We start from the raw sequence: 56731 nt of genomic DNA on the forward strand, positions 1-56731 counted from the left end.
TTCGGCGTACACAGCGACACTGGCCAGCCCGGCATCAGCGGCCGCCCGGATCACCCGAACCGCGATCTCACCACGATTGGCAACAAGAACCTTGGAAATCTTCTTATGGGAGGTAGAGGTGGTCATCTGTGCGAAGTCCTTCACTGGCCGAATCGAGCATTGACGAAAAGAGCTGGGGCACTGGCGAGTCCGTAACGATGCATATCTTCCGGTCGACCCCACAGATCGATCGGGGCCGGCACGTCCTCGGCCACCGACGACTGCGCGGCAGTCAGAACCGCAACGACAGCAGCGATCTCGGAGTCCGTCGGACTTCCGCGAAACGACCAACTATCCGACGCAGCAGCAGATTTCGCTTCGCTCACTGCGTCATGATTCGTGTCGCTCACTGCGTCATGATTCGCTTCGCCGCTCATAGTGGGATGTTTCCGTGTTTCTTCGGGGGCAGGGTGACTTGTTTGCGTTCGAGCAGTCGCAACGCGGTCACGATCTGCCCGCGGGTGTGACTCGGTGGGATGACCGCATCGAGATATCCGCGTTCGGCAGCGACGTACGGGTTGACCAACGTGTCCTCGTACTGCTGCTGCAACGTCAGCCGCAACGCATCGACGTCCTCACCGTTCTTCGCGGCCTCGAGCAACTGTTTGCGGTAGACGAACCCGACGGCTCCGGAGGCTCCCATGACGGCGATCTGCGCGGTCGGCCAGGCGAGGTTCACATCGGCACCCATGTGCTTGGACCCCATCACGTCGTACGCCCCGCCATAGGCTTTGCGGGTGATGACGGTGATCTTCCCGACCGTCGCCTCCCCGTAGGCATACAACAACTTCGCTCCACGCCGGATGATGCCGTTGTATTCCTGGCCCGTCCCGGGCAGGAACCCCGGCACATCGACCAGGGTGATGATCGGAACGTTGAAGCAATCACAGGTGCGGACGAACCGGGCCGCTTTCTCCGAGGCATCGATATCCAACGTGCCCGCGAACTGGGTGGGCTGATTGGCCACGATCCCCACCGACCGGCCGTCGATCCGCCCGAACCCGACGATGATGTTGCGAGCCCGCCCCTCCTGCACTTCCAGGAACTCGTCGTCGTCGAGGATCCGGCGGATCACCTCGTGCATGTCGTACGGAGTGTTCGGCGAATCCGGAATCAACGTGTCGAGCTCGAGATCCTCCGCCGTCAACGAATCCTCGATCGCCCCGACGATCGGATCCGACGCCACCGTCCGCGGGGCATCGGCCCGATTGTTCGACGGCAAATACGACAGGAGGTCGCGGACGTAGTCGAGGGCGTCCTGCTCCCCGGACGCGACGTAGTGCGCGACCCCGGACTTCTCCATGTGGGTGTGCGCGCCACCGAGCTCTTCCATCGTCACGTTCTCCCCGGTGACGGTCTTGATGACATCGGGGCCGGTGACGAACATCTGACTGGTGCCATCGACCATGACCACGAAATCGGTCAGGGCGGGTGAGTAGACGTGCCCGCCGGCGGCGGGGCCCATGATCACCGAGATCTGTGGGATCACCCCGGAGGCGCGGACGTTGCGGTGGAAAATTTCCCCGTACAACCCGAGGGAGACCACCCCTTCCTGGATGCGGGCCCCGGCGCCTTCGTTGATGCCCACCAACGGCCGCCCGGTCTTGATCGCCAGGTCCATCACCTTGACGATCTTCTCGCCGTAGATCTCCCCCAAACTGCCGCCGAAGACGGTCGCGTCCTGGGAGAACACGCACACATCACGGCCATCGACCGTGCCGTAGCCGGTGACGACACCGTCACCGAAGGGGCGATTGTCACCCAACCCGAAATTCTGTGATCGGTGCCGCGCCAACGCATCGAGTTCGACGAACGAGCCCTCGTCGAGCAGAGCGGTGATCCGCTCACGCGCGGTCAACTTGCCCTTCGCGTGGACCCGCTCCACCGCCGCCTCACCCGACGGCATCTCCGCAGCCCCCAGGCGTTTACGAAGATCGGCCAATTTACCCGCAGTGGTATGGATATCGGGTTCGGTTGTCGTCATGCAGATGTCCCCTACGTGTGTGTGGAAAGCAAGGTGCGGATGGTCAGTTGGTCGCGAGTGATCGGGCGATGACGAGACGCTGAATCTGGTTGGTGCCCTCGAAGATTTGCGTGATCTTGGCGTCGCGCATGTAGCGCTCGACGCGGAAGTCTCTGGTGTAGCCGTACCCGCCGAACACCTGCACGGCGTCGGTCGTCACCTTCATGGCCGCATCGGTAGCGATCAGCTTGGCCACAGAAGCGTTGCGGGAGTAAGGAAGTCCGGCGTCCCGACGGCGAGCCGCGTCGAGATAGGTCGCGCGTGCGGAGTCGACTGCGGCGGCCATGTCCGCCAGCACGAACCCCAGACCCTGATGGTCGATGATCTTCTTGCCGAACGCAGTGCGTTCCTGCGCGTACTTCACGGCATCGTCGAGTGCAGCCTGGGCGATTCCGACTGCGACAGCGGCGATTCCGAGCCTTCCGGCGTCCAGCGCACTGAAGGCGATCTGCAGTCCTTGACCTTCCGCTCCGATGCGCCATTCGGTGGGAACGTGCACGTTGTCGTAGTGCGCCGACGTGGTCGGGATCGCATGCAACCCCATCTTCTCCTCGGGCTTGCCAAAACTGAGGCCTTCGGTCCCGTCGGGAACGAGAAAACACGAGATCCCTTTGGAGCCTTCGCCGGTGCGGGCGAACAGGTTGTAGAAATCAGCAACACCGCCGTGGGTGATCCATGCTTTGGACCCGTTGACCGTGTACCCACCGTCGGCCGCGCTCGCCTTGCAACCCAGGGCCGCTGCGTCGGAACCGGCCTGCGCCTCGGACAGCGAATAGGCACCGATCTGCGATCCGCCGAGCATGTCGGGAAGCTTGTCGGCCTTCTGCTGATCGGTACCGAACGCCATCACGGGATAGCAGGCCAAACCGTGCACGCTCACCGCGACTGCAACGGCCGCCCATCGTGATGCCAATTCCTCGAGTACTTGGAGGTACACCTCGTACGGCTGACCTCCGCCGCCCCATTCCTCCGCGTACGGCAGGCTCAACAGTCCGGCTTCGCCGAGAGTGGCGAACACTCCCGTCGGATAGGTCTCGTTGCGCTCGTGTTCGTCGACGATCGGGTCGAGCACCTTGTCTGCCACATCGCGGGTCAGCGCGAGAAGGTCGCGCGCTTCGGCGGTGGGCAACAGACGAGCGACGGGCACTAGAACCTCCGGGATGTTCGGCATCAGTACTGAAGAATGATCCGCAGTACTGATGCACAGTACTGCACAAGGCGATGCAGTACCATCCTGGATGTGAACGCACCCGTGACCTCGCATGCCACGGCTCGCCGTTCGGAATTGTTCGACCAACTCGTCAGCCTGTTCCTGGCCGAGGGGTTCGCTCACCTGACGCTCGACACCATCGCGGCTCGCCTCCGCTGCTCCAAATCCACCTTGTACACGTTGGCGTCGAGCAAGGATCAGCTGGTGGGCGGCGCAACCGTGCACTACTTCAAGTCCATGACCACCCAGGTCGAGAATGCGGTCGCCGAGGTCGACGGAACCCGCAACCGCATCACCACGTATCTCACCGCAGTCGGTGCCGCTCTGGAATCTGCGTCCGAGCAATTCATGACCGATCTCGCGTCGCTCGAATCGGCCCGTTCGGTGTACGAACGCAACACCGCAATCGCGGCACGACGGGTCCAGGAGCTGATCAGCGAGGGTGTGGCCAGTGGCGAGGTACGCGACGTCCATGCGGCATTCGTCGGTGACGTCGCATCCTCGGTCATGGTGCGCATCCAGACGCGCGAGGTGTTCCGCCTGACCGGCCTGAGTGACGGCGACGCCTACCTCGAACTGGCGAAGTTGTTGACGGCGGGTATCGGGGCGTAGTGCCGGCACCGGGGAATGAATCGACCCGGCTGAGCGCTGAGTCGTACGAACATAGTTGATCCTTCAACGAAAGAGCGCACGATGAAGAAGATCGGATTTCTGTCCTTCGGACACTGGTCACCGTCCCCGCAGTCGCAGACCCGATCGGCATCGGATGTGCTGTTGCAGTCGATCGACCTCGCGGTCGCGGCCGAGGAACTCGGAGCCGATGGTGCGTACTACCGCGTCCATCACTTCGCCAACCAGCTCTCGTCACCGTTTCCGCTGCTCGCCGCCGTCGGAGCCAGGACGAGCACCATCGAAATCGGTACCGGCGTCATCGACATGCGGTACGAGAATCCCTTCTACATGGCCGAGGATTCCGGCTCTGCCGACCTCATCTCGGGCGGGCGGTTGCAACTCGGTGTGAGCCGGGGATCGCCCGAACAGGTCATCGAGGGGTACCGCCACTTCGGATACTCCCCCGCGGAGGGCTCCGACCACGCAGACATGGCTCGCGAGCACACCCGCATCTACCTCGATCTGCTGGAAGGCAAGAGCTTCGCTCAGCCGAACCCGCGGCCGATGTTCCCCAACCCGCCTGGCCTGCTGCGCCTCGAACCTCACGCACCGGGTCTGCGCCAACGCATCTGGTGGGGCGCAGGCACCCGCGAGACGGCCGAGTGGACGGCGCGCCAGGGCATGAATCTGATGAGCTCCACACTTCTCAGCGAAGACACCGGGGTGCCTTTCCATCAGTTGCAAGCCGAACAGATCGAACGCTTCCACAAGACGTGGAGCGACGCGGGCCACGACTTCGCTCCTCGAACATCCGTGAGCCGCAGCATCTTTCCGATCGTCAACGATCTCGACCGCGCCTACTTCGGCCGAGAGGGCAGCGGCGACGACCAAGTCGGCTACCTCGACGGCGGCAAGGCTCGTTTCGGCAAGACCTACGCGGGTGAGCCCGATCGGCTGATCGAAGAACTGGCAGCGGACGAGGCGATCGCCGCCGCGGATACTCTGCTGCTCACCGTCCCGAACCAGTTGGGTGTGGAGTACTGCGCACACGTTCTGGAGACGCTGCTGCGCGACGTGGCCCCCGCACTGGGGTGGCGTTGATCACTCGGTGAACAGGGGCGATTGGTTTCGGCGGATACGGGTACTGGCAGCTCGTTCACCCGCCCCCACCTGCCAGGAGTCCTCATGCTCAAACGCGACGTATCCGCGCGCCTCGATGTAGACATCACCGCCGCCACCACGCTCGAATTCCAGATCGCCATCGCACCGCACCCCGGTACGACGGTCACCGAATCGCTCTCCTTCGTTCTCGACGGTAATCCCGTCGAGGCGAAGGAGGTCAGCGGACCGCACGGCAACCGCATTCACGTCATGCCCGCCGACGTCGGCAACTTGCAGGTCTCGTACGACGCCACCATCCTGGGCAACACCACCCCGGCCCCCGTCACCGACTACGACATGTCGCTCTACCTTCGGCCCAGCCGCTACGCCGAAGCAGACAAGTTCTACGGTTTCGCCGCAACAGAATTCGGCGACTACGCCGATTCCGAGGAACTGCTGGCCAAGATCTCCGCCTGGGTGGGCGCGCGCCTGAATTACGTTCCAGGAAGCAGTGATCCGATCGACGGAGCCGTCGACACGCTGCTCGCAGGCCAGGGAGTGTGCCGCGACTACTCGCATCTGGTCGTCGCGATGCTGCGCGCTGTCAACGTTCCTGCCCGTCTCGTGGCCGTGTACGCGCCCGGATGCGATCCGATGGATTTCCATGCCGTCGCCGAGGCGTTCGTCGGCGGCCAGTGGCGTGTCGTCGACGCCACGTGCCTGGCACCGCGGTCCACTCTGGTTCGCATTTCGGTAGGCCGCGATGCCGCCGATACCGCATTCCTGGACAACCACAAGGGTGCCATCACGCTGAACAGTTCCGTGGTCACCGCCGTCGTCGATGGCGACCTTCCGCACGACGACATCACCGAGCTGGTCTCCCTCACCTGAACGCCGCGGTTGCTGGAGTGATGTAGATCACTTTTCTGTGACGTTTGCTTTCGGCGTCGAAAACCGACTATCTATCCGTTACCAACAATCACAGCCACCCAGAAGGTGCACACCATGAGCTTCATCGACAAGGCCAAGAACGCAGCAGAAGACGCCATCGGCAAGGCGAAGGAAGTTGTCGGCGACGCAACCAACAACAAGGACCTCGAAGCCGAGGGCAAGAAGGATCAGGGTTCGGCCGGCGTCAAGAAGGTCGGCGAGAACATCAAGGACACCTTCAAGTAACCAGCAGCCCCGCATCGAGTGCCGCCGGTCACCGCGATCGGCGGCACTCGGTTTCTGCTCACCCCCCACTTCTCGGAACGGAACCCTCATGATTGCAACATCGGACACCACAACCACCAAGCGCCGCGGCGGATTCGCCTCGAAGTTGGCCCTCCTCGTCACGGTCGTGCTCGTTGCGGCACTGGTCATCTTCGTGCTGCAGAACACCGTTCACAGCACGATCAACTTCCTCGGCTGGAACTTCGATCTCGGGCAGGGCGTCGCAATGCTCGGTGCAGCCGTCGTCGGAGCGATCATCGCGCTGACGGTAACAGCAGCAGTCAAGGTTCGACGGGCCGTCCGCTGACAACCTCCCCCACGACAGGACTTCCCGCATGATCCCGCTGCTGGCCCGCAAGTATCTCTACCGCTACCTTGTCGTCGCGATCGGCTTGCCCATTGCTGCCCGGCTCCTGGCATTTGCCGGCGTGAGCCTCGAAAAGCGAACGGGCAGAGCCAATGTCGTATCCAAGGCCCTGAAGTCCGCCGGCAGGTTCGCGCAGCGTCGAGCAGACAAATCCGCTCGAAAACGTACGTCCGCAGCGCAGTAGCGGTAGCGCGTTCAACTCCGCGCCACGTGGGCAGCGAGGACGTCACGCAACACCTCACGGTCGTCGAATCGCACGATGTGGTCGCCGTACACCTGTTCGGCATCGCAACCCCGTCCAGCCACGACCACGGCATCCCCGGGCTGCGCAATGGCCACAGCGTGCTCCACGGCACGCCGCCGGTCGGCTTCGACTAAAACCACCGCTGAGCGTGCAGCCCGAGCGCCCTCTTCCACTGCGGCTCGGATGGTGCCGGGGTCCTCCGACAGCGGACTTTCATCGCTGACGATCACCACATCTGCCAACACGGCTGCCGTTCGCCCGAGCGGGAAGCGCTTACCCGGGTCACGTTCGCCCGTCGCCCCGACGACGACGATCACTCGACCCGAGACCACGCTGCGGACGAACGGCAGCAGCGTTCGCTGACCGGCAGTGTTGTGCATGTAGTCCACGACGGCCAGGAAAGGCTGTCCGACGTCGACACGTTCGAGTCGGCCGGGAACGGCGTCGAGGCGTTCGAGTCCTGCCGCGACCGCTGCGATGTCGCGGCCGGCCGCCAACGCCATGGTCAGTGCGGCCAGAGCGTTCTCGGCCTGGTGCGGACCCAGCAGAGGTAGGCGGATCTCGACATCGCCCATCGGGGTTCGCGCTGTCAGGGACGTTCCGACGTCGGTGCACTCGACGTTCTCGCCGCGAACATCGGCATCGCGATCGGCCGTGGACCACGTCCAACAGGGAATATCGAGGCGTCCTGCCAGGATTCTGCCGTACGGATCGCCGACGTTGACCACAGCGCGGGTCGATCGGTGCGCCGAGAACAGCTCGGCCTTCGCGGCGAAGTAGTTGTCCATGTCTCCGTGGTAATCCAGGTGATCCGGCGTGAGATTGAGGAACCCCATCACCGCGAAACGGAGACCGTCGACGCGATGCTCGGTGACGGCGTGAGAGGACACCTCGAGGGCAACCGCCGTAGCGCCCTCGTCTCGGAAACGGCGCAGAGTCCGATGCACGGTGGCCGCCTCGGGCGTAGTTCTGGCCGATTTTTCCTCGCCGTGCGGCCCCGCCAAACCGATTCCGGTCATGGTCGCCACGGAGTCTCCCGCAGCAGCGAGCCCGGCTCCGAGCAGCAGGGTGGCGCTCGTCTTTCCGTTGGTCCCGGTGACTCCGTACAGATCGAGGTCTCGGTGCGCGAACCGATGAATTCGGGCGCACACCTCCCCGACCCGGCGGCGGGGGTGCGGCACGACGAGTGTCGGCAGAACCGTCGATGCCCGGTCCGACAACGCCGCCACTGCCCCTCGAGCCTTGGCCTCGAGCTCGAAGTCGAGGCCGTGAGCTCGGCGGCCGGGCAACGCCACGTACAGGTCACCGGGACGAACCGTTCGCGAGTCGTCGCTTGCCCCGGTCACTCGTACGGAACGAATCGGCGGCGCAGCGCCGATCGAGAGTGCCAGCTCGTTCAGTTCCACGCCGACGCCGATCGACGACGTGCCACCCCTGCCGAGATCGGGCTCGATCAATGCCCCGCAGGGTCGGTGAGGCTCTTGCCTTCCTGTGCCTTGACCCGGCGACGCTCGAGCAACACCAGAACCGTGCCTGCGACGAGCAGAACGGGCGCGAGGACCGCGCCCGTCCACGCCCACCCCTCGAAACCGTAGCCGGCCGCAGTCAAGGTCAGTCCGAGGCTGACCAGCGCGAGACCGATACAGATGTAGCCGGGCCAGTTGCGCGCGTCGACGATCGCTTCCCCGGCGTGCCCGCGCATCGTGCGGTCGTCGTCCTTCGCTTCGGCACCGGAGTCGGCGGGGTCATGTTGGGCCATGGTGTCTCCTCGACTGCTGTTCGCTTCACCGGCGACGCATTCCAGGCCTGCAGGAACACGTCGATTACGTCAGTGTCCCCGCGGCGAACCCGTCCAAACATGAAGCCTCGCAGCACTCGAGGCAGACCCGTGATCGATATCCGGGCCGGCGGGCTCAGTTCTGCCAGGCGACGGCAGCGAACGGAGCGTGACTCGACAACCGGCCGACGATGCCGGCATGCGCGAAGTCCTTTGCCGTGGCCACTGCGTCGAGCACGCCGGATCCCTTGGCCAGCTCGGCAGTGATGGCAGCTGCGAACACGCATCCTGCGCCGGACACCCTCTCGTCGCCGATCTTCGGGGCACGCAGGACGGTGAGGTCCTGTCCGTCGAACACGACGTCGACGGCTTCGTCTCCGGGTAGGCCGGCACCACCCTTGACCACGACGTACTGGGGGCCGAGGTCGGCGATCCTCTTGGCTGCCTCACCGAGATCCTCGACGGTGTCGATGGAGTCCATTCCGGACAGCGTCGTCGCCTCGAACAGGTTGGGTGTGATGACGGTGGCCAGCGGAAGAATGTCGCGACGGAGCGCATTGTCGGTGTCGAGAGCCGCACCGGGTTCCTGGCCCTTGCAGATCAGCACGGGATCGACCACGACATGCCGCCACGGCTGCAGGCGCAGAGATTCCGCGACCGTGGCGACGGTGGCGGGGGTGCCCAGCATGCCGATCTTGACGACATCGAGATCGTGAGCGGCGGTGGCCACTTCGATTTGATCTGTGATCACCGAACTGTCGATCGGCACGAAGCGGTGGCCCCATTCGGCCTTCGGATCGAAGGACACGATGCACGTGATGGTGCCGACCCCGTAGACCCCCAACCGCTCGAACGTCTTGAGATCTGCTTGCAGACCGGCCCCGCCGGTGGCTTCCGAACCTGCGATCACGTAAGCGATTGTCGACATCGGCCCATTATGGCAACCGACGCCCCATACCGCGCCGGGTGGTCGAGAAGCCGCGTGCGCCGGGCCCGCTGCCGCGTTGTGCCCCGGCTCAGCGGCAGGTAGCGTCACCGATATCCGAGTCGAGTCCAGGCCGGTCCCCCACTGCGCAACCGCCGTACGTGTGCCCCGAGAACGGCGGCATACCAACGCTTTTCGTTCGGCGTAGCGGCGTACCGAGATGACGACGGAGGTCCGAGCGTGACGACGAAACGCGACACCACAGCTCGATGCGAGGACGTGTGGAACGTTCTTGCCGATGGCTGGTCCTACGCAATGTGGGTGGTCGGTGCATCCCGAATCAGAGCGGTCGACGCGGCGTGGCCTGCTCCTGGCAGTGTCATCCACCATTCGGTCGGGGCCTGGCCGCTCGTGCTCAGCGACGTCACGCGCTCGGTCGCCGTTCACGAGAACCGCGAATTACAGCTGGAAGCCAGGGCCATGCCGTTCGGACGCGCCTCCATCACCGTCCGGTTGCACCCGACAGCGACCGGCTGCACGATCGAAATGATCGAGCACGCGAGCACACCGCCGTTCGAGCTCGTGCCCAACCGGGTTCAACATGCGCTGTCTCACCCCCGAAATTCCGAGGCACTGAGGCGTCTCGCACTGTTGGCGGAACGCGCATCGAACCCGTAGAACCTGCCGCGTCCGGCGCGGCCGGCTCGCCGAAACGTCTGTGCTGCAACCGATCGAGAGAACACGGTTGAAGACCGAACACACCGGGCATGCGATTGCCATGACATCCCCGCTGCGTCGTTCGAATCGATCTGTCTCCAGCACCAGCTCCCGAAGCGGGAACCGGAACTGATGGCGTCCGACCACAGTCCGAGCGTCCACCCGAACGGCTCCGAGTCCGACGGGTCGTCGACGCCACTGCGCCGGGCGATCTCGGGCAAGTTGTTGTTCGTCTTCATTCTCGGTGACGTGCTGGGTGCCGGGATCTACGCTCTCGTCGGGGAAATCGCGGGTGAGGTCGGCGGAGCGATCTGGCTGCCGATGCTGCTCGCTCTCCTGATGGCCTTGCTCACTGCGGCGTCGTACGCCGAATTGGTGACCAAGTACCCCCGAGCGGGCGGGGCGGCGGTGTTCGCCCAGCGAGCCTTCGGGCGACCGATAGTGTCGTTCCTCGTCGGATTCTCGATGCTCGCGGCTGGCGTGACGAGCGCGGGAGGTCTGGCGCTGGCCTTCTCGGGCGACTACCTCGCAGTGTTCCTCGATGTGCCCGCCGTGCCTGCGGCGGTCGTTTTCCTACTTCTCGTCGGACTTCTCAATGCCCGCGGGATCACCGAATCTCTTCGGGCCAACCTCGGTATGACGGTGATCGAGGTGTCCGGTCTCGTCGTGATCATCGCCCTGGCCGGGCTCGTTCTGAGCCGCGGCGACGGCGCGCCGTCACGGGTGCTCGAATTCACCGACGACACCACGCCGACGCTGGCAGTGCTGGGGGCGGCTCTGCTCGCCTTCTACTCGTTCGTGGGGTTCGAGACTTCGGCCAACATCGCCGAGGAGGTCGAGGATGTGCGGCGGGTGTATCCCCGGGCTCTGCTCGGAGCCGTCACGACGGCCGGAGTGGTCTATGTGCTGGTCGGTCTGGCAGTCTCGACGGTCGTTCCGGCGGATACGCTGGCCCAGTCCACCGGTCCGCTGCTCGAGGTCGTCGACGCCGCCGACGCCGGAATCCCACCGTGGGTCTTCAGTCTGGTCGCCCTCGTGGCCGTCGCCAACGGTGCCTTGCTGACGATGATCATGGCGTCGAGATTGACCTTCGGCATGGCCCGCGACGGATTGCTTCCGGTCGCCCTGGCCAAGGTGCTGCCCGGCCGCCAGACTCCGTGGGCGGCCATTGTCGCGACCACTGTGGTCGCAATGGTGTTGTGCACCACCGGCTCCGTGGCCGCACTCGCCGAAACGGTGGTGCTGCTTCTGTTGTTCGTCTTCATCAGTACCAACATTGCTGTGCTCGTGCTGCGTCGAGACCGACCCGACACCGACCACTTCCGAACGCCGACGGCGCTTCCCGTCCTGGCGTTGATCACGTGCGCCGTGCTGCTCACTCAGCAGTCCGCGGCCACGTGGCTCCGCGCCGGGCTGCTGCTCGCAGTCGGAATCGCGCTGTACTACGTCGGTAGGGTTGTGAGCAACAAGACCGCGACCGAGCCCAGGAGCATCACCCGATGACCACAGAGGTCGACGCAGTCGTCATAGGTAGCGGTCACAACGGATTGGTCGCCGCCGCGGCGATGGCCGACGCGGGGTGGGACGTCGTGATTCTCGAGGCGGCCGAACTACCCGGCGGTGCCGTCCGCAGTGCCGAACTGGTTCCTGGATTCACCAGCGACCTGTTCAGCGCGTTCTATCCGCTGGCTGTGTCCTCGCCCGCCATGACAGCACTCGAGCTCGAGCGTCACGGACTGACGTGGTCTCACTCTCCGACGGTCTACGGCCACGCGCGATCCCCGGAGGACACCGACGCTCCGGTCGTCCATCACGACGTCGAGGCGACCGCTGCCCTGTTGCGTGAGCACGACGTACGCGACGGTGACACGTGGCTGCGCCTGTTCGAGCAGTGGGAACGTATTCGCACTCCCCTGCTCGGTTCGCTCTTCGGGCCGTTTCCACCGGTACTGCCGGCAGCACGATTGGCGCGCACTCTCGGCGTCGCCGAGACACTGCGCTTCGTCCGGTTCGCTGCGTTGCCTGCACGGGTGATGGCCCACGAGCTGTTCCACAGCGAGGCCGCGCGGTGCCTGCTCCTGGGCAATGCGATGCACGGCGACGTACCCACCGATGCGCCGGTGAGCGGAATGATGGGATATCTGCTGACGATGCTCGCGCAGGACGTCGGGTATCCGGCACCCGTAGGTGGATCGTCGGCATTGACCGACGCGTTGATTCGCCGGGCCCAGGCCTCGGGTGCTGTGCTGACGTGCAGTCGACCCGTCGAGTCCATCGATGTGCGGGGCGGTCGTGCACGCGCCGTGCACACGACAGGTGGCGAGACGTTTCGCGCTCGTCGAGCGATCGTTGCCGACGTGTCGGCCCCCGCGCTGTACGGGTCGTTGCTGCCCTTCGATGCGGTCCCGCGTCGCGTGCACGACGACTTACGTACGTTCGAGTGGGACACCCCGGTGGTCAAGCTCAACTACGCTCTCGACCGTCGAATACCTTGGCGCTCGGCATCTTTGGCCGACGCAGGCACCGTCCACCTCGGTGCGGACGACAACGGCCTGGTCCATTGGGCGGCCGATCTCACGACCGGGGTTCTCCCGCAGAGCCCGTTCATGTTGTTCGGCCAGATGACCACAGCGGACCGGTCCAGATCGCCCGAGGGCACCGAAAGCGCTTGGGCCTACACACATCTGCCGCGCGGCGTCGTCGACGACTCGGCCGCCGAGACCGTCGCCGACCGCGTCGATCAGGTGTTGGAACAGCACGCCCCGGGATTCGCCGATTCGGTGGTGGGACGGGTGGTGCAGAGACCGAGTGATCTGCACGGCGCCGATGCCAACCTGCACGGCGGTGCGGTCAACGGTGGTACCGCACAACTGCAGCAGCAGTTGATCTTTCGTCCCACGCCAGGATTGGGGCGCGCGGAGACCCCGGTGGAAGGATTGTTCCTCGGGTCCGCGTCCGCCCACCCCGGGGGCGGAGTCCACGGTGCGGCCGGGGCCAACGCCGCTCGGGCCGCACTCGGCCAGCGAGGGGCGCGCGGATGGGCGCGAAAGAAAGTCACCAGTGCACTGATCGAATTCCTGACCCGATGACGGCGTTATCGAAACGAGATCTTTCGTTACCGACTCGAGATCGTCGACATCACCGTCCGACATCTCGCACTGGCATCGTTGACTACACAACAAACCAGCGAGCAGGCGGAGACACCAGCCGGCCGCGCACTTCTCCGGAAGAGGTCTCGACATGTCGATGAGCATTTCCACCATGGACAACGCCGTTCGCGACGACGAAGCCGAGTTCCGACTCGACACCATCGTCCGTTCCGACGGGAACAACATCCTGCGCGCCTTCGGTGAACTCGACATGTCGACCCGGGCCGAGTTCGTCCACGGCCTCGATCGCCTGGCCGCCGTTTCCTCCGTGGTCACGATCGACTTGTCCGAGGTGTCGTTCGTCTACTCGGGAGTCGCGAATGCCATCGTCGACGCGACATACACCCACCCGGGCAAGATCGTCATCCACGCACCGGCCCGTTCGGTGCGCATGGTCCTCGCCGTACTGGGTGCAGGCGACCTGTTCGTCGACGCGCCTGGATCGTGAATCGGACACGATGACAGGTAACCTCGGCCGTATGTCTGACGACCCGACCGGAGGACAGTTCGAGATCGTTTCGGATGTGCACGACGCGACAACCGTCATCACAGTCAGAGGCGAACTCGACCTGGATACCATCCCCCACTTGTCCGCCGCTGCGTTCCCTGCGGCCGACGCCGCGGAACGCGGACTGGTGGTCGACATGACCGATGTGAGCTTTCTGTCGTCGAGCGCCATCACCGTGTTGGTCCGAGTGTCCGACCGGCTGCCCGAATCGTCGCGAATGGCACTGGTCGCCGTCGACGGGGTGGTCGTTCGCCCGGTTCAGCTCAGCGGAATCGACCGGGTGATGGCCACCTTCACCACCGTTCCCGAGGCTGTGGCGCACGTGCAGTCGAGCGCGGTCGACAGTGAGGGTGGCCGATGACGTCCCACTCACAGCCCGCCAGTCGGTGGAGTCACACTGCGACCGCTGAGGCTGCTGCTGCCAGCGCCGCTCGGCGCCGACTCCAGGGTTGGGCGCTCGACCTGGGAGTGCATCGGACTCTCGTGGACGACATCGCTCTCGGGGCCTACGAAGCCCTGGCCAACGTCGTCGAACACGCCTACAGCTCCGCGCCCGAACCGGGGACGATGACGATCACGGCAGCGTACGAACGCGAGACACTGACCGTCACCGTCTCGGACACCGGCACGTGGCGTCCGCCGGCACCGACGACCACACGAAGCCACGGGCTTCAGCTCGCCGAGGCAGTGTCCGACGACCTCACCGTCGACCACCGTCCAGGTCTGGGCACCGTGGTCACCGCAGTGTGGCGGAACCCAGTCACGGCCGAATCAACCGGCCGCCCCTCGTAATCTTGGTAGGAGAAGCCATGACCGCCTCGGCTGCCGAACTACTCGACTCCGCACCGTGCGGGGTTTTTTCGATCGACGTTGCGTCCGGCGACATCCTTTACGCCAACGCGGCGGCCGCTCGCATCACGGCACTGAGTCGGGACGATCTGGTCGGCACCGCAGTCACGGATCTTTTCAGCCCCGAGTTCGCACCGGTTTTGCGCGAACTGCTCGCGGCAGCCACGTCGTCCGACTCCGACTCGCCCATCGGAGTGACGGCGCAACTCACCGGCGCACCCGCATCGGGCTCACAGACGGCGGTGTCGATGCTCGCCAACAGTTTGCGAGCGGTGTCCGGTGCGACGACGGTGACCATGACGCTGCACAACGAGACCGAGCGCCGAGTCCGCGAGCAGCACCTGATGGATGCGCGGATATATGCCGAGGCAGCTCAGGACGACGCCGAAGCAGCTCTCGACCGATCTCAGGATGCATTGGGCGCGTCGGAGGAAGCCCGCAAGTTGGCGGAAGCAGAGAAGACTCAGGTACAGATTCTGGCGTCGACTCTGCAACGCACACTGTTGCCGCCGATCCTGTCCGCGCCGACGGGCATGCAGGTGGCGGCCCATTACCACCCCGCGTCCATCGACGAAGTAGGCGGCGACTTCTACGACGTGTTTCCCCTCGACAACGCGACGTGGGGTTTCTTCCTCGGCGACGTGAGCGGAAAAGGAGCGGGCGCGGCTGCCGTCACGTCCCTGACTCGATACACGCTGCGGGCCGCAGCGGTCTTCGATCGGGATCCGATCGCCGTACTCGAGAACCTCAACACGGTGCTCCACCACGAGTTTCACGGCGACGATCCGCGTTTCTGCACCGTGGTCTTCGGTACCGTCGCGCCGGGACCCGACGGTGCCGTGGTGCACCTCGCCAGCGGAGGCCACCCGCCGGCTCTTCGTATCGCGCACGACGGCGTCGTCGAATTCGTGGACACCACCGGGGGGCAGTTGGTCGGAGCCCTCACCGAACCGCACTTCGCCTCGGCGACGGTGACGATGCAGCCCGGTGACGTGTTGGCGTTCTACACCGACGGGCTGACCGAGGCGATCGTCGGCCCGGGCCGAACTCGTTTCGACGACGACGGCAGTCTGCACGCATTCGCCGCCGAACGAGGCCGGACCTCCGCGGCGAAGATCGTCGACGATCTGACCGAATTGTTGGCCTCGTTCGGTGACGGACTTCAGGACGACGTGGCGTTGCTCGCCTTCGAGGTTCCCCCGATCGATACCGATTCCGGCTCGGATCCGACCGGTTCGTAGTCCTTCGACTCCTCGATCGCCTCCAACGGCGGTACCTCCTCACCGTCGAGCACTCTGCGCATTCGGTCTTTGTCGAGTTGGCCCTCCCAGTTCGCCACGACGAATGTCGCGACGCAGTTGCCGAGAAGGTTCACCGATACTCGCATGGAGTCCATGATCCGGTCGGCACCGAGCAGCAACGCCACGGCCGCAACCGGGATGGACCCGTGCCCGATGGCCGCAACGGTCGCCGACAATGCGAGGAACGACGAACCCGGTACTCCGGCCATGCCTTTGGAGGTCAGCATCAGGATCAACACCGCAGCGATCTGCTCTCCGAGTGTCAGGTCGACGCCGAGAGCCTGCGCGAGAAAGAGAATGCAGATCGACAGATAGAGGGTTGCTCCGTCGAGGTTGAACGAATATCCCGTCGGAACCACCAGACCGGTGGTCGTGCGGGAGCACCCTGCCTCGGTCAGCTTGACCATGATGCGCGGCAGTACCACCTCCGTCGACGCCGTTCCGAGGGCGAGGAACAACTCGTCCTTGGTGTACCGCAAGAACTTCCAGAGGTTGACTCCGGCGAAGTACCGCGCGACGGCCGCGAGAACGAGAATGAACAACACGGCAGCCAGGTAGCAGCACGCGATCAGTTTCCCGCAGCTACCGAGCGACGAAATGCCGTACTGGCCGACGATGTATGCCATCGCCCCGAAGGCACCGATGGGTGCCAGGCGCATGATCCAACCGATGATCGTGAAGAAGATGTGGCTGATGTGATCGACGAGTTCGAGCACGATCGGCGGGCCCTTCTCACCGAACTTCGCCAAGGCCAAGCCGAACAGCACGGCGAAGAACAGCACCTGCAGTAGCGCGTTCTCCGCGAATGCCGACACCACGGAGGTCGGAATGATGTTCAGCAAGAAGTCCACGGTGTGCGGCAACTCGCCGCTGCCGGTCTTCTGGTCGACGGCCTCGGCACCGGTGGCCAAGGTCTGCGGGTCGATGGAGAACCCGGAGCCCGGCTTGACGATGTTGCCGACCACCAGGCCGAACACGAGCGCGAACGTCGTGATCAGCTCGAAGTAGACCAGGGCCTTGACGCCGATGCGGCCGACGGACTTGAGGTCGCCCACATGGGCGATGCCGATGACGACGGTGCAGAAGATGATCGGGGCGATCAGCATCTTGATGAGCTTGATGAAGCCGTCGGCCAGTGGTTTGAGGTCTGCACCCAGGCCCGGCCAGAGCCACCCGATCGCAATGCCTCCGACTATGCCGATCAGTAACTGCACGAAAAGCGATGCATACCAAGGCTTTCGGCGTACACCGGGTTCGGCTTCCCGGTCCGTTGCGGTCGGTCGTTCTGTCATGCGCTCACCGTTCGATCGAGTTTCCGTCGTGCTCGGCGACATCTCCGTCGCATCGCACCATGTTTCGGCGCGACCATCGTGCGCGAGAAATGTTTCGGCGATGTTGACGGTGATGGTCGATGGTGAAACCAGTCGACTCGATCGGCAGGTCGAGTTACACGTGCGCCCCGAGGCCGGGCTCGAATCGGATCGACGGACTGTTGTTCGGTCCATCGAGGGTCACATGGGCACGCACGCGGTACACCCGCGCGATCAACTCCTCGGTGAGTACGTCGGCGGGTGCGCCTGCTGCCACCACCCGGCCCTCGGACAACACCACGAGTTGCGTGCAGAACATCGCCGCCAGGTTCAGATCGTGCAGTGCGATGACGCTCGTGATGGGTAACCGTGCGACCAGCGCCAGCAATTCGAGCTGATGATGGATGTCGAGATGGTTGGTCGGTTCGTCGAGCAGCAGTTCCCGCGGCTCCTGAGCCAGGGCGCGCGCGATCTGCGCGCGCTGCCGTTCTCCGCCGGACAGCTGATGCCACAGACAATGAGCCTTTCCTGCCAGACCCGTATGCCGCAGTGCAGAATCCACGGCCGCCGCATCTGCAGCTGCGTCTCCGCCGAACGCTCCTCGATGGGGAATGCGGCCGAGCCGTACGACGTCGGCGACGGTGATGTCGAAGTCGGTGTCGGCGTGCTGACTCACCACGGCCACGATCTTCGCGACGTCCTTGCGCCGCATCGCGGACAGCTCGGTTCCGTCGAGGGTCACCACGCCCGACGTCGGCCTGACGGCACCGTTCATCAGATGCAGCAGCGAGGACTTGCCGGATCCGTTGGGCCCGAGCAGCCCGACGGTATCGCCCGGGCCGGGCTCGAGGGACACCCCGTCGACAACCAGCGCACCGCCGCGACGCCACGTGACATCGGTTGCCGAGAGTGTCATGACGCCTTCTTCCGTCTGGACAGGATGGCGATGAATGCCGGGACGCCCACCAGTGCGGTGCCCACGCCGACCGGCAGCGGCGTCGGCGCGAACGCGACGCGTGACACCGCGTCCACCCAGACCATGAAGACCGCCCCGATCAACGCCGTGACCGGCACGAGCCGACCGTGCCTCGAGCCGACGAGGAACCGCGCTGCATGCGGTAACACGAGCCCGAGGAATCCGATCGCCCCTGCCACACTCACCAAGGTGGCCGTGATGAGGGCGGTCACGACCAGAAGTGCGATGCGAGCCTTGCGTACCGGGATGCCCAGCGAGGACGCCACCTCGTTGCCGAACGAGAACGCGTCGAGCACGAATGCGTAGTAGAAGCAGACGGCTGTCCCGACCGCGACGACTGCGGCGCACAGAATCACGTCGTCCCAGCGAACACCCTCGAGCGAGCCCAGCAGCCAGAACATGACGCCGCGGGTCTCGTCGGAATCGGCGAACGCGAAGATCACCAACGATGTCAATGCCGAGAACAACTGGGTCGACGCCACTCCGGCCAGGATCACGCGGTCGTTGTTGCCACCGGAGAGTTGAGCGAGCAGCAGCACCAAGCCGAACGCCACCAGTGCCCCGATGAACGCGCCACCGGACAGTCCGAGCGCGGCCCCACCGACTCCGAGGATCCCGACCAGCACCGCTCCCGTGGACGCGCCGGAACTGATGCCGAGCACGAACGGGTCGGCGAGCGGATTGCGGAGCAGCGACTGCATGATGACCCCGCAGATCCCGAGGCCGCTGCCGCATGCAGCTGCCACGAGGCTGCGGGGGAGACGTTCTTCCCACACGATCGCGTTCTTGGACACCCGGACGGGGATGTCCGCCAGTCCCAGGTGGTTGAGCACGACGTCACGCACGTTGACCAACGAGATCTGCGCCGGCCCGAGCGTCATCGCGATCGCCACGGAGACGACCAGAAGAAGAACCCCGCCGATCATGACGGCGGGCAGGCCGATCTGTCGTTTCGCCGAGACGCTCGGCTCGGCCGTGGTGGCGCTCAGGACCGAGGCCCGATCTGGTTCAGTCCTGCGGTCAGCTTCTCGACGGCGTCGACCAGCCGAATCGAGGGGTTCATCTCGGCGCCGTGCAGCGAGATGTAGCGCTTGTTCTTCACCGCGTCCATCGTGCTGGTGACCGGGTCCGATTCGAGGAACGCAATCTTGTCCTCCAGCTTGTCCCCGGGGAACCGATTGCGGAGTAGGTCTCCGAGCACCAGCACGGACGGATCGCGGTCCACCACTGTTTCCCACCCGACCGCTTCCCAGTCGTCCTGCAGATCGGAGTAGACGTTGGTGGCACCGACCTGATCGGCGAGGAGGGCAGGCGCTCCGGAGCGGCCGGCGAAGTACGGGCTCTTGGTGTCTGCGAACCAGAACGCGATGCTCTCACCGGTCTTGTCGTTGCCCGATGTGGCCGCGCCCAGACGGCCTTGCAGTTCGCTGATCAAGCTCTCACCGCGTTCCTGGACGTCGAACACCTCGGCCGTTTCGCGAATGGTCTGATACAGCGCGTCCATGGTCAACGGGGTCGTCCGGGGATTGCCACCGTTGACGCTCAGGCCGTTGTCACAGTCGGTGGGTGCGAGATACGTCTCGATGTTCGATTCGGCGAAGCGGCTACGGTCTGCGACACCGCCCTGCTTGTAATGGCGGCCGAACGACGCGGTCACGAAATCCGGGTCGGTGTCGAGCACCACCTCGTAGGTCGGCGCGTTGTCTGCCAACCGCGGAACGGATGCGTTCGCCTCGGCGAGATTCTCGCGGATCGGATCCGTCCACGACGCTGTCCCGACCATGCGATCCTGCAGACCGAGCGACAGCAGGATCTCGGTGGAATCCTGATCGAGAGACACCACTCGCTGCGGCGGAGCATCGACGGTCACCGACTGGCCACAGTTGTCGAGTACGAGCGGGTAGACGGTCTTGCCGTCGCCGCCCGTGGCCGCGGTCTGCGACACCTCCTCGGACTCACCACATGCGGTGATCAGACCTGCAGCAAGAACCAGCGACGAGAGGGCAGCGACGCGCCTCGTACCTTTTTTCACGGGGTGACCGAACTTTCTCGACGTACTGAGCGGGAGGACGAACAAGAGGAGAGGATACCCTGCCCTATCTTGCTCGACGACCGCCGCGCATTTCGGTCGCTCCCGTTCGGTGCCTCAGACCATGTCTGCCCAGGGGTCCGCACGCCGCCACAGCGTCGGCAACTGCAGTTCGACCCCATCTCTGCGTGCACAGGCGGTCAATACGTCGAGCGAGGTGCGCATGTCGTCGAAGGCGTAGGGCAGCGGCCGCAACGGCCTGTCGAGGGGCCGGAAGAAGTCGTCCCAATGCGTCAGCACGACGCGCCGAGCCCCCACCGACAACACCGTCTCCCGCCAATACTCGTCGATGTACTCGCGTGTTCGGTGCCCCAGCTGACCGATGGACAGGTACACCACCTCGGCGGAAAGGCCGTCGAGCATGCCCGCTCGGAACCCGGCGCTGCTGTGGACGAGAGCTCGCCTGCCGCTCGGACGGTGTTCGACTGCCATCGACCACGCCTCACCGCACCGGAACGCTCGCACCCGAGCAGGCTGCCGCAGTGGCCGGTCGATCGTCCCGTGAGCTCGGTCGGGATACGAGTGAACCGACTCGACGAACGTGACGGTGAAATGACCCAGCTCGACTGCGGAACCGTCGGCGACGACGGTGATGCGACCCTCGGGCATCTGCGCGCCCCGCCCGATCTGTGCGGTCGAAGCACCACCGACCAGGGCAGCGCCGGTGCGCAGTGCCACCGCTGCGGAGTCGAGGGCATGATCGAAATGAGAATGCGCGCACACCACCGCGTCGAGCGTCCCGATGCCCGCCCTACGCAACGCACTGTCGATTCTCGGGCCGTCCGAACGTAGCGGCAGCAGAAGGGTTTTCGGCAGGGACGGACGCGAGAAGAAGCCGTCGGTCAGGATCGCCGACTCGCCGTCGTCGAACAGCAGCGTGCTCACCCCGAGAAACGAGACCGACACCGGGGAGCGGGGATTCGCCGATGCCGTGGTGGCGATGTCGGCCGCACCGGGCAGTGGGGGTCTACCGAGCGAACGCGGCACTCTCACGCCTGCGCCGCCAGGGCTCGCCCTGCCTGCCGTCCGCCGAAGATGCATCCACCGAGGAAGGTTCCTTCCAAGGACCGGTAGCCGTGCACACCGCCGCCGCCGAATCCGGCGATCTCACCGGCAGCCCACAGCCCCTCGACGGCATTGCCCATCGAGTCGAGAACGCGACCGTCGAGATCGGTTTGAATGCCGCCCAACGTCTTTCGAGTGATGATGTTCAACCGCACCGCGATCAGCGGACCCGACTTGGGATCGAGAATCTTGTGAAGTGCAGCGGTCCGCGCGATGCGTTCACCGCGCGAGCGCCGGGAATTGTGGATGGCAGAGATCTGCAGGTCCTTGGTGAAAGGATTGTCCACCTCACGGTCTCGCGACTCGATCTGACGCCTGAGGTCGACACCGTCGATCAAGTCCTCGCCGGTGATTCGGTTCATGCCCTGGACCAATTCTTCGAGAGAATCTGCGACGACGAAGTCCTCGCCGTTCTTCTTGAATGCCTCCACCGGTTCGCTGGCACCGGGCAATACCCGCCCGAGAACGAGCTTGAGGTTCTTGCCGGTGATGTCCGGGTTCTGTTCCGACCCGGACAACGCGAATTCCTTCTCGATGATCTTCTGGGTCAATACGAACCACGAGTACTCGAAACCGCTGTCCTGGATCGCTTTCAGCGTTCCCAGCGTATCGAATCCGGGGAAGTTCGGAACCGGAAACCGTTGCCCGCGGGCATCGAACCACATCGACGACGGGCCCGGAATGATTCTGATGCCGTGGTTCTTCCAGATCGGATTCCAGTTCTTGATGCCTTCGGTGTAGTGCCACATTCGGTCCTTGTTGACCAGGCGGCCGCCGGCCTTCTCGGTGATGCCGAGCATTCGGCCGTCGACGTGTTCCGGCACTCCGGAGATCAACGACTTCGGCGGCGTCCCGAGCCGCGCCGGCCAATTCTCGCGCACCAGATCGTGATTGGCCCCGATTCCACCTGCCGTCACCAGCACGGCACCGGCGCGGAGCTCGAACTCACCCACTTCGACGCGGGTACTTCCTGCCCCTCGCTCCGCTGCACTGGCTTCGAGCATCGCACCGCGAACTCCGACCACCGCTCCCCCGTCGACGACGAATCCGTCGACCCGATGCCGAAAACCGAAGCGCACCAGTCCTTTGTCGGCAGCCTCACGTACGCGGCGCTCGAACGGCGCGACGACACCCGGCCCGGTGCCCCACGTCAGGTGGAATCGCGGAACCGAATTTCCGTGCCCCTCGGCCAGGTAGCCGCCGCGCTCGGCCCATCCGACGATGGGGACCCATCGCATTCCCTGAGCGTGGAGCCACGACCGCTTCTCACCTGCCGCGAAATCGAGGTATGCCCTGGCCCACCGATGACCCCAGTAGTCTTCCCCTGCAGGGTCGTCGATGCCGCGATCGAACGTCGCTGTGCCGAGCCAGTCCTGCCACGCCAGCTCCGCAGAATCCTTGATGCCCATTCGACGCTGTTCGGGCGTGTCGACCATGAACAGTCCGCCGAGGGACCAGAAGGCCTGACCACCCAGGTTCTGCTCGGGTTCCTGGTCGAGGAGCAGCACGCGCTTTCCCGCGTCGGCCAGTTCGGCGGTTGCCACCAGTCCGGCCAAGCCGGCCCCCACCACGATCACGTCTGCGTCCATTGCCCCACTCTTCTGCTCGACCCGGGTGTCTCCCTCGACTGTGCTGTCGTCGGCGTCGGAACTCAAGGAAATCGAGTCGAATGAGTATAGGATTTATCAGGTGCTGATAAAGAGTGCGAGGTAGATCGATGTACCCGGCGCGGGTCGCCGTGGTCGCGAAGATCGAATCGGATCTGGGCCCCGTCGTCGCATCCGCAGTACACGCGATTCGCGACGCGATCCCGGTCTACCAGTCACTGCAGGGTCCACAATTGGCCGATGTCGAGGCCATCGCGTATTGGTCACTGAGGCGGCTGATGGCCCTGTGGGCGCACGGCGATCGGACGATCGACGACCGCGACCACAAGAGATTCCGAGCCATAGGTTCCGCACGCGCGGCAGACGGGCGGCCGCTGGCCGATGTGCTGCGCGCGTATCGAGTCGCGTCGAGCGTGTTCGTTCGGCACGTGACAACGGAGTATCTGGAAGTACTCGACCCGCCGGACATCGCCGAACTCGGCCTGGGCGTGCTCGACGCGATCGACGCCATATCCGAGGAGATCATCGGTGCGTATGTCATTGCGCGCGAGCAGCTCACATCCAACCGTGCGCAGGCGCACGCCGCGTTGCTCGACGACTTGCTGGCTGCCAGACACAACTCACCCGGGACGGTGTCGGACCGTACTCGCGAACTCGACCTGAAGCTGCCCACGCAACCGAACCTGCTCGTGGTGCAGTCCACCGATCCGGGCCGACCCATGTCCGACGACACCGTCGAGTCTCTGGTGCTTGCGATGGGCCTCGTCCCTCCGGACCGCACCACAACGGCGGATCAACGGACGCACTTGTGCACTCGGCGCGAACAACGCGCGATCGCGCTGCTGCCGCCGTCGATCCATCGCGCCGAGGTCGACCTCGCGTGTCGGGATCTGCTGCTGCGCGGATGCCTCGTGGAGAGATCGACCGTTACCGATATCAGCAGTTCGTGGCGACTCGCCTCGGAAGCGCTCGAGACCGCACCGGATCACGCGTTCGACGGCCGGGCACTGCTCGATCAGGGCGACGGTCAGCTGTTGGCACTGTTGACAGCGCGCCCGACCGCCGACACGAGCGAGGTGGTGCGTAGCGTGCTCGGCCCGCTGACCGAGGCAGCGAACGAGCATATCCTGCACGGCCTTTCGGCCTTCATCTCCACCGGCACAGCAACGGCTGCAGCCGCCCGACTGCAGGTGCACCCGCAGACTTTGCGCTATCGACTGCGCCGGGCTCAAAAACTGACCGGACGGGATCCGCGTTCGGCGTGGCATCGGTTGGCGCTGGACACCGCGATACAACTACGCCAACTCGGTTGACCCGGCTCGGCTGAATTCGGCGTCGCCGGTGGTCATGCGCACATGCGCCCATGTCCGATTACTCGAGCCCGGGTCGTCGATCCCAGGATCACCGACAGGCGGGATCGAGCGATTCAGTTGATGTTCCACGACTCGACAACATCGAGTCGCCGGCCTTCGGAGTCGTACGTGTAAAAGCCTTCACCGTCCCCGAGACCGGTCTTTCCCGCGTCGATACCCTTTTGCAGTATGTCGGCAAATTTGACCTGATCCTCGCCACCGTGTGCGCGCGCGATATGTGCTGCGACGTTGAAGCCGACAGTGTTGTATATCTGGAACGGACCGGCGGGTGCCCCGGTGGCTATGCGCCACACGTTGTCGATGTCCGCCGGATTGGCAACCCCGCCGACGTAGAGGTTGGCTCCCGCTTGCAGCAGCGGGATCAGCAGACTGTTCAGCACGTATCCCGGAATTTCCTTTCGGACCGGAACGGGAACGAGACCGATCTCCGAAGCAAAGCTCAATACGACATCGAAGTAGACAGGATCTGTTGCAGCAGTTGCCATCACCTCACCGGTGTTGTATCGCCACACGAGATTGGCGAAATGCAATGCGAGAAACTTTTCCGGCCGCCCGGTGGCCTCGGCGAAACTGCTGGGCAGTAGCGATGACGAGTTGGTCACGAAGATAGTTTTCGGCGGGGCGGACGCGCCGATATCAGACCAGACCTTCTTCTTCAGGTCGAGATCCTCCGGAACTGCTTCGATCACCAGGTCGGCGTCCGAAACAGCCTCCGCGACGCTGGTGGTGGTCGTGATGGATTCGATGGCCTTGTCGAAGCGCGCCTCGTCGAAAGTCTTCAGGTCACGCTTGTAGTATCCGCGCATCCATTCCCAGCGGTCCGGCAGCTTGGCTAGAAGTTCGTCGGAAATGTCGTATCCCACAACGGTTTTTCCGTGGTAGGCAGCCTGCATCATGATCTGTGAACCGAGCACTCCGGTTCCGAATACGGTCACGTTCTCAACATCGGTCATGGACGACACACTTCCCTTGATGGAGTCATTGGTTTCGCGCTCTCCAAGTTCTACCGCTGAGCGCGGAGCGACCGCCTCGTGGGGTCCAACAGTGGATCGACTCGACCGACGACAACGCTTTACACTCCACAGGATCCACGGTTCACGCATACTCGAACGATGGCTGTCGATCCCCGTGGAAGAGACCTGAAGCGCTACCTCGAAGAAGACCCCGGTGGTCCGGTGGTGATGCTCAACCTGCTTCGTTTCGCCGAGGGCGGTCGCGACTCCTACGCAGAATATGCGAAAGCACTGGACGAGACTTTCCTCCCGCGCTACGGCGCGACGGTGCTGTACGCGGGCGACGGTTCGACCGCACTTGCCGCCGAGGACGGGCAGGCCTGGGATGCAGTCCTCATGGTCCAGTACCCGTCACGTAAGGCGTTCAGCGAGATGGTGGCCGATCCCGAATATCAGACGGTGACGGCGTTACGGACCGCCGCGCTGAAGGAGGCGGTTCTGCAGGCCACGATTCCGTGGTCGTGAATTCGACCTTCGGCTTCGCATCGTGTTCGCGCCGCGGGGCTTCACGGCGTTGCGAGCAACTTACTGCGGAACAGATCGAGTACCTGGTCCAGTGCCTGCCGCGTCGGCTGACCCGGCTCGTCGATGAGTCCTTCCGTCACGACGGAGTGCGGCGGTCCGAAGGCTTCCGGATTGAACGAGGAGTCGGGCAATTCCACGGAGACGAATGCGTCGCCGAGTTGTTCCCTCAGAAACTCGAACCGTGCAGGGGGACACATCGTGTCGCCCTGGAACCGCATACCGAGAACAGTGAGATCTCCCGCAGCACAACGGCTTTTCACCTTCGAAAGGTCGCCGGCACTGATGTCGATGGAACGACTGCGTGACTTCGATGCCGCGAACGGAAGTGACGGTTGCGACAGCACCGGTGCGATCAATCGATCGTCGGCGGCCATGGCCAGGGCGAACCCGCCCGTGAAGCACATTCCGATGGCACCGACGCCCGGTCCGCCGCACCGCTCGTGTTCCTCGGCCGCCAGAGCACGCAGCCACACCACGACTCGCGACGACTTGCCGGTGGCCAGGATGGTGAATTCTCGACTGATACACGCCGGCACGATGGCGCGAGAGATCGTTGCCACCGTCCCGAGCACGCCCAGGGGCGCGGTCGAAGGATCTTTACCGTCGACGCCGAACAGGTGCGGCACGATCGCGGTGCATCCGATCCCGGCGACGGTGCGCGCGAAATCCGCCACTCTCGGCGTGATGCCCGGCATTTCGGACATCACGATGACCGCCGGCCCGGTGCCGATTCGATAGACAGGCGCCGTGCGCCCGTCTGCGGTGAACTCGGTTCGCTCGAAGTCGGCAAGGGCGTCATCTGTCATCGAAGCGGTCCTCTTTCTCGATCGGCGACATCACTGCGAATACTCACGCAGCAACAGGTACAGCGGAAGCGCGAAGCAAATTCCCACCGAGCCGGTACCGACGGGAACCAGCCACCAATGTTTGACGCCGTGATCTTTCGCATCCCCTCTGGACCAGATCCCGAAAGCGATACTGGTGATACCGAGATCGGCGGTCAAGGCTCGCGTCGGCGTGGACGCCACCCATTCGGAGAAGAACTTCGCTGCGCTGCCCGCGCTCACCCCGTGCTCGCGAAAGTAGCCGACGACGTAGGCATTGGGGACGACGAAGCCGATGACGGTCAGCAGCAGCAGGAGGCGTCGACGAGTGGCGTCTGCGGTTCTCATGACCTCAACGTAGAGCACCGCGCAACACTACCGGCGTGTCGTTCGATTCGACCGAGTCGGCCGGTCCGAGTCAGACGTCCTCGAGCCGGATGCCTTTGGTCTCCTTCATGTAGAAGCAAGCGACTCCGGTCAGGGCAGCGAGGAACATGATGTACACGCCGAAGACCCAGCCCAGATCCAACCCGAGGAACAGCTGGTTGAGATACGGTGCCGTTCCACCGAACACCGCAACCGAGAACGAGTAGGCGAATCCGATTGCCTGCGTTCGGAGTCGGGTGGGAAAGCTCTCCGACAACGTCGACGACAGAATCGAGGCCGGGACGGCGATGACGAGCAGGGCCACCGTCGACGGCAGCAGCAATGACCACCACTGCGTGGAGATCAGCATCGTCAGCGGGATCTGCAGCACGAACATCAGCACTGCGAATGCCGCCAGCATCGGCCGCCGACCGATCGAATCCGAAAGGCGACCGAAGAACGGTAGCGACACCAGCGCTATCAACTGCGCGACGACGAGCATCCAGTAGGCGGTGTCCGGGTTCATCCCGCGCTGCGTGATGGCGAACGTCGAGACGTAGGAGGTCCAGGTGTAGTGCGCCGCCGTGATTCCCGACGTCATTCCGATCATCAACACGATCGCTTTGACGACGGTCTTACGCGCGATCGGTTCTTGTTCGACCTTGTTCTGCTCCGAGTCGAACACCTCGCTCTCGTCCATGTTCTTGCGCAGGTAGAGAGCGAACAGCGCGAGGAGCGCGCCGAGGAGGAAGGGGATGCGCCAACCCCATTGCCCGACAGCAGAGTCCGACAGGGTGGAGGTGATGACGCCACCCACGGTGTATGCCAGAGCCGATCCACCGAAGATGGCGACGAACGCGACGCTGCCCCACATGCCACGTCGGTTCGGTGGTGCGATCTCGCCGACGTAGGAGTACGCCGTTGCCGACTCGCCGCCGTGCGCGAAACCCTGCATGACGCGTGCGAGCAACAGCAGTACCGAGGCCCACGCCCCGATCGCACCGTAGGTGGGCATGATGCCGATCAGCAAGCTGCCGGTTGCCATCATCAGCATCGTGGTGACAAGAACGAACTTGCGGCCCTTCTTGTCCGCGATGCGTCCGAACACGATGCCGCCGAGAGGCCGCATCAGGAATCCGACGGCGAACACCGCAAGCGTGGACAGCAATGCCGAGACAGGATCGGCCTGGCTGAACATGGCCGCCGCAATGAACGGCGCGAACACTGCATAGGCACTCCACTCGTACCATTCGAGTACGTTGCCTATCGTGCTGGCGAACAACGATTTCTTCCGTGAGGAAATATCCGGTGTCGAGCGGGTGTCGTGCGATGATCCGACAGTCATGGAGTGCCACTTTCGATCGAATTTTTTTTCACAGGAACAGGTTTGAGTGCTGCACGTCGAATCTTCCCGGTTTGGGTTTTGGGAAGTTCGTCGATGATGTGGATGGATTTCGGACGCTTGTACGCGGCCAGTCGTTCACGCGCGAAGGCCATCAGTTCATCCGGCGTCGTGGTAGCGTCGCGCCGGAGTGACACGTACGCAACCACCGATTCCCCTTGATAGTCATCCGGCCTGCCCACCACAGCGGCCTCGAACACCGCTGAATGTTCGTAGAGTGCATCTTCGACCTCTCGGGGCCACACTTTGTATCCCGACACGTTGATCTGGTCCTTGAGCCGGTCGACGAGATACACCCAGCCGTGTTCGTCGATGATCGCCACGTCGCCTGTGCGCAGACGTCCCTCTGGCATCGTCGACTCGGACGCGTCCGGATTGCGCCAGTAGCCCGACACCACCTGCGGACCCGAGATCTCCAGTTCCCCTGCAAGTCCTGGGGGTGTCGGCCGGCCCGAAGGGTCGAGCGTTCGTAACGTCACGCGCGGAAGAGGCAACCCGACGGACAGTGAACCGCTGGCCGCGTCCACCGGCGCGCGCACGCCAGGTGGCACGGCAATGACTCCCGCCGTGGTTTCGGTCATCCCGTATGCGTTGTGGATGTAGCAACCGAATTGGGACTCGAACGCGGCGACGGTGGCGGGCGGAATAGGTGCGCCTCCGGAATACAACGCCCTCACCGACTCGAAGTGGGCCCTCGTCGCACCCTCGGTTGCGGAGATCGCGTTGAACACCGTGATCGAACCGATGGTGTAGGTGACGCGATGCTCGACGACAGCGTCGAGAGTGACTGCCGCGTCGAAACGATGCGCGAACACGAGCATGCAGTCGCGGATCAGGGCCACCGCCGCGTCGAGCATCGCGCCGGTGACGTGAAACAGCGGTGCGACGGCAAACACGACGTCGCCGTCGTCGAGACCGGCCCGTTCCCCGAAATCGAGGGCAGTCGCGAAGGCGTTCGCGTGCGAGATCTGCGCGCCTTTCGGCGGACCCGTGGTTCCTGACGTATAGGCCAGTAGCGCCAGATCGTCCGGCTCGGGATCGATTTCGGGGAAAGATCGACCACGGTAGCGGTCGATCAGACCCATCAGATCGTCGTCGGGCCGGGGTGTCACGCGTGACGTCGACGCAAAGACTCGTGGGTCGTCGCGTGTCTGCAGGTCCAGTCCGCTGGTGCTCACGAGCAGTCGAATCGAACTGCCGCGCAACGTCGCCCCCACAGAATCGAGATCGTGTTCGTCGCAGACGAGCGCGACAGGTTCTGCATCGTCGATCAAGGTGCGAAGTTCACGGTTGCGGTACATCGGGTTGAGGATCAACGCGACCGCCCCGATCTTCCACAACGCGAGGAACGTCAAGGCGTACTGCGGAATGTTCTGCAGATAGATGCCGACGCGATCGCCCTGTGACACTCCTCGATCGAACAGTGCGGCGGCAAGTGCATCGGACGCCTCGTCCACCTCGCGCACCGTGAGCACGGCGTCGAAGTACGCCAGCGCCGGCCGGTCCGGGGTGTCGGCGACTCGGCTACGCCAGGCGTCGAGAACAGTCGCAGGCCCGGTCGCGCTGTCGAGGGTCATGAACGGCCCTTCCGCTCGAGCAGACTTTCGGCCCACGTGGACCGACCGAACACTCGCTCGGTCTGCTGTCTCGCTAGTGTTGCGGATCACAACTTTGGTGTCAACCCGGTGCGAACGCCCGGCCCAGTTCGCTCTGCCCTCTACGGTGATCGCATGACCTCGATCGGCGACTGGCGAACATACGAGGGCGCAGCACTGTCCCCAGCGCTGGCGTCGGCCTTGCGCATCTTCGTCGAGCAGGGCTACCACGGCACGTCGGTGCGGCAGATCGCCGCGGGTGCCGGCTTGTCGGTTCCCGGTCTGTATCACCACTTTCCGTCGAAGCAGGCCCTCCTGGTCGGCATCATGAATGCGTCGATGGACGAACTGTTGCACCGGACTCGATCGGCCATGGACGGGGCCGGTTCGTCGCCGAAGGACCGATTCGACGCGGTGGTGGAGTCCTTGCTGCTGTTCCATATCCATCGCCGCGATGCCGCGTTCGTGTGCTCCACCGAGATTCGCAGTCTCGAGCCGGCCAACCGCACCGCCTACATCGCCAAGCGCGACGAAGAGCAACGACTGCTCGACGCCATCGTCACCGACGGAGTCGAGTCCGGGGTCTTCGACACCCCGCACCCCGCGGATGCCAGCCGGGCCGTCACCACGATGTGCATCGGAGTGGCCACCTGGTACCGACCCGATGGCCCGCTGACGCCGGCCGAACTGGTCGAGGTGTACCTCGATATCGCACGCCGAACGGTCGGTGCTGCTACCGGCCGAGGCACTGTACAGAGGACGTGAGTTCCTTGACCGAAACCTGCGTGTATGCCAGTCTTCAAGAGACCGAGCGAGTGTTCGGTCGGTATCGACCAGGGAGTGCAGAATGGCCATCGACCTCACCTTCGACGCAGACGTCGAGAAGCTGATCGACCGAACGCGTACGTTCACTCGCGAATACGTGCTCCCGATCGAGGATCGATTTCTGGGCAATATCGCCGACGCAGGCGGCGACGGCCTCCGGGTCGAGATGCAGTCCGCAGCCAAGGAAGCGGGCGTGTTCGCACCGCACGCACCCGTCGAATACGGTGGGCACGGTCTGTCGATGAGCGACCGCGCACCGGTGTTCGAGGAAGCGGGCTACTCCCTGTTCGGCCCCATCGCACTCAATCTCGGCGCACCCGACGAGGGCAACGTCCACATGCTGGCGCACATCGCATCGCCGGCACAGAAGGATCAATTCCTCGCCCCTCTCGCCCGCGGCGATCAACGATCTGCATTCGCGATGACCGAGCCGGCACCGGGTGCCGGCTCCGATCCCTCTGCCCTCACCACTGCGGCCGAACGGACCGACGGTGGATGGAAGATCAACGGACACAAGTGGTTCATCACCGGAGCCGACGGCGCAGGGTTCTTCATCATCATGGCCCGTACATCCGGAAAGCCGGGTGACCGAGGCGGAGCCACGATGTTCCTGGCCCCGGCCGACACACCGGGCATCACGGTCGGCCGTCATATCGGCACCCTGGACAAAGCCATGATCGGCGGGCACTGCGAGGTGTTCTTCGAGAACGTCTTCGTGCCAGACGAGAACGTTCTCGGGGCCGTCGACGAGGGCTTCGCCTACGCCCAGGTGCGATTGGGACCCGCCCGCATGACCCACGTGATGCGGTGGCTCGGAGCCTCGAGACGGGCGCACGACATCGCCGTCGCCCAGGTGGCCCAGCGCGAAGGGTTCGGCGGCAAGCTCGGCGATCTCGGCATGATCCAGAAGATGGTCGCCGACAACGAGATCGACATCGCCGCATCGCGTGCCCTCTTGATCAAGGCCTGCTTCGAGCTGGATCGCGGCGGCCACGCGAGCAACGAAACCTCCATCGCCAAGACGTTCGCAGCCGAGGCCATCTTTCGCATCGTGGATCGCAGCATCCAGATGTGCGGCGGGCTCGGGGTATCGGACGACCTGCCACTGGCACGGCTTTCGCGCGAAGTACGTCCGTTCCGGGTCTACGACGGCCCGTCGGAAGTGCATCGCTGGGCCATCGCAAAACGAGCGGTCGGGGCAGCGAAGCGCGCCGCACAGGAGCAGTCATGAGCGACCTACCGGGCATGAACCGCGTTGCTCTGGAACGATTCCTGCGTGCCGAGGGCATTGATGTCGACGGTGAGCTGACGGTCGAGATGATCAGCGGCGGTCGCTCCAACCTGACGTACAAGGTGTACGACGACACCTCGACGTGGGTGGTTCGTCGGCCCCCGACCAGTGGCCTGACCCCGTCGGCGCACGACATGGCCAGGGAGTGGGCAGTGACCGACGCGCTCGCGTCCACCGCGGTGCCGGTGGCCGAGACCGTGGCCTTCGACCGAGAAGGTGACGTACTCGGTGCTCCGATGACGGTGGTCCGTTTCGTTCCCGGGCACGTCGTGCGCACACGCGAGGATCTGCGCGATCTGACCGACGAGCAGGTCACAGACAACGCCGCCGAATTGGTGCGGGTGCTCGCCGAGCTGCATGCCGTCGATCCTGCGGCCGTGGGTCTCGAAAAGTTCGGTCGCCCCGATGGTTTCGTTGCTCGTCAGGTCGCCACGTGGGCGCGTCAGTGGCAGACGGTGAAGACACGGGAGCTACCCGACGTCGACCGACTTCACCGGGCCCTCGAAGCTGCGGTGCCCACCGGATCGGCGGCGTCCATCGTGCACGGCGATTTCCGAGTCGACAACACTATTCTCGATGCCGAGGACGTGAGTTCTGTTGCAGCCGTGGTGGACTGGGAGATGTCCACACTCGGCGATCCGTTGACCGATGTGGCGCTGATGTGCGTGTACCGGCAACCCGTGTTCGATGCCGTTCTCGGTGCCGACGCAGCCTGGACGAGCGACCGCTACCCCTCGGCGGCGGATCTGGTGCAGCAGTACGCTGTTCGATCGGGCCGCGAGGTGGACAACTGGGGCTTCTATGTGGCGTTGGCCAACTTCAAGCTCGGTGTGATCGGTGAGGGCATCACCCACCGCGCACTGTCGGGCTCCGATACCGGTGCCGGAGCACGCAACGCCGCCGAAGCAACTGGAGAATTCATCGCGGCCGGCCTCCGAGCACTGTCGGAGGCCTGACCGCAATACTGTTGCTACGCAGCTTCTCTCATGATGCCGATGTGGCGAACGATTCCGGACAGCGCCGGAAGCTCCTGAGGTGCGGACCAGCCGCTCAGGTCGGCGCTGTCGGAGTAGAAGTACTTCTGGTTCGTGTAGTCGTCGTAGTACAACCGCCAGGTGCCGTCGGGCAACTCGACGACGGCGGGCCCTTCCTTGAAGGGACCGAAATCGCGGAAGGTGAGGTCCCGAACGTAGGGACCGCCCAGAGCGGGCGCGATCCAGTGTTCGATGACCTTGTTGCTCTCACCTTTGGTGAATGCGTGGTAGATCGACCCGTCCTTCACCACCGTGGTGTCGATGTGGTCGTTGACGATTCCCACCAACGGAACCGGCGAACTCCACGTCGTCAGGCCGGGATCGGTCGCCGTCATGAGATACGGCACGAACCCTCCGCCGGCAGACAACGACACGATGATGCTGACGCGGTCGCCCTCGACGAACCACTCCGGTGCCCACGCCTTGGTGGTGAACGGGGACAGAGACGGGAGTTCCGAGGACCCGGCCGAGCCGGTACCCGCCCCGGTCCCGGGCAGAAGCAGACAGCAGAACGGGATCGGAAGGTTCTGCAAGAATTCCCAATCCACCCGATTTGCGCTGCGCGCAAAGCCGATTTCCGCGCCGCCGCCCGTCGTATATGTCACGTAGTACATACCGTCGGCGGCTCGAAAGATGCTGGAGTCACGAACCACACCGGAGGGCGGCGTGTACGCGGCAGTCTCGACCGTGGTGAAGTCCGTTCCGTTGCTGGACTGGTACACGTCCATGTTGCGATCACTGTCGTTGCTGAAGGCCACCATGGTGTACGTGACCGCAGGCGCAGCGCTACCCGTACCTGCTGCGCCGAACAGCAGTCCGACGGCGGCGACGAGCGTCATGGGAATGGCGAGGGCGTGCTTGCGCAGGGTCCTGATCACCGCTGAAGTATGTACGACGCACGAGCCCCACGAGTAACAACAGTGCACAGTCGTGCCTGTTCGTTACCGAACGCTACGACTGCGCCGAGTATTGCGACACCGGCTTGGCCTGATACATCTCGTGGTCGGCATCGTCGAGAATGTCCAAGGCAGTGCGAGGATCACCACTGCCGACGGTCACGCAACCGATACTGGCGGTCACCGTCAGTTCTCGGTCTGCCGTCGTGATCGGGGTTGCGAGTTCCGCCCGGACGTCGTCCGCCTCCGACCCCACACTGCACGGCACCACAGCCACGAATTCGTCACCGCCGATGCGTCCGACGAATGCGTCGTCCGGCAGAGCCCGCGTCAAGCGCGCGGCCACGATACCGAGTACGGCATCACCGACCGTATGTCCGTGCAGGTCGTTGATGGTCTTGAAGTTGTCGAGGTCGATGAACAACACCGCCATGGCATCCTCCCGACTCGACCGGGACAGCTCCTGGTCGAGCCGCGCCAGAATCAGCGGGCGATTGGGAAGCCCGGTGAGGTCGTCGTGTGTTGCAGCGTGTTCGAGCTTCATGCTCGTCCGATAGGCATCGGTGACGTCGACGAACGTTGCCACGATCGAGGGTGACGGGCCGCCGAAGTTGAGCATGGTCGCAGTCAGAGACAGCCAGAAATGTCGTCCGTCCCGACGACGTTCGACTCCGATCACCGACTGGCTCGGCTTCCCGGTTCTGCCGGTGACGGCCACGGGGTGCTCGAGTCGCCGAATGGGTTGCTGATCGGTGCCGTACACCCGGAACGGCAGCACAGCGGACTGTCCCGTCGTCGCCGATCCCACCTTGATGTCGAGGATCGTCTTCGCCGCGAGGTTCGCCGACGTGATGCGACCGGCGTGGTCGAGTACGACGACACCTGCCTCCAGCGATTCCACCACGGCGGTGTAATGCTCCTCGGCCCGGCGGACGGCACTCTGGTCGGCGCAGACCAACACGTACCCGTCGGGCATCTGGGCCGCGGCGACCACCATCGCCAACGCCGTCCCGTCCGCGCGCAGATGCGAGTCCCACAGCCGACCGCCGGCCGCGAGAATGGCCACCGGGTCGCAGGGCACCCCCACCGCATTCGATACGGAGAGGCCGAGCACATCTGCTGCGCGCCGTCCGTAGACCGACTCCGCGGCAGGATTCCAACTGGACACGACCCCGTCGGAGGACACCCCCACGATGGCGTCGCTGACGTGCTCGACCAACGCGGCTTGATAGTGCAGCGCCTTCTGTGCGGCCTTGTGTTCGGTGAGGTCGCGAAGGATGACCTGAAATGCAGGTTCTCCGTTCCACACCGTGCGGACCGAGACCGCCTCCATGGTCAGAGTCGATCCATCGAGGGCGAGTACCTCCGCCTCGGAGGCCGAACTGGCGGTTCCGTGCACGTCCAGGGCGGCGATGCGCTCGAGCATCGGCCCGATCGACGCGGCCGCGATGAAGTCGGTGATCGGACGGCCCACCACCGCACCGAGACTGTCGGCGCGCAGATACCGGAGCCCCGCAGGGTTGACGTAGACAAGGTTGCCTCGCCTGTGGACGACGATCGCGTCGGGCGAGTGTTCGATCAGAACCCGATAACGATCTGCGAGACCGGGCGACCCGGGATCGGCTTCGGGGTCGCCGACGACGTCGCGCTCCCCTGGGGCCATCTGCGGTCCTCGCGTTCGTAGGCGGTCTGTCGACACTCGATTCAACCACTTTTGTGGGCCGAGCCGGAATCTTCTGCACGGTTCGATGCTTATGTCCGTTTTCCGACTGGACCCAGTGCTTGTTTGCGGGGCTAAATCGAGGAACCAGCCGAAAACGGCTCGTACAACTCGAGAAGGAACGAGAATCGATCATGACATCTCACGGCATCGACATCAGTGGGATCGGCGCAGTGTCCGGCTACGGCTGGGGTACGGCCGCATTGTGGACCGGTCTGGCCAGCGGTAAGGCTGCCGCCACCTTGCACCACAACCGGTCACACCCGGGCCGCAACCCGGTGTGGCTTGCCAAAGTGCCCGACGGCGGGCAGACCGACGACGGCACCAGCCGCTTCGGCCGCGCACTGCGCGGCGCCGCACGCGAGGCCATCGACGACGCACTCGCTCGTGGCTGGCGTCCCGGTCGGCGGGTCGGTCTGGTCCATGCGGTCGTCCTGGGTGAAGTGGACGAGTGGCGCAACTTCTATCTGGAGGACGGCGGTGTGCGGCGGGTGCGCGACTACCTGACGCTGATGCCGTCGACCCCGGTATCACTGCTGATGCAGGAGCACGGCTTTCACGGCCCGGCGATGAACGTCTCGGCCATGTGCGCGTCGGGCAACGCCGGCCTTCTCACCGCCAAGATGTGGCTCGATACCGGCTTCGTCGACGACGTCGTCTTCGTCGCCACCGACCTGTCTCTGACGCCGGAGAACATCGACCATTTCGTCGCGCTCGGCGTCGGGGTGGTCGACGTGGAACCTCAGGAGGGCTGCCGACCGTTCCAGGAAGGTAGTCGTGGGTTCGGAATGGGCGAAGCAGCAACAGCTTTCGTACTCACCAACCGTAGCGATGCTGCGTACGCGCGGGTACTGGGCGGTTCGATGACTCACGACGCGTTCCACGCGACGTCCATCGACCCGGCCCTGACGCAGGTACGAGACTGCTTCGAAGCCGCCTTGACGGACGCCGGTGCCACGGCGCGCCAGGTGCGCTACCTCAATGCGCACGGGCCAGGCACCGCTCAGTGCGATGCCGCAGAAACGGAAATGCTGGAGACGGTGCTCGGCTCACACGCGCAGGTGTATTCGGTGAAGCCGCTCACCGGGCATTGCCAAGGCGCGGCGTCGGCCGTCGAAACCATCTCTGCCGTCATGGGATTCGATCGCGGACTGGTTCCTGCGGCCCCACAGGTCTCCGACGGACACCCGCAGTTGCTCGACGGATTCACCGCAGCCGAGCCAGGTCTGACGATGAAATCCTCACTGGGAATGGGAGGACACAATTCGGTGGTGGTGCTGGCTCCTGCGTGAGCGACGGTCTGCCGGATGGTTCGCGCGCCCGCACCGTCACGGGCGCGCGAGCCCGTTCAGATCGACACCCCAGCCCCGCAGATCCCGCATTCCTCGAACTCGACGCGTTTCCACCGCGCAACCGGGACGAAGAACAGCGTGAATTGCTGGTACTGCTTCATTCTCGCCCACTGGGTCGTGTTGTGGCACCGCGGGCAGTTTCGCGTTGCGCCAGGGCCGACGTGTTTGCGCTTGCTGCCGAAACCGAAGAGGAGGAACATCATCCCAGCATAGGTGGCTCGAACAGGTGCCGGACTCGGCGCAGCAGTCGTTCGAGCCACCCTCGCGTTTCGAGACGTCGGTGGCTCGAACGAGTGCTGGGCCGAACGCCGTCAGCTCGAGATCATGCCGTGCGGGTCGATGACGAATTTCTGAGCGACTCCGCTGTCGAATTCCCGGTAGCCGCGTGGTGCGTCGTCGAGAGTGATGACCGTTGCGTTCACCGCTTTCGCAATCGAGACTCGTTCTTTGAGAATGGCATTCATCAGTTCTCGGTGATAGCTCATCACCGGGCACTGCCCGGTGGCGAACGAGAGCGACTTCGCCCAACCGGTGCCGAGGCTGAGCGAGAGAGCGCCACGTTGTGCGGCCTCGTCCACGCCGCCCGGATCACCGGTGACGTAGAGCCCGGGAATTCCGATGCCACCGCCCGCGGTGGTGATGTCCATCAGCGAATTGAGCACCGTGGCCGGTGCTTCGTGGGACGAGTCTCCGCCGTGGCCGCGAGCCTCGAATCCCACCGCGTCCACCGCAGCGTCGACCTCCGGGACACCGAGGATCTGTTCGATCTGATCTTGCGGCGCGCCCTTGCCCACGTCGACGGTCTCGCAGCCGAACGTTCGTGCCTGCGCCAGCCTGTCGGCGTTCATGTCGCCGACGATCACCACCGACGCGCCCAGCAATTGTGCGCCGACCGCGGCCGCCAGACCGACCGGGCCCGCACCCGCGATGTACACCGTCGCACCGGGTTTCACTCCCGCGGTGACCGCGCCGTGATATCCGGTCGGGAAGATGTCGGAGAGCATGGTCAAGTCCAGGATCTTCTCCATCGCCTGATCCCGGTCGGGGAACTTCAGCAGATTGAAGTCCGCGTACGGTGCCATGACGTATTCGGCCTGGCCGCCCACCCATCCGCCCATGTCCACGTAACCGAACGCAGAACCGGGTCGATCCGGGTTGACGTTGAGGCAGATACCGGTCTTGCGCTCCTTGCAGTTTCGGCACCGTCCGCAGGCGATGTTGAACGGAACGGAGCAGATGTCGCCGACCTTCAAGAATTCGACGTCTCGTCCGACCTCGACGATCTCGCCGGTGATCTCGTGGCCCAACACCAGACCCTCGGGTGCCGTCGTGCGTCCACGGACCATGTGCTGGTCGCTGCCGCAGATGTTGGTCGAGACGACCTTCAGGATCACGCCGTGTTCGCATTTGCGGCCGACATTGGCCGGATTCACGCCGGGGCCATCGGTCAATTCCAGGCCCGGAAAAGCGATGTCCTGAACCTCTACACTGCCTGGTCCGGCGTACGTCACTGCTCTGTTGCCTGCCACGATTTCTCCTGTTCGACGGTGTCCGGCTGCGTTCGACAGACCGAGATCGACTGCGCGATAGCTATTTTCATCTCATCGAGACGATCAATGCGCAGTGACGTGGCCTGCATCACACCATAGTATGCGCACCTACGAATACACGGTGCGTCGCCCGCCGCACGAAGCAATCCGGGGACCGATCTCACTCCCCGGAGCTATCGTCGACCGGTGCCCACCGACGACGATCACAACGAGACCATCACCATCGGACGTTCGCCCGGGGTGGAGGTGGAGGTACTCCCCTACGGCGCGACCCTGCAACGAATGTCGGTGACCGGAGGAGACGGCGAGCGCCGCGACGTTCTCGTCGGCGTGGCGGGCGAGCGTGAGCTTCGTTCGTCCACCGCCTATTTCGGCTCCACCGTCGGCCGGTACGCGAACCGGATCGAGGACGGCCGGTTCGAGATCGACGGGCAAGCGGTGCAACTGACGATCAACGACGGCACCAACCATCTGCACGGCGGAACCGACGGCTTCGACTCACGACACTGGACAGTGGTCGGCCGATCGACGGATTCGGTCGAATTCGAGTTGATCAGCCCCGACGGCGATCAGGGCTACCCGGGCGAAGTCCGTGCGCGGGCCCAGTTCTCCGTCACGCCCGATCGCGTGCGGTTGGAGTCGACGGCAACGACCACCGCGCCGACGGTGGTGAACCTGACGTCGCACGCATATTTCGACCTCGACGGCCATGGCATCGACAATCACACCCTGCAGGTGTTCGCCTCGACGTACACCCCGGTCGACACCGAGGGAATCCCGACCGGTGCCATCGAATCCGTCGACGGCACCGCGCTGGATCTGCGCAGGCCCGGACGAGTCGGAGACCTGGCCCGAGCCACTCATCCGCAGTTGCTGACCGCCCGGGGTGTCGACCACAACTTGGTCGTCGACGGTACGGGGCTTCGGCGTGCGGCGATCCTGAGCTCCGAACGCAGTCGAACGACACTGGAATTGTGGACCGATCAGCCCGGAGTGCAGGTCTACACAGGCAACTTCCTGGACGGCAGCGATGTGTCTCGACGCGGCTCGATGCTGCGCCAAGGCGACGGCATCGCACTCGAACCCCAGCTGTTCCCCGATTCACCGAATCACCCGAACTTTCCCTCTGCGGTGCTGCGACCGGGCCAGACGTACCGGTCCGTGATCGAGTGGAGATTTTCTGCACTTCACGCTTGAGTGAGCGCTCACAAAATTTTGGAATTCAAACGTGTCAAGTCTTGACGCGGCCCGATGTTAACGCTCACACTGTGTTGCACACGTCACAGTGGAGTGGCGACATTGAGGAGATCACCATGGCGTCGAAGACAATTTTTGCGGCGAGCGCGCTCATTTTGAGTGGTGCGATCGTCCTGAGTGCGTGTAGTAGCGGAGGCGGCGGCGACGCGTCCGGCGGCGGTGACGGCGCAACGGTGCTGGGCTTTTCCCAGGTCGGTGCCGAGAGCGGATGGCGCACGGCCAACACCATCTCCATCCAGGACGCGGCCAGCGCTGCCGGCATGGAGTTGAAGTTCTCCGACGCTCAGCAGAAGCAGGAAAACCAGATCAAGGCGATTCGCACCTACATCCAGCAGAAGGTCGACGTCATCGCTTTCAGCCCCGTCGTCGAGACGGGATGGGAGCCGGTCCTCCAGGAAGCCAAGCGCGCGAACATCCCGGTGATCCTCACCGACCGCTCCGTCGACACCACCGACGATTCGCTGTATGCCACGTTCCTCGGCTCCGATTTCGTGGAAGAGGGCAAGAAGGCAGGCGATTGGCTGGTGCAGAACAGCGCCACTGCGGACACCACCGGCGACGGAAAGATCAACGTGGTCGAACTGCAGGGAACCACCGGAGCCGCTCCCGCCATCGACCGGGCCGAGGGATTCCGCGACGCCATCGGGGGCCAGTCGAACATCGCGATCACCGCTTCACAGACCGGCGATTTCACTCGTGACGGCGGCAAGCAGGTGATGGAGTCGTTCCTCAACTCCAACCGAGGCCAGATCGACGTCGTCTTCGCCCAGAACGACGACATGGGCCTGGGCGCAATCCAAGCCATCGAAGCAGCCGGGCTGGTACCCGGAAAAGACATCAAGATCATCACCGTCGACGCCGTCAAGGACGGAATGCAAGCACTGGCGGACAAGAAGATCGACTTCATCGTCGAGTGCAACCCACTTCTCGGACCGCAGCTGATGGAGCTCACGGACAAGGTCGTCAAGGGCGAGGACGTTCCCAAGAGGGTCGTCACCGAGGAGACCACCTTCACGCCCGACCAGGCGGCAGCAGTACTCGCCGACCGCCAGTACTGAGAGTCGACGCATGCGTACCGACACCGTTCTCACCGCGGAGCCGATCCCCAGCACAGAGCCGACTCCGCTCGTGGAGATGAAAGTAATCTCGATCACCTTCGGTGCCGTCCGAGCCCTCGACGGGGTGTCGTTGCGGCTCTTCCCCGGCGAGGTGCATTCGCTGATGGGTGAGAACGGTGCCGGTAAATCGACGTTGATCAAGGCACTGACCGGGGTCTACTCGATCGACAGCGGAACGGTCACGATCGACGGAACCGAACACGAGTTCGCGACGCCGAGCGCGGCCCAGGCTGCAGGTATCAGCACCGTCTACCAGGAAGTGAACCTACTTCCGAATCTGACTGTCGCAGAGAACATGCTCCTGGGCCGCGAGCCCCGACGCCTACCCGGAAAACTGTTGGGGGCCATCGGCGGTATCGACACGCGAGCGATGAACCGCCGTGCCAGAACGACTCTCGACCGGCTGGGGCTCGACATCGAGCCGTCGTCGGTCCTCGGGGACCATCCGATCGCCGTGCAACAGCTCGTCGCCATCGCCCGTGCAGTCGATGTCGACACCCGCGTACTCATCCTGGACGAGCCGACCTCGAGTCTGGACAAGGACGAGGTCGAAACCCTGTACTCCGTCATCGAACGGCTGAGGGAAGACGGAACCTCGATCGTCTTCGTGTCGCACTTCCTCGACCAGATCTACCGGATCTCCGACCGAATGACGATCCTGCGCAACGGAAAGCTCGTCTCCGAGCGCCTGGTCGCCGACACTCCGCAGTTCGAGCTGGTCGAGTTGATGATCGGTCGGGAACTGGACACCTTGCGCGAACTCGACAGCCGCGAGCCGGTCATGGTTTCCGACGAACAGACGCCCGTCGTGGAAGTATTGGGCATCGGACGCAAGGGCGCACTGGAAGCAACCGATCTGCGTCTTCATGCGGGACAGGTCGTCGGCATCGCCGGTCTGCTCGGGTCCGGCCGTACCGAGCTTGCTCGCCTGCTCGGTGGAGCCGATAGATCGGACTCGGGATCGATCGAAGTGCATGCGACCAAGCACCGCATTCGCAGTCCACGCCAGGCCGCCGATCAGCGCATCGCCCTCACCAGCGAGGATCGCAAGGCCGACGGTGTGGTGGCCGATCTGACGGTGGCCGACAACATGCTGCTCGCTCTGCAGGCCAAGCGTGGATGGCTTCGTCCCATCCCCCGTGCCACCCGCACCAAGCTCGTCAAGCAGTACATCTCTGCACTCGACATCAGGCCCGCCGATCCGAACGCGTTGATGCGCAACCTGTCCGGCGGCAACCAACAGAAGGTGCTCCTCGCCCGCTGGCTCATCACCGAACCCGAACTTCTGATTCTGGACGAACCGACACGCGGAATCGACATCGGTGCCAAAGCGCAGATCCAAACCCTGGTGGCCGATCTGGCCGCGCGCGGAATGTCGGTGGTGTTCATCTCCGCCGAGCTCGAAGAGATCCTGCGCCTCAGTGACCGCATCGTGGTCATGCGAGATCACCGCAAGATCGACGAACGTATCAACGACGGTGTGTCGGTCGGCGACGTGCTCGCCACCATCGCAGCCGGGGTGCGCACCGACGAACCCGTCGCGGCCGCCACTTCGACCACCGACAGGAATGTCGCATCATGACCGAAACCCTCGAACCACCGGCCGGCGCGCCCGCTCGCGCACGTGCCGCCCTCGCCCAGCCGGTCGTCTGGCCGCTGCTGGCTCTGATAGCTCTGATCGTCGTCAATGTCGTTGTGACACCGGACTTCCTCGACATTCGAATCGAGAACGGTGGCCTGTTCGGAAACATCGTCGATATCGCACGCAACTCCGCGCCGCTCATTCTGGTGGCCGTCGGCATGACGCTGGTGGTGGCAACCCGCGGCATCGACCTCTCCGTGGGCGCAGTGGCAGTCATCGCTGCCGCCGTTGCGTGTACTCGCATCGTCGCGGCACCGGACGAGGGTGCCACCACGACGATGATCATGGCTGTCGTCTGGGCACTGGGAGTATGTCTGCTGCTGGGTCTGTGGAACGGCCTTCTGGTGTCGGTCTTCGGGATTCAACCCATCATCGCGACGCTCATTCTGATGGTCGCCGGACGTGGCCTGGCCATGTTGATCACCGACGGAAACATCACGACAGTCAACAACCCGGCCTTCAGCACGCTCGCGTCGGGCACGCTTCTCGGACTTCCACTGGCACTGATCATCGCCCTCGTGGTCGTGGCAGCAACCGCACTGTTGACCCGGCGGACCGCACTGGGGATGCTCGTCGAAGCCGTCGGAATCAACCCGGAGGCAAGCAGATTGGCAGGCGTCCAGTCGCGGACGATCGTCTGGACGGTCTATGTGTTCGCCGCGGTGTGCTCGGGAATGGCTGGTCTGATCATCGCTGCGAACACCAACTCGGTGAACGCGAACAGTCTGGGCCAGTGGATCGAGCTCGACGCCATCCTCGCTGTCGTCATCGGCGGCACTGCTCTGACCGGTGGTCGATTCTCCATCGCCGGCACCGTCGTCGGTGCCCTGCTCATCGGCACACTCACGCGCACCATCACCAATGTCGGTATCCCCTCCGAGGCCAACTACCTGTTCAAAGCGGTCGTCATCATCGTGGTCTGCCTGTTGCAATCACCACGAGCCCGCGCATCACTGCGGACGTGGTTCCGCACCGACTCCACCAAGGCGGTACGACCGTGAGCGACCTCATGACTGCTCCCCCCACGACTACCGCGGCAGCACCGGGCCCCGCGCCCTCGACCTGGGACCGCGTGAAGCGGTACTCCCCACCGTCTCGGTTTCTGCCGGTCATCGCCACGTTCGCGCTGTTCGTCGGTCTGTTCGGACTCGGCGAATTCCGCTACAGCGGCTTCGCCGATCCACAGGTGTTCCTGTCACTGCTGATCGACAACTCGTTCCTCATCGTCCTCGCGGTAGGGATGACCTTCGTCATCCTCACCGGCGGAATCGATCTCTCCGTCGGGTCCGTCGTCGCACTCTCGACGATGATCGCCGCGCGCACACTGCAATTGGGCTGGCCACCGCTGCTGGTCATGGCCGTGGTGTTGCTGTGCGGTGCCGTGCTCGGCACCGTCATGGGTGCCCTCATCCACTATCTGCAGATTCAGCCGTTCGTCGCCACACTCGCGGGGATGTTCCTCGCCCGGGGCCTGTGCTACATGATCGGTGTCGAGTCGATCCCGATCACCGACGACACGTTCTCCTCGATCGCATTCGCCGTCATCGAACTTCCCGGCGGCTACACCATCACCTGGAGCGTGGTGATCGCGCTGGCCACGGTGGCGATTGCTGCATACGTGTTGGCCTGCACTCGTTTCGGACGTTCGGTCTACGGCATCGGTGGCAACGAGGCGTCCGCGCTGCTGATGGGGCTCAAGGTGGCGGCCGTGAAAGTCGGCGTCTACACGATCAGCGGATTCTGCGCGGCGCTCGCCGGCCTACTGTTCTCCTTCTACGCACTGTCGGGCTACAGCCTCAACGCCGTCGGCATGGAGCTCGACGCCATCGCCGCGGTGGTGATCGGCGGAACGCTGCTCACCGGCGGGCGCGGGTACGTCCTCGGCTCGCTGGTGGGAGTCCTGATCCTCGGTGCCATACAGACTTTCATCGCCTTCGACGGAACCCTGAGCTCGTGGTGGACGCGAATCACGATCGGAGTGCTGCTCCTGGTGTTCGTTCTCGCCCAACGTCTGCTGACGGCGAGAAAGAGGTGACCAACACAGGGATCGACGGTAAGGCACCGGTCATGACCGACGTCGCCCGATTGGCCGGGGTATCCCATCAGACGGTCTCGCGGGTCATCAACGGTCAGAACAACTTACGCCCCGAAACCCGCGACCGGGTACAGAATGCCATCGACCAACTGGGCTATCGTCCCAATCGTGCCGCCAGGGCACTGGTCACCAAACGGTCCGCCTCGATCGGAATCATCGGCTCCAAAGGCGGGTTCTGGGGGCCGAGCACCACGCATCGCACCGTGCAGAGCGCGGCACGTGATGCCGGATTCTCCGTCAGCGCAGTCAGTCTCGCAACGCTGACACACGACGAACTCGTCGGCGCACTGCATCACCTGCACGACCAGGGCGTCGAGGGCATCGTGTTGATCGCCGCCACCGACGACGCTGTGGCAGCGGCTCGATCCGAGGAGTCCGTCGTTCCCGTCGTGGTCGTCGAAGGTGACCCCACCACCTCGACCTGGACCGTGGGCATCGATCAGGTCGGCGGCGCTCGATTGGCCACCCGACACCTGATCGAGGCAGGTCACGAACGCATCGTGCATCTGTCCGGACCGCAGGGATGGACCGAATCCCGCGGCCGTGAACAAGGGTGGCAGGATGCGCTCGACGAGGCCGGGCTGGCGTGGACACCGGTCCTGCGCGGCGACTGGTCCGCACGCAGCGGCTACGAGAACGGGCTCCGCCTCGCCGAGGACCACACCGTCACGGCCGCGTTCTGCGCCAACGACCAGATGGCCCTCGGCTTGCTGCGCGCCTTCCACGAGAGCGGCCGCCGTGTGCCCGAGGAGTTCGCCGTCGTCGGATTCGACGACATCCCCGAGGCTGCTTTCCTGATCCCACCACTGACGACGGTCCGCCAGGACTTCACCGAAGTCGGCAGACGCGCGATCGACGTCCTGCGCGCGGCACTGGACAACACTGCCGCACCCGAGGCGCTCATCGATCCTGAACTCGTCGTTCGATCGTCCAGCACCACTGCACCCAAACCGACCACAACCGTTGCACCGCAACAAGGAGAATCGCATGTCCAATGACCGCTACACGGTAGGAGTGGACTACGGCACTCTCTCCGGCCGTGCCGTAGTCGTCCGTGTGTCCGATGGTGCCGAAATTGCATCTGCCGTACACGAATACCGCCACGCCGTACTCGAGGAGACTCTGCCCGGCAGTACCGTACGACTACCCGACGCGTGGGCTCTGCAGGTGCCGGACGACTATCGCGACGTCCTACGCCGCGCCGTCCCCGCTGCGATGGCCGCCGCGGGCATCGCGCCGGAGCAGGTGGTGGGTATCGGGACCGACTTCACCGCATGCACCATGGTGCCGACCTACGCGGACGGCACGCCGCTCAGCGAAGACCCGCGGTTCGTCGATCGCCCACACGCCTACGTCAAACTGTGGAAACACCATGCGGCGCAGGGACAGGCCGACCGCATCAACGAATTGGCCGCCCGACGCGGCGAGAGCTGGCTCCCCCGCTACGGCGGCTTGATCTCCTCGGAATGGGAATTCGCCAAGGCGCTGCAGATTCACGAGGAGGACGCCGAGATCTACGAGGCCATGGACCGGTGGGTCGAGGCGGCCGACTGGATCGTCTGGCAACTGTGCGGAAACTACGTGCGTAATGCCTGCACCGCGGGATACAAGGGCATCTATCAAGACGGCAAGTACCCTTCCGTCGATTTCCTCACCGAGCTCGCGCCCGGGTTCGGTGGGTTCGTAGCCGAGAAGCTCGACCAACCGCTGGGCGAATTGGGCTCGCGTGCAGGCACGTTGACCGCCGAGGCGGCGGCATGGACGGGATTGCCCGAGGGCATAGCCGTCGCGGTCGGAAACGTGGATGCCCACGTCACGGCCCCGGCTGCGGGTGCCGTCGAATCGGGCCGCATGGTCGCCATCATGGGAACATCCACCTGCCACGTCATGAGTTCGACCGTGTTGAACGACGTTCCGGGTATGTGCGGCGTCGTCGACGGCGGCATCGTCGCGGGGTCGTACGGGTACGAGGCCGGCCAGAGCGGGGTCGGCGACATCTTCGGGTGGTTCACCCGCACCGGAGTTCCCGCGTCCTACAGCGAAGCGGCAACTGCCGCAGGCGAGTCCGTGCACGAATACCTGACGCGGCTCGCGTCGGCCCAAGAGGTGGGCGAGCACGGTCTGGTCGCGCTCGACTGGCACAGCGGCAATCGGTCGATCCTGGTCGATCACGAACTGTCCGGCCTGGTCATCGGATCGACGCTCGCGACGCGGCCCGAGGACACCTACCGCGCACTGCTCGAGGCAACGGCGTTCGGTACCCGCGTCATCGTCGAGACGTTCCGCGGCAGCGGCGTTCCCGTCGAAGAATTCGTCGTGGCGGGAGGGCTGGCCCGCAACCCACTGCTGATGCAGATCTACGCCGACGTGCTACGAATGCCGCTGTCCGTCATCGCGTCCGCGCAGGGCCCCGCCTTGGGCTCCGCCATCCACGCGGCAGTGGCCGCAGGCTGTTACCCGGACGTGCCGGTGGCGTCGAAATCGATGGGCAAGGTTCGCCGCGGTGCATTCGTTCCGGACGAGTCCCGGTCGAAGGCATACGACTGGCTGTACGAGATCTACCTGGAACTGCACGATCGCTTCGGTCGGGACGTACCGACCATGCGCCGGCTGCGATCACTGCGTCGCGCAGCCCTGACGAGGAAGCTGGAAGCGAAATGACAGTTGTCGACGATGTTCGCGAGGTCGTCGAGGAGATTCGCAAGGACGTGTGCGCACTGCATGCGGAACTGGTGCGCTACGGACTGGTCGTGTGGACGGCGGGCAACGTGTCCGCGCGCGTTCCCGGTCGAGACCTCATGGTCATCAAGCCGAGCGGCGTCTCCTACGACGACCTGACACCGGGCAACATGGTGGTGTGCGATCTGCACGGTCGAGTGGTCGAAGGAGACCACGCGCCGTCCTCGGACACCGAGGCGCAGGCATACGTCTATCGGCACCTCGACCACATCAACGGTGTGGTGCACACTCATTCGCCCTACGCGGTGGCGTGGGCCGCGCGAGGAGAACCCATTCCGGTCGTGACCACGATGTGCGCCGACGAATTCGGCGGCGACATTCCGGTGGGTCCGTTCGCCGTGATCGGCGACGACTCGATCGGGCGCGGCATCGTCGACACCCTCGCAGACAGCCGCTCTCCGGCAGTACTCATGCAGAACCACGGCGTCTTCGCGGTTGGCCCGTCGGCCCGATCTGCGGTGAAAGCGGCGGTCATGTGCGAGGACGTGGCCCGATCGGTGCACCTGTCATATCAACTGGGACAACCACTTCCCATCCCCCGCGCGTCGGTCGACGCACTCTACGACCGCTACCAGAACGTCTACGGCCAGCGCTGATCAGCGCCACATTTTTCCACGGAAGGTACATTCTCCATGTCCGAAGTATGGTTTCTCACCGGCAGTCAAGGCCTCTACGGTCCCGAGACGCTCGAGCAGGTGGCAGTCCAATCACGGGAGATCGCAGACAAACTCGACGGCGCACTACCGGTATCCGTCGTCTGGAAGCCGGTGCTGCTCGACGCGTCCGCGATCCTGCGGTGCATGCGCGAGGCCAACGCCGCCGAGGACTGCATCGGCGTCGTCACCTGGATGCACACTTTCTCGCCGGCCAAGATGTGGATCGCAGGCCTGGACGCGCTCGATGTTCCACTGCTGCACCTGCACACGCAGGCCGGAATGTCGTTGCCCTGGTCCACGATCGACATGGAGTTCATGAATCTGAACCAGGCTGCGCACGGTGATCGCGAGTTCGGGCACATCGAGTCCAGGGTCGGCGTACTGCGCACCACCATCGCGGGCCACGTCGACAATCCGTCGGTACGGACGCGGGCGGAGCAGTGGGCGCGCGCGGCACTCGGCCGGGCCGAATTGCGTTCGCTGAAACTGGCCCGCTTCGGCGACAACATGCGCGACGTCGCGGTCACCGAGGGCGACAAGGTGGAGGCGCAGCTGCGGTTCGGCGTCTCCGTGAACACCTACGGCGTCAACGATCTCGTGGACGTTGTCGACAGCGTCAGCGAGTCGGCCGTCTCGGAACTCGTCGACGAGTATCGGTCGCTCTACGACATCGCACCGAGCCTCGACAAGGACGGGGCTCGTCACGACTCCCTCCGCTACGGCGCACGCGTCGAAGCGGGAATGCGGCAGTTCCTCACCGACGGCGGGTTCAAGGCGTTCACCACCAATTTCGAGGACCTCGGCGGCCTGCGTCAGTTGCCGGGATTGGCGGTGCAGCGACTGATGGCCGACGGTTACGGCTTCGGCGGCGAGGGCGACTGGAAGACGTCGATGTTGTTGCGCGGTATGAAGGTCATGGCCGAGGGACTGGAGGGCGGTACGTCCTTCATGGAGGACTACACCTACCACCTCGTCCCCGGTGAGGAGAAGATCCTCGGTGCACACATGCTGGAGGTGTGCCCGTCCATCACGACGTCCCGCCCGACACTGGAAATTCATCCACTCTCGATCGGCGGCCGCGAGGATCCGGTGCGGCTGCGATTCACCGCCGATCCGGGGCATGGCGTCGTCGTCGGACTGTCCGACGTCGGTGAGCGATTCCGATTGACGGCCAACGTGATCGACGTGGTCGAGCCCGACGAGGCGCTGCCGAAACTACCCGTGGCATGCGCAGTGTGGGAACCGCAGCCCTCGCTGTCGGTGTCGGCCGAATCGTGGTTGACTGCAGGCGCACCCCACCACACGGTGTTGAGCACCGCCATCGGTCTGCCTGTGCTGGAGGCATTCTCGGACATGATCGGTGTCGAGCTGCTCGCCATCGATTCCGGCACCACGACGCGTGGGTTCCAGCAGACTCTCCGATGGAACGCGGCGTACCACCGACTCGCAGCGAGGTTGTGAGCTGGTAGTGCCCGCCGTCTAACCGTGTCGAGCGCGGTATTCCTCTTCGGCCCCGGGGTGCAGAGGAATACCGCCCGTCATGACCAGTGAGCGTGCGTCGAGAAATTGGCTGCCGATCGCTTGCCCGGGAACCAGGGCCGACGATCGGTCGAGCAGAACGCTCACCAGTGCGGCGACAACTCGGTTCGGCACATCGGGGTGGGCCAACAGCAGATTCGGAATTCCGACGGTCGTCACCTCCGGGTGCGAGCCGTACACGTTCGCCGGAACCGGGACCGCCTCGTACGCGGTACCGAACGCCCGACGCAGGTTCGGAACGAGACTGCCCAGTTCGAGCAACCGGATCTCGCTGCGCGGCTCGGCGAAAGCCGGGGTCGGCAATCCACCCGCCCACATCACCGCGTCGATCTCGTTGTCGGACAACGCGGTCGCAGCCGCCTTCATCGACAATTGAACTTCACGAACTGCATCCGGTCCCGAGACGCCGGCCGCGTCGAGGATCCGATGCGAGAGAACCGTCGCCCCCGATCCGGGCGCGCCGGTACTCACTCGTCGTCCCCGTAGATCACTCGCTGCGAGGATGGTCGAGTCCGCCCGCACAGCGACCTGAAAGTAGTTCTCGTAGACACATCCGACCGCGGCCAGGTCGGTACTCGGGTGGCTGTATGCGGCGTCGATCAGCGTCATCGCCAGTTCGGCACGACCGGAGATCAACGCGTAGAGGTTGTCGAGAGAACCGGATGTCGTGAGCGGCACTACCTCGACCTCCGACATTCCGGCAGCCGCGTCGGACAGCAGGCCGGAGAACTCCCAGAAGAAGCCGCCCACCTCGCCCGCCGCCAGGCGCAGTTGCATCGGCGGGTCCGTGGCGCAGGCTCCCATGGCCACTGCGGTCAGCGACACGACACCGGCCCGCAGAGCTGTTCTTCGAGAGAACAACGCAGCGGGCCGGAGCATGTCACTCACTGTAAGTCGTCACAGGTCACGCGAAGGCCTTGCCCTGCTCCCTGTCGAGGACGGTCTCGGTCTTGTTCCGCAGCACGAAGATGTACACCAGGAGCGAGATGCCGATGACGACGGTCACGTACAGGATGAACCACCCGACGTGCCCACCGTTCTTCGCGGCCTGGTAGATCAACGGAGCGGTACCACCGAACGCGGAGTTCGCCAGCGCGTAACCGAGGCCGACTCCCAATGCGCGGATGTGCGAGGGGAACAATTCCGCTTTGACGATCGCGTTGATCGAGGTGTAGCCGGTGAGGATGACGTAGCCAACGCAGACCAGCGCCAAGGACTGCACCACCGACGTCGCCGACGGCAGGTATGTGATGAGCACGTAGGTGTAGAGCACGCCGCCAACGCCGAAGAAGACGAGCAGAGGCTTGCGTCCCACCTTGTCGCTGATCAAACCGCCGATGGGCTGCAGCAACATCAGGAAGATCAGCCCGAACAGGTTGATCCAGGTACCGGTCATTCCGCGGTCCTCGTACGCTGCCTTGATCATCGAGGGTGCATTGACGCTGTAGGTGTAGAACGCGATGGTGCCACCGGCGGTCACCATGAAACAGATCAGCAGAGCGCGCCAATGCTTTCCGACCAATTCCTTGAGAGATCCGGACGCCTGATCGGCACCGCTACGAACTGCCTCGAGCTGATCCTTCGTCAACGACTCGTCCATGCTGCGGCGCAGCCAGAAGACAACCACTGCGGCGACGCCACCGATGAAGAACGCTATGCGCCAACCGAAGTCCTCGATCTGCTCCCTCTGGAAGAAGACCTGCATGAGCAGCAGTGTGACCTGCGCCAGAACGTGGCCACCGATCAGCGTGACGTACTGGAACGAGGAGAAGAATCCGCGACGCTCACGAGTGGCGGCCTCGGACATGTATGTCGCCGACGCTCCGTACTCACCACCGGTGGCGAAGCCCTGCACCAGACGGCACAAGATCAGAATGACCGCGGCCCATACACCGATGCTCTCCCGGCCGGGGGTGAACGCAATGACCATCGAGCAGGCCGCCATCAGCGAGACGCTGAATGTCAGTGCGGCTCGGCGACCGTTCCGGTCTGCGTAGCGTCCGAAGAACCACGAACCGACCGGACGCATCAGGAACGTGACCGCGAAGATCCCGTAGACGTAGATGGTCGAATTCTTGTCCGCCGAATCGAAGAACTGATTCTCGAAATACGTCGCGAAGACGGTGTAGACGTACACGTCGTACCACTCGACGAGGTTGCCCGACGACCCACGCAGTGTGTTGTAGACGGCGCGACGGGTGGCTGCGGGAGACGAGACCGGCGGGTTCGCACGAGACGAACCAGCGGTCGAAGTGGCCTCGTTGGCCATGGGCAGGTCCTTCCACAGATAGCTTGCGGGTGGGTCGCCGAACGCGTGACGGCAACCGAAGTCCTTCTACTGTGACCCCCAGCACAGCCAGAACCAAGCTGTTTCGCGTTTCCTAACACTCCCTTAGGACAAGGACCCGCTCGAGCCGTGACGCGGGAGCAGAATTCGGACGATCAAACCGGACGGTCGATGAGCGTCGACCTCGAGGCGTCCTCCCACTCGTTCGATCAGGGCCGCGACTATTGCCAGGCCGAGCCCCGTTCCGGCCCCGTGAGCACTTGATGCCCGAAAGAACCGGTCCGCGATCATCGGCAATTCGGCAGCGGATACACCCGGGCCGGTGTCGGTGATCGACACCACGACGTGATCGTCGCCGGCTCGGCAGTCGATGTCGACATCCGCTCCCGAACCGGCGTACTTGGTCGCGTTGCTCAGGATCGCGTCGAGCATGCGCACCAGGTCTTCCTCCGGTACCGCAGCAGTGTGATCGGCTACCGGGTCGGGATCCGCGACATGGACGGTCAACCCGGCCACTGTCAGTGCGCTCGACCAGAATCGGACTCTGTCGGTGAGCACGAACAGTACGTCGCACGCGGTCTCGCGATGCAGGACCGGCGTCTCGGCAGCAGCGAGAACGAGAAGATCCTCGACGACGGAGTCGAGCCGATCGACCTCCAGTGTCGTTCGCTGGTGCGCTTCGGCGACCGATTCGGGCACCCGCATTCCCAACACGTCCAGTCGAATCCGTAATGCCGCCAGCGGGTTACGCAACGCGTGAGCGGTGTCGGCCACCAGACGACGCTGCGCAGCGGTCGCGTTCTCCACATCCTCGGCCATCGCGTCGAACGCACGCGAGAGCGCTCGAACCTCGGGCGGACCGACGTGTACATCCGACTCGAGACGTGGTGCGTCGTCGAGAGGCCGACGATCGTGAAAGGCGTCGCCGAACGATTGGACCCGCATCGACAACGACGTCAGTGGACGAACGACCCAGCGCGACAACGCAGCAGCGATCAGCGCCACCGTGGCCAAGATCAGCAGCGCACCGACAGCGATCACCGCCCACCCGATCGTGACATCCCGGCGGGCCGCGTCGGTGGAGGCTGCGATCACGACGGCACCGTCGACCTGCGTTCCCCCACCGATCGGTGCAGCCACCAGTACCGACGACGGCGACCACGGCGTCACACTCGACGGAAGGCCACCGCGTTGATTGCGTAGCGCACCGGCCACCGCCTGTTGCACGTCCGTACGCGTCGTATCCAGACCCGATGCAGCACGCACCGCTCCGGTGCGGTCGACCACCACGATCCCCTCGCCGTACAGATCGTTGTAGCGCTGCACCGACTCTCGGATTCGAGAATCACCCGACTCGTCCTCCCGGGAGCTCAGTTCCGCGAAATACGTTGCAGCGGCAGCTCGATTCTCACCGAATCGTTGGGCGCGTTCGCGACCCAGCAACAATCCCAGCGGAACCGACAGCGCGAGAACGACGACGGCCGAGTAGACCATCAGCACCACGAGAACCCGGCGCCGCACGTCAGCTGTCCCAGCGGTAGCCGAAGCCGCGGATCGTGGCGATGGTCCCGGGTCGGCCGAGCTTGGCACGCAACGTCGTCATGTGCACGTCGAGCGATCGCGAGATCGCCACGTACGCATCGCCCCAGATCGCATCCATCAGCTGTTCGCGGCTCACCGCTTCACCACGCCGAGTCGCCAGGTGCGCGAGCAGGTCGAACTCTTTGGTGGTCAGCCCGATGTCTCGCCCGTCGACTTCGACACTGCGCCCGACGAGATCGACGACCACGTCGCCCAACTCGAGCCGATCCACCGCCGCATCACTCGTTGCGCTCCGTCGCCGCGCCGCCACTTCCAGCCTTGCGTGCAACTCCCCCAACCGAGCGGGCTTGACGACGTAGTCGTCCGCGCCCGCGCGCAGAGCTCGGACCACCGACCGCTCGTCGTCCCGCGCGGTCAGCACCACCACGGGCACCGAACTCAGGGTCCGCAGCTTACGAAGCGCCTCGAGGCCGTCCATGTCGGGCAGGCCGAGATCGAGGAGAACGACACCCATGCCGTGGTACCCGAGCAGTAGGTCGGCACCGCGGCGCATCCGGACAGGGTCGTGCCCCACCTCGGTCAGCGCATCCACCAACGCGTCGCCGACGCCGTCGTCGTCCTCCACCACCGCTATTCGCATCGCCTCGAGATTAGGCCACCATCCGCTCTCGCACGCTCGGCGACCGTTGGCCAGGCTTCGAATCAGGGTGATTCGAACCGTCGCTGCACGGACTCGGACGGGTTAGCTTCGGTAACGATGCTCGATTCGTGGTGGACGTCGGTCTGCCCAACAGTGAGGACAGTCGCACCGCATGGCGCTCAACAACGGAACTCTGATCCACCTGGTCGCACGAGAGGGAAAGCAGGACGAGGTCGCCGCGATCCTGGGCGAAGCACTCGGATCGGTGGCGCGGGATCCGCAGACCGCGACGTGGTACGCGTATCGAATCACCAACACCGAGTTCGGAATCTTCGGTTCGTCCGAAAGCAAGGCGCCCCTCGGCCAGGACGGCCATCCGGTGCTCACCCGACTGTCCGACGACCTGCTCGCGCACGCGCCGTCGATGCAGTCGTTCGACGTGCTCGCCTCCAAGGTCTGATGTCGACCGACCTGCGATGAGCAGCAGGTTCACCCCACTACTCCGACCAGCTGATCGAAAGAGCCGAACATGAACGCAGGGCCCGACACCGCACGCAAGCAGCTGGTACTGAGCGCTTTCGACATGGCGTGCGTGGTGCACCAGAACCCCGGCATGTGGACCGACGCCGATGACCAGACTCACCGCTACACCGACATCGAGTACTGGGTGGAATTGGCCCAGACGCTGGAAGCGGCGGGTTTCGACATCCTCTTCCTGGCCGACGTCCTGGGGTTCTACGACGTGTACGGCGGCAACCGAGACGCCGCACTGCGTACCGCTGCGCAGGCACCCGTAGCCGATCCGCTGTTGACGATCTCGGCCATGGCCGCGGCGACGAAGACGCTGAGTTACGGTGCGACGGTCTCGTCCACCTACGAGCTGCCGTACAAGTTCGCCAAGACCATGACGACACTCGACCACCTCACCAAAGGCCGGGTGGCGTGGAACGTCGTGACGTCCTACCAGCAGAGCGCGGCAGTCAATCTCGGCCTGACGCAGCAGATCTCGCACGACGAGCGGTACGAGATCGCCGACGAGTTCATGGAGGTCTGCTACAAGCTGTGGGAGGGCTCGTGGGAAGAGGACGCGGTGGTGCGCGACCGCGCTCGTGGCGTCTACACCGAGCCGTCCAAGGTGCACGACATCGACCATGCCGGTAAGTACTTCACCGTTCCCGGTGCGCATCTGGGCGAACCGTCCCCGCAACGCACGCCGTTCCTGTTCCAGGCCGGGGCGTCGGCCCGGGGGCGCAAGTTCGCCGCCAAGCACGCCGAAGCGGTCTTCCTCGTCGGAGTCAACCCCCACGACGTTCGCCCCATCGTCGACCAGTACCGCATGTTGGCCGCCGAGCAGGGACGCGATCCGCGAAGCCTGAAGATCATCATGATGCTCACTCCCATCGTCGCCGAGACCGACGAGGCCGCGCACGAAAAACTGCTGCAGGTTCAGAAGCACGCCCAGGTCGACGCCGCTCTGGCACTGTGGGGCGGATGGACCGGAGTCGATCTCTCGGGAGCCGACCCCGACAAGCCGTTGGACCAGTTCCGAGGCGACGGCATCCGTGCGTTCAGCGACATGCTCACTCGGGTCGACAGCGAATTGGTATGGACACCACGCAAACTGGCGGAGTGGCTGTGCGTGGGCGGCATGAGCGCGAGCATCGTGGGCTCACCGAAGACGATCGTCGATCACTTCGAGGAGTGGATCGAGATCGCCGACGTCGACGGCTTCAACATCGCTCGCGTCACCAACTTCGAAACCTTCCGCGACTTCGGTGAATTGATCACCCCCGAACTCCGTCGCCGCGGATTGATTCCCGACACCAACCGAACCGAGGCCACCTCCCTGCGAGAACTCGTGCTGGGGCAGCCGCGTCTGCGTGACGACCATCCCGGCGCGGCCTTTCGGCCCGCCGCGACGACCGGTCCCCGTCCGGCCCCGCCGACGACCATTCGCGTCGCACCCCGCAACGTCGGACTCCTGGTCACCCTCACCGCGAAACCCGACACGGCAGACGCCCTGGAAAACTGGCTCACCGAGATGCACGCGCACGCAATCGACGAGCCGGGCACCACAACCTGGTACGCAATCAAGTTGAGCGAGCACACGTTCGCGATCTACGACACGTTCCCCGACGAGGACGGCCGACAGGACCACCTGCACGGCAGCATTGTGAAGTCCCTCCGCGAACGCCAGCAGGAGCTTCTGGCCGAGCCGCCGACCATCCGTCAGGTGGACCTGCTCGCAGTGAAATCCTTGTTGACGGTCTGATCGACGAACGTCAGCGGCTCATCTCACCTACTGTTCTTCGAGGGGGAGCACCGGGTTTCAGGGCCGCGGGTCTGCGGGGCGGCCGAACATAATT

Annotated in this window: 55 protein-coding genes and 1 pseudogene; 30 read left to right on the forward strand and 26 right to left on the reverse strand. The window is 64.3% G+C overall.

The features are described 5' to 3' along the window. From AB0O58_RS08855 to AB0O58_RS08870, 4 genes are all read right to left on the reverse strand, one after another. Positions 1-126: biotin carboxylase N-terminal domain-containing protein (locus tag AB0O58_RS08855; protein WP_152530500.1), on the reverse strand; the 126-nt coding region annotated here is incomplete at its 3' end. A 14-nt stretch (positions 127-140) separates the two neighbouring features. Continuing rightward, on the reverse strand, positions 141-389 hold the full coding sequence (locus AB0O58_RS08860; RefSeq protein WP_045842112.1) for an acyl-CoA carboxylase epsilon subunit: 249 nt from the start codon (positions 387-389) through the stop codon (positions 141-143). Positions 390-412: 23 nt separating this feature from the next. Then, the gene (locus tag AB0O58_RS08865) at positions 413-2023 is read right to left on the reverse strand and encodes an acyl-CoA carboxylase subunit beta (RefSeq protein WP_045842009.1); all 1611 of its coding nucleotides are present in this window, start codon (positions 2021-2023) and stop codon (positions 413-415) included. A 43-nt stretch (positions 2024-2066) separates the two neighbouring features. Further along, a complete protein-coding gene (locus AB0O58_RS08870; protein WP_045842010.1) occupies positions 2067-3209 on the reverse strand; it encodes an acyl-CoA dehydrogenase family protein in 1143 nt (380 codons plus the stop codon). Positions 3210-3302: 93 nt separating this feature from the next. Here AB0O58_RS08870 and AB0O58_RS08875 point away from each other — a divergent pair, with 93 nt between their 5' ends. The 6 genes from AB0O58_RS08875 to AB0O58_RS08900 all read left to right on the forward strand — a co-directional run bounded on the left by AB0O58_RS08875 (position 3303) and on the right by AB0O58_RS08900 (position 6751). Then, positions 3303-3884 carry a TetR/AcrR family transcriptional regulator gene (locus AB0O58_RS08875; RefSeq protein ID WP_230074079.1) on the forward strand — a complete coding sequence of 194 codons (582 nt, stop codon included), beginning with the start codon at positions 3303-3305 and terminating at the stop codon, positions 3882-3884. Between the two features lie 81 nt (positions 3885-3965). Continuing rightward, positions 3966-4985, forward strand: a complete 1020-nt coding sequence (locus AB0O58_RS08880; RefSeq protein ID WP_032401221.1) for an LLM class flavin-dependent oxidoreductase — start codon at positions 3966-3968, stop codon at positions 4983-4985. A gap of 84 nt (positions 4986-5069) precedes the next feature. Further along, positions 5070-5876 (forward strand): transglutaminase family protein, encoded by an 807-nt coding sequence (locus AB0O58_RS08885; RefSeq protein ID WP_032372974.1) that lies wholly within the window; start codon positions 5070-5072, stop codon positions 5874-5876. Between the two features lie 114 nt (positions 5877-5990). After that, on the forward strand, positions 5991-6161 hold the full coding sequence (locus AB0O58_RS08890; protein WP_027495724.1) for a CsbD family protein: 171 nt from the start codon (positions 5991-5993) through the stop codon (positions 6159-6161). An 88-nt stretch (positions 6162-6249) separates the two neighbouring features. Further along, on the forward strand, positions 6250-6507 hold the full coding sequence (locus AB0O58_RS08895; RefSeq protein ID WP_366238124.1) for a LapA family protein: 258 nt from the start codon (positions 6250-6252) through the stop codon (positions 6505-6507). 28 nt (positions 6508-6535) lie between these two features. Then, the gene (locus AB0O58_RS08900; protein ID WP_027496191.1) at positions 6536-6751 is read left to right on the forward strand and encodes a hypothetical protein; all 216 of its coding nucleotides are present in this window, start codon (positions 6536-6538) and stop codon (positions 6749-6751) included. An 11-nt stretch (positions 6752-6762) separates the two neighbouring features. On the opposite strand, the gene AB0O58_RS08905 is transcribed toward AB0O58_RS08900, so the two are convergent. From AB0O58_RS08905 to thiD, 3 genes are all read right to left on the reverse strand, one after another. Continuing rightward, positions 6763-8268 carry a UDP-N-acetylmuramoyl-L-alanyl-D-glutamate--2,6-diaminopimelate ligase gene (locus AB0O58_RS08905; RefSeq protein WP_156158548.1) on the reverse strand — a complete coding sequence of 502 codons (1506 nt, stop codon included), beginning with the start codon at positions 8266-8268 and terminating at the stop codon, positions 6763-6765. Then, complete coding sequence (locus AB0O58_RS08910) at positions 8265-8570, reverse strand: membrane protein (RefSeq protein WP_032372975.1); 306 nt, start codon at positions 8568-8570, stop codon at positions 8265-8267. Before AB0O58_RS08910 ends, AB0O58_RS08905 begins: the two co-directional genes overlap by 4 nt. 154 nt (positions 8571-8724) lie before the next feature. Then, positions 8725-9516 carry a bifunctional hydroxymethylpyrimidine kinase/phosphomethylpyrimidine kinase gene (thiD, locus tag AB0O58_RS08915; protein ID WP_366238125.1) on the reverse strand — a complete coding sequence of 264 codons (792 nt, stop codon included), beginning with the start codon at positions 9514-9516 and terminating at the stop codon, positions 8725-8727. 237 nt (positions 9517-9753) lie between these two features. Between thiD and AB0O58_RS08920 the strand changes: the two genes are divergently transcribed. The 7 genes from AB0O58_RS08920 to AB0O58_RS08950 all read left to right on the forward strand — a co-directional run bounded on the left by AB0O58_RS08920 (position 9754) and on the right by AB0O58_RS08950 (position 15977). Then, complete coding sequence (locus AB0O58_RS08920; protein ID WP_027496188.1) at positions 9754-10191, forward strand: SRPBCC family protein; 438 nt, start codon at positions 9754-9756, stop codon at positions 10189-10191. A gap of 171 nt (positions 10192-10362) precedes the next feature. Next, positions 10363-11733 (forward strand): APC family permease, encoded by a 1371-nt coding sequence (locus AB0O58_RS08925; RefSeq protein ID WP_366238126.1) that lies wholly within the window; start codon positions 10363-10365, stop codon positions 11731-11733. Next, complete coding sequence (locus AB0O58_RS08930; protein WP_366238127.1) at positions 11730-13319, forward strand: NAD(P)/FAD-dependent oxidoreductase; 1590 nt, start codon at positions 11730-11732, stop codon at positions 13317-13319. The genes AB0O58_RS08925 and AB0O58_RS08930 overlap by 4 nt, the downstream gene beginning before the upstream one ends. A 157-nt stretch (positions 13320-13476) precedes the next feature. Further along, the gene (locus tag AB0O58_RS08935) at positions 13477-13827 is read left to right on the forward strand and encodes an STAS domain-containing protein (RefSeq protein WP_363797795.1); all 351 of its coding nucleotides are present in this window, start codon (positions 13477-13479) and stop codon (positions 13825-13827) included. Positions 13828-13858: 31 nt separating this feature from the next. Then, positions 13859-14248, forward strand: a complete 390-nt coding sequence (locus AB0O58_RS08940) for an STAS domain-containing protein (RefSeq protein ID WP_027496186.1) — start codon at positions 13859-13861, stop codon at positions 14246-14248. After that, positions 14245-14679, forward strand: a complete 435-nt coding sequence (locus AB0O58_RS08945) for an ATP-binding protein (protein WP_032368860.1) — start codon at positions 14245-14247, stop codon at positions 14677-14679. The genes AB0O58_RS08940 and AB0O58_RS08945 overlap by 4 nt, the downstream gene beginning before the upstream one ends. A gap of 17 nt (positions 14680-14696) precedes the next feature. After that, the gene (locus tag AB0O58_RS08950) at positions 14697-15977 is read left to right on the forward strand and encodes a SpoIIE family protein phosphatase (RefSeq protein WP_072692246.1); all 1281 of its coding nucleotides are present in this window, start codon (positions 14697-14699) and stop codon (positions 15975-15977) included. Here the strand turns inward: AB0O58_RS08950 and dctA are convergent. The 6 genes from dctA to AB0O58_RS08980 form a co-directional block, all read right to left on the reverse strand. After that, the gene (gene dctA, locus AB0O58_RS08955) at positions 15899-17329 is read right to left on the reverse strand and encodes a C4-dicarboxylate transporter DctA (protein WP_045842012.1); all 1431 of its coding nucleotides are present in this window, start codon (positions 17327-17329) and stop codon (positions 15899-15901) included. The two genes, AB0O58_RS08950 and dctA, sit on opposite strands and share 79 nt — an antisense overlap. A 154-nt stretch (positions 17330-17483) precedes the next feature. Further along, positions 17484-18263 (reverse strand): ABC transporter ATP-binding protein, encoded by a 780-nt coding sequence (locus AB0O58_RS08960; protein WP_027496184.1) that lies wholly within the window; start codon positions 18261-18263, stop codon positions 17484-17486. Beyond that, positions 18260-19249: an iron chelate uptake ABC transporter family permease subunit gene (locus AB0O58_RS08965; protein WP_080729059.1), complete on the reverse strand. Its 990-nt coding sequence runs from the start codon at positions 19247-19249 to the stop codon at positions 18260-18262. The genes AB0O58_RS08960 and AB0O58_RS08965 overlap by 4 nt, the downstream gene beginning before the upstream one ends. 59 nt (positions 19250-19308) lie before the next feature. Beyond that, positions 19309-20355, reverse strand: coding sequence for an ABC transporter substrate-binding protein (locus AB0O58_RS08970; protein WP_363797800.1), 1047 nt, complete (start codon positions 20353-20355; stop codon positions 19309-19311). Positions 20356-20469: 114 nt separating this feature from the next. Next, entirely contained in the window at positions 20470-21405 is a 936-nt protein-coding gene (locus tag AB0O58_RS08975) for an MBL fold metallo-hydrolase (protein ID WP_329955361.1), read from the reverse strand. Beyond that, positions 21402-23066 (reverse strand): FAD-binding dehydrogenase, encoded by a 1665-nt coding sequence (locus tag AB0O58_RS08980; protein WP_032401244.1) that lies wholly within the window; start codon positions 23064-23066, stop codon positions 21402-21404. Before AB0O58_RS08980 ends, AB0O58_RS08975 begins: the two co-directional genes overlap by 4 nt. 113 nt (positions 23067-23179) lie before the next feature. On the opposite strand from AB0O58_RS08980, the gene AB0O58_RS08985 reads away from it, so the two are divergent. Beyond that, the gene (locus AB0O58_RS08985; protein WP_366238128.1) at positions 23180-24397 is read left to right on the forward strand and encodes a helix-turn-helix domain-containing protein; all 1218 of its coding nucleotides are present in this window, start codon (positions 23180-23182) and stop codon (positions 24395-24397) included. 113 nt (positions 24398-24510) lie between these two features. Here the strand turns inward: AB0O58_RS08985 and AB0O58_RS08990 are convergent, their stop codons facing one another. After that, positions 24511-25410: a 3-hydroxyacyl-CoA dehydrogenase gene (locus tag AB0O58_RS08990; RefSeq protein ID WP_366238129.1), complete on the reverse strand. Its 900-nt coding sequence runs from the start codon at positions 25408-25410 to the stop codon at positions 24511-24513. A gap of 159 nt (positions 25411-25569) precedes the next feature. Between AB0O58_RS08990 and AB0O58_RS08995 the strand changes: the two genes are divergently transcribed. After that, entirely contained in the window at positions 25570-25935 is a 366-nt protein-coding gene (locus AB0O58_RS08995; protein ID WP_032372979.1) for a DUF1330 domain-containing protein, read from the forward strand. Positions 25936-25976: 41 nt separating this feature from the next. On the opposite strand, the gene AB0O58_RS09000 is transcribed toward AB0O58_RS08995, so the two are convergent. The 4 genes from AB0O58_RS09000 to AB0O58_RS09015 form a co-directional block, all read right to left on the reverse strand. Continuing rightward, entirely contained in the window at positions 25977-26801 is an 825-nt protein-coding gene (locus AB0O58_RS09000) for a dienelactone hydrolase family protein (RefSeq protein ID WP_032364700.1), read from the reverse strand. 30 nt (positions 26802-26831) lie between these two features. Then, positions 26832-27167, reverse strand: coding sequence for a DUF2834 domain-containing protein (locus AB0O58_RS09005; RefSeq protein WP_135046238.1), 336 nt, complete (start codon positions 27165-27167; stop codon positions 26832-26834). A gap of 70 nt (positions 27168-27237) precedes the next feature. After that, positions 27238-28530, reverse strand: a complete 1293-nt coding sequence (locus AB0O58_RS09010) for an MFS transporter (RefSeq protein WP_032372980.1) — start codon at positions 28528-28530, stop codon at positions 27238-27240. Next, positions 28527-30164: an AMP-binding protein gene (locus AB0O58_RS09015; RefSeq protein ID WP_366238130.1), complete on the reverse strand. Its 1638-nt coding sequence runs from the start codon at positions 30162-30164 to the stop codon at positions 28527-28529. The genes AB0O58_RS09010 and AB0O58_RS09015 overlap by 4 nt, the downstream gene beginning before the upstream one ends. A gap of 153 nt (positions 30165-30317) precedes the next feature. Between AB0O58_RS09015 and AB0O58_RS09020 the strand changes: the two genes are divergently transcribed. The 3 genes from AB0O58_RS09020 (at position 30318) to AB0O58_RS09030 (ending at position 33254) form a co-directional block, all read left to right on the forward strand. Then, positions 30318-30947: a TetR/AcrR family transcriptional regulator gene (locus AB0O58_RS09020; protein ID WP_032373097.1), complete on the forward strand. Its 630-nt coding sequence runs from the start codon at positions 30318-30320 to the stop codon at positions 30945-30947. Positions 30948-31029: 82 nt separating this feature from the next. Then, positions 31030-32238, forward strand: coding sequence for an acyl-CoA dehydrogenase family protein (locus AB0O58_RS09025; protein ID WP_027496173.1), 1209 nt, complete (start codon positions 31030-31032; stop codon positions 32236-32238). After that, positions 32235-33254 carry a phosphotransferase family protein gene (locus AB0O58_RS09030; protein ID WP_283542421.1) on the forward strand — a complete coding sequence of 340 codons (1020 nt, stop codon included), beginning with the start codon at positions 32235-32237 and terminating at the stop codon, positions 33252-33254. Before AB0O58_RS09025 ends, AB0O58_RS09030 begins: the two co-directional genes overlap by 4 nt. 14 nt (positions 33255-33268) lie before the next feature. Here the strand turns inward: AB0O58_RS09030 and AB0O58_RS09035 are convergent, their stop codons facing one another. Both AB0O58_RS09035 and AB0O58_RS09040 read right to left on the reverse strand, forming a co-directional pair. Continuing rightward, on the reverse strand, positions 33269-34171 hold the full coding sequence (locus AB0O58_RS09035) for an arabinofuranosidase (RefSeq protein ID WP_206498327.1): 903 nt from the start codon (positions 34169-34171) through the stop codon (positions 33269-33271). Positions 34172-34283: 112 nt separating this feature from the next. Then, positions 34284-35891: a diguanylate cyclase gene (locus tag AB0O58_RS09040; RefSeq protein WP_206498286.1), complete on the reverse strand. Its 1608-nt coding sequence runs from the start codon at positions 35889-35891 to the stop codon at positions 34284-34286. Between the two features lie 191 nt (positions 35892-36082). On the opposite strand from AB0O58_RS09040, the gene AB0O58_RS09045 reads away from it, so the two are divergent. After that, positions 36083-37240: a beta-ketoacyl synthase N-terminal-like domain-containing protein gene (locus AB0O58_RS09045; RefSeq protein ID WP_032368854.1), complete on the forward strand. Its 1158-nt coding sequence runs from the start codon at positions 36083-36085 to the stop codon at positions 37238-37240. A 56-nt stretch (positions 37241-37296) separates the two neighbouring features. Here the strand turns inward: AB0O58_RS09045 and AB0O58_RS09050 are convergent, their stop codons facing one another. Together AB0O58_RS09050 and fdhA are read right to left on the reverse strand one after the other, a co-directional pair. Beyond that, positions 37297-37503, reverse strand: coding sequence for a zinc-ribbon domain-containing protein (locus tag AB0O58_RS09050; protein WP_032368853.1), 207 nt, complete (start codon positions 37501-37503; stop codon positions 37297-37299). 108 nt (positions 37504-37611) lie between these two features. Next, the gene (gene fdhA / locus AB0O58_RS09055; protein WP_363797808.1) at positions 37612-38829 is read right to left on the reverse strand and encodes a formaldehyde dehydrogenase, glutathione-independent; all 1218 of its coding nucleotides are present in this window, start codon (positions 38827-38829) and stop codon (positions 37612-37614) included. 207 nt (positions 38830-39036) lie between these two features. Here fdhA and AB0O58_RS09060 point away from each other — a divergent pair, with 207 nt between their 5' ends. The 9 genes from AB0O58_RS09060 to araA all read left to right on the forward strand — a co-directional run bounded on the left by AB0O58_RS09060 (position 39037) and on the right by araA (position 49818). Next, the gene (locus AB0O58_RS09060) at positions 39037-40047 is read left to right on the forward strand and encodes an aldose epimerase family protein (RefSeq protein WP_206498288.1); all 1011 of its coding nucleotides are present in this window, start codon (positions 39037-39039) and stop codon (positions 40045-40047) included. 116 nt (positions 40048-40163) lie between these two features. Next, positions 40164-41165, forward strand: a complete 1002-nt coding sequence (locus tag AB0O58_RS09065; protein WP_027496166.1) for an ABC transporter substrate-binding protein — start codon at positions 40164-40166, stop codon at positions 41163-41165. 10 nt (positions 41166-41175) lie between these two features. After that, the gene (locus AB0O58_RS09070; protein ID WP_366238131.1) at positions 41176-42807 is read left to right on the forward strand and encodes a sugar ABC transporter ATP-binding protein; all 1632 of its coding nucleotides are present in this window, start codon (positions 41176-41178) and stop codon (positions 42805-42807) included. Continuing rightward, complete coding sequence (locus AB0O58_RS09075) at positions 42804-43868, forward strand: ABC transporter permease (RefSeq protein WP_206498289.1); 1065 nt, start codon at positions 42804-42806, stop codon at positions 43866-43868. The genes AB0O58_RS09070 and AB0O58_RS09075 overlap by 4 nt, the downstream gene beginning before the upstream one ends. An 8-nt stretch (positions 43869-43876) precedes the next feature. Further along, on the forward strand, positions 43877-44902 hold the full coding sequence (gene yjfF, locus AB0O58_RS09080) for a galactofuranose ABC transporter, permease protein YjfF (protein ID WP_080731055.1): 1026 nt from the start codon (positions 43877-43879) through the stop codon (positions 44900-44902). Continuing rightward, complete coding sequence (locus AB0O58_RS09085; protein WP_283542418.1) at positions 44899-45960, forward strand: LacI family DNA-binding transcriptional regulator; 1062 nt, start codon at positions 44899-44901, stop codon at positions 45958-45960. The genes yjfF and AB0O58_RS09085 overlap by 4 nt, the downstream gene beginning before the upstream one ends. Further along, positions 45950-47623 carry a ribulokinase gene (gene araB, locus AB0O58_RS09090; protein WP_206498290.1) on the forward strand — a complete coding sequence of 558 codons (1674 nt, stop codon included), beginning with the start codon at positions 45950-45952 and terminating at the stop codon, positions 47621-47623. The genes AB0O58_RS09085 and araB overlap by 11 nt, the downstream gene beginning before the upstream one ends. Next, positions 47620-48297 carry an L-ribulose-5-phosphate 4-epimerase gene (locus AB0O58_RS09095; RefSeq protein ID WP_032368851.1) on the forward strand — a complete coding sequence of 226 codons (678 nt, stop codon included), beginning with the start codon at positions 47620-47622 and terminating at the stop codon, positions 48295-48297. The genes araB and AB0O58_RS09095 overlap by 4 nt, the downstream gene beginning before the upstream one ends. A gap of 36 nt (positions 48298-48333) precedes the next feature. Next, a complete protein-coding gene (araA, locus tag AB0O58_RS09100; protein WP_363797811.1) occupies positions 48334-49818 on the forward strand; it encodes an L-arabinose isomerase in 1485 nt (494 codons plus the stop codon). Between the two features lie 18 nt (positions 49819-49836). On the opposite strand, the gene AB0O58_RS09105 is transcribed toward araA, so the two are convergent. From AB0O58_RS09105 to AB0O58_RS09120, 4 genes are all read right to left on the reverse strand, one after another. Further along, a complete protein-coding gene (locus AB0O58_RS09105; RefSeq protein WP_206498292.1) occupies positions 49837-50775 on the reverse strand; it encodes a TAXI family TRAP transporter solute-binding subunit in 939 nt (312 codons plus the stop codon). Positions 50776-50800: 25 nt separating this feature from the next. Then, a complete protein-coding gene (locus AB0O58_RS09110) occupies positions 50801-52165 on the reverse strand; it encodes an MFS transporter (protein ID WP_283542416.1) in 1365 nt (454 codons plus the stop codon). A 123-nt stretch (positions 52166-52288) separates the two neighbouring features. Continuing rightward, positions 52289-53704 carry a HAMP domain-containing sensor histidine kinase gene (locus AB0O58_RS09115; protein WP_231578259.1) on the reverse strand — a complete coding sequence of 472 codons (1416 nt, stop codon included), beginning with the start codon at positions 53702-53704 and terminating at the stop codon, positions 52289-52291. A gap of 1 nt (position 53705) precedes the next feature. Then, a complete protein-coding gene (locus AB0O58_RS09120) occupies positions 53706-54365 on the reverse strand; it encodes a response regulator transcription factor (protein ID WP_032368848.1) in 660 nt (219 codons plus the stop codon). A gap of 172 nt (positions 54366-54537) precedes the next feature. Here AB0O58_RS09120 and AB0O58_RS09125 point away from each other — a divergent pair, with 172 nt between their 5' ends. Both AB0O58_RS09125 and AB0O58_RS09130 read left to right on the forward strand, forming a co-directional pair. Continuing rightward, on the forward strand, positions 54538-54825 hold the full coding sequence (locus AB0O58_RS09125) for a hypothetical protein (RefSeq protein ID WP_032372989.1): 288 nt from the start codon (positions 54538-54540) through the stop codon (positions 54823-54825). Between the two features lie 69 nt (positions 54826-54894). Beyond that, positions 54895-56292: pseudogene (locus tag AB0O58_RS09130) on the forward strand (LLM class flavin-dependent oxidoreductase); the annotation flags it as partial. Between the last annotated feature and the right edge of the window lie 439 nt (positions 56293-56731).

The sequence above is a fragment of the Rhodococcus sp. NPDC080181 genome, from assembly GCF_040702225.1.
Taxonomy (GTDB): Bacteria; Actinomycetota; Actinomycetes; order Mycobacteriales; family Mycobacteriaceae; genus Rhodococcoides; species Rhodococcoides fascians.

What these genes read in the sequence shown, in the direction of transcription:
- AB0O58_RS09020 (WP_032373097.1), top strand. Translation starts at nt 30,318, where the DNA reads ATGACCTCGATCGGCGACTGGCGAACATACGAGGGCGCAGCACTGTCC.
- AB0O58_RS09000 (WP_032364700.1), bottom strand. Translation starts at nt 26,801, where the DNA reads ATGACAGATGACGCCCTTGCCGACTTCGAGCGAACCGAGTTCACCGCA.
- AB0O58_RS09015 (WP_366238130.1), bottom strand. Translation starts at nt 30,164, where the DNA reads ATGACCCTCGACAGCGCGACCGGGCCTGCGACTGTTCTCGACGCCTGG.
- AB0O58_RS08960 (WP_027496184.1), bottom strand. Translation starts at nt 18,263, where the DNA reads ATGACACTCTCGGCAACCGATGTCACGTGGCGTCGCGGCGGTGCGCTG.
- AB0O58_RS09030 (WP_283542421.1), top strand. Translation starts at nt 32,235, where the DNA reads ATGAGCGACCTACCGGGCATGAACCGCGTTGCTCTGGAACGATTCCTG.
- AB0O58_RS08930 (WP_366238127.1), top strand. Translation starts at nt 11,730, where the DNA reads ATGACCACAGAGGTCGACGCAGTCGTCATAGGTAGCGGTCACAACGGA.
- AB0O58_RS08965 (WP_080729059.1), bottom strand. Translation starts at nt 19,249, where the DNA reads ATGATCGGCGGGGTTCTTCTTCTGGTCGTCTCCGTGGCGATCGCGATG.
- thiD (WP_366238125.1), bottom strand. Translation starts at nt 9,516, where the DNA reads ATGTCGACAATCGCTTACGTGATCGCAGGTTCGGAAGCCACCGGCGGG.
- AB0O58_RS08900 (WP_027496191.1), top strand. Translation starts at nt 6,536, where the DNA reads ATGATCCCGCTGCTGGCCCGCAAGTATCTCTACCGCTACCTTGTCGTC.
- AB0O58_RS08990 (WP_366238129.1), bottom strand. Translation starts at nt 25,410, where the DNA reads ATGACCGATGTTGAGAACGTGACCGTATTCGGAACCGGAGTGCTCGGT.
- AB0O58_RS08885 (WP_032372974.1), top strand. Translation starts at nt 5,070, where the DNA reads ATGCTCAAACGCGACGTATCCGCGCGCCTCGATGTAGACATCACCGCC.
- AB0O58_RS09025 (WP_027496173.1), top strand. Translation starts at nt 31,030, where the DNA reads ATGGCCATCGACCTCACCTTCGACGCAGACGTCGAGAAGCTGATCGAC.
- yjfF (WP_080731055.1), top strand. Translation starts at nt 43,877, where the DNA reads ATGACTGCTCCCCCCACGACTACCGCGGCAGCACCGGGCCCCGCGCCC.
- araA (WP_363797811.1), top strand. Translation starts at nt 48,334, where the DNA reads ATGTCCGAAGTATGGTTTCTCACCGGCAGTCAAGGCCTCTACGGTCCC.
- AB0O58_RS08865 (WP_045842009.1), bottom strand. Translation starts at nt 2,023, where the DNA reads ATGACGACAACCGAACCCGATATCCATACCACTGCGGGTAAATTGGCC.
- AB0O58_RS08995 (WP_032372979.1), top strand. Translation starts at nt 25,570, where the DNA reads ATGGCTGTCGATCCCCGTGGAAGAGACCTGAAGCGCTACCTCGAAGAA.
- AB0O58_RS09125 (WP_032372989.1), top strand. Translation starts at nt 54,538, where the DNA reads ATGGCGCTCAACAACGGAACTCTGATCCACCTGGTCGCACGAGAGGGA.
- AB0O58_RS09065 (WP_027496166.1), top strand. Translation starts at nt 40,164, where the DNA reads ATGGCGTCGAAGACAATTTTTGCGGCGAGCGCGCTCATTTTGAGTGGT.
- AB0O58_RS08945 (WP_032368860.1), top strand. Translation starts at nt 14,245, where the DNA reads ATGACGTCCCACTCACAGCCCGCCAGTCGGTGGAGTCACACTGCGACC.
- AB0O58_RS08950 (WP_072692246.1), top strand. Translation starts at nt 14,697, where the DNA reads ATGACCGCCTCGGCTGCCGAACTACTCGACTCCGCACCGTGCGGGGTT.
- AB0O58_RS09075 (WP_206498289.1), top strand. Translation starts at nt 42,804, where the DNA reads ATGACCGAAACCCTCGAACCACCGGCCGGCGCGCCCGCTCGCGCACGT.
- AB0O58_RS09110 (WP_283542416.1), bottom strand. Translation starts at nt 52,165, where the DNA reads ATGGCCAACGAGGCCACTTCGACCGCTGGTTCGTCTCGTGCGAACCCG.
- AB0O58_RS08890 (WP_027495724.1), top strand. Translation starts at nt 5,991, where the DNA reads ATGAGCTTCATCGACAAGGCCAAGAACGCAGCAGAAGACGCCATCGGC.
- AB0O58_RS08925 (WP_366238126.1), top strand. Translation starts at nt 10,363, where the DNA reads ATGGCGTCCGACCACAGTCCGAGCGTCCACCCGAACGGCTCCGAGTCC.
- AB0O58_RS08895 (WP_366238124.1), top strand. Translation starts at nt 6,250, where the DNA reads ATGATTGCAACATCGGACACCACAACCACCAAGCGCCGCGGCGGATTC.
- AB0O58_RS09040 (WP_206498286.1), bottom strand. Translation starts at nt 35,891, where the DNA reads ATGGCCCCAGGGGAGCGCGACGTCGTCGGCGACCCCGAAGCCGATCCC.
- AB0O58_RS09050 (WP_032368853.1), bottom strand. Translation starts at nt 37,503, where the DNA reads ATGATGTTCCTCCTCTTCGGTTTCGGCAGCAAGCGCAAACACGTCGGC.
- AB0O58_RS08980 (WP_032401244.1), bottom strand. Translation starts at nt 23,066, where the DNA reads ATGGACGCAGACGTGATCGTGGTGGGGGCCGGCTTGGCCGGACTGGTG.
- dctA (WP_045842012.1), bottom strand. Translation starts at nt 17,329, where the DNA reads ATGACAGAACGACCGACCGCAACGGACCGGGAAGCCGAACCCGGTGTA.
- AB0O58_RS09005 (WP_135046238.1), bottom strand. Translation starts at nt 27,167, where the DNA reads ATGAGAACCGCAGACGCCACTCGTCGACGCCTCCTGCTGCTGCTGACC.
- AB0O58_RS09105 (WP_206498292.1), bottom strand. Translation starts at nt 50,775, where the DNA reads ATGCTCCGGCCCGCTGCGTTGTTCTCTCGAAGAACAGCTCTGCGGGCC.
- AB0O58_RS09120 (WP_032368848.1), bottom strand. Translation starts at nt 54,365, where the DNA reads ATGCGAATAGCGGTGGTGGAGGACGACGACGGCGTCGGCGACGCGTTG.
- AB0O58_RS09095 (WP_032368851.1), top strand. Translation starts at nt 47,620, where the DNA reads ATGACAGTTGTCGACGATGTTCGCGAGGTCGTCGAGGAGATTCGCAAG.
- AB0O58_RS09045 (WP_032368854.1), top strand. Translation starts at nt 36,083, where the DNA reads ATGACATCTCACGGCATCGACATCAGTGGGATCGGCGCAGTGTCCGGC.
- AB0O58_RS08910 (WP_032372975.1), bottom strand. Translation starts at nt 8,570, where the DNA reads ATGGCCCAACATGACCCCGCCGACTCCGGTGCCGAAGCGAAGGACGAC.
- AB0O58_RS09035 (WP_206498327.1), bottom strand. Translation starts at nt 34,171, where the DNA reads ATGACGCTCGTCGCCGCCGTCGGACTGCTGTTCGGCGCAGCAGGTACG.
- AB0O58_RS08940 (WP_027496186.1), top strand. Translation starts at nt 13,859, where the DNA reads ATGTCTGACGACCCGACCGGAGGACAGTTCGAGATCGTTTCGGATGTG.
- AB0O58_RS08935 (WP_363797795.1), top strand. Translation starts at nt 13,477, where the DNA reads ATGAGCATTTCCACCATGGACAACGCCGTTCGCGACGACGAAGCCGAG.
- AB0O58_RS09010 (WP_032372980.1), bottom strand. Translation starts at nt 28,530, where the DNA reads ATGACTGTCGGATCATCGCACGACACCCGCTCGACACCGGATATTTCC.
- AB0O58_RS09070 (WP_366238131.1), top strand. Translation starts at nt 41,176, where the DNA reads ATGCGTACCGACACCGTTCTCACCGCGGAGCCGATCCCCAGCACAGAG.
- araB (WP_206498290.1), top strand. Translation starts at nt 45,950, where the DNA reads ATGTCCAATGACCGCTACACGGTAGGAGTGGACTACGGCACTCTCTCC.
- AB0O58_RS08880 (WP_032401221.1), top strand. Translation starts at nt 3,966, where the DNA reads ATGAAGAAGATCGGATTTCTGTCCTTCGGACACTGGTCACCGTCCCCG.